The following is a 56636-nucleotide window of genomic DNA, read 5'->3' on the forward strand; positions in this document are numbered from 1 at the left end:
GGGGCGAGTTTGCCGCCGCCTTTCGGGCGACCCATGGGGCTCGGCTCCACAGAACCGGTCTCATCCAGCCGCTTCTGCAGCCGGACGGCCGTCGCCGCGGAAATCGCAAACTGTTCGGCTGCAGCGCGCCGGGATTTGCCTTGTGCGATTGCATCCGTCACACGGCGACGGAGGTCAACGGAAAGAGCTCGGGTCATCGGAAATCTCCTTTGACACAGGGAATCACAAATCAAACCAAAACGGAATCCCATACGATTCATTCATCGCGCCTGACGCTCTAGAGCATTTCGCAGTCACATGGAAACATCTGACGTCCGCGAAAATGTGTCAAAACAAAGAGATAGAGCGGTTGCGCGTTTCCATGAAAGGCGGAACCGCTCTAACCCCGAGGTTGCTGCTTCAATCAGCTCGCTTCCGTGAAGACATGATCCAGAAAGCCGTCGAGCCAGGCTTTCAGCGCCCGGTCATGCAACATCCGTCCTTCCAGGTGCAGATGTCCCGGCTGTGCTTTTGGCAAGGTAAAACGCTCTGCGCCGCGCACGACCCAGCTTTGCATCATCATCCGGGTCAGCTCGGCATGGAACTGGACGCCGTATGCATGCTTTCCATAGCGAAACGCTTGATTGGGGTAGAGGTCGCCCTCGGCCAGAAGGTCAGCGCCGTGCGGCAGCTCAAAGCCCTCACGATGAAACTGATAGACCATGGACGGCCATTTCATCATCAGACGACCATTACGCGTGGGGCGAATGGGATACCATCCGATCTCAACCGATCCGTCCTTATTGCCGTAAACATTGGCGCCAAGGTGCCGGGCAAGCATTTGTGCCCCAAGGCAAATGCCAAGGAAAGGGCGGTTTTCTTTCAGCGGTATATCAACCCAGTTGATTTCGCGGCGAACGAAATCTTCGTTGTCGTTGGCGCTCATCGGGCCACCAAAGATGACCGCACCACTATGATCTGCAAGTGTTTCAGGCAATTTCTGCCCGAGTGCCGGGCGACGGATATCAAGGGCGAACCCCTTCTGCATCAAGATCTGACCGACGCGTCCGGGGGTTGAGCGCTCCTGATGCAGCACGATCAGCATCGGTCTTCTGTGCTTATTGATTTCCGGCGTCACCGGTGTCTCCTTCATCGTCCATCTGAGCGCGTTCGCGCGCAGCCTGTCTCTCAAGAACGCGCTCGCGACCTGAAACCCCGATCAGTTCAGAAATACGCCAGACGACATTGTCTTCCATTTCGTTTCGCTTTCCATCAGCATAAGCGATATCCCACAACAGCCCGATAAGCCGTACCCGCTGCTCTTCATCGAGATGTCGCTTCACATCCGAAGTAAAGCGATAAAAATCAACAGCTTCATTCCCGGCAGTTTCACCTGCTGCAATCAGCTCATCGAGCTTGCTGCCATGAAGGCTGTATTTTTCTTCGAGGAGGTCCTTGAGGCGACGCTGCTCACTTTCGCTGACGATACCGTCGGCTTCCATAACCTGATAGCAAAGTGCCACAACTGCGACCCGCGCATCATCAGGCTTCTGATCTTTATGGCTGCTGTCGTCTCCGATCTCTTGGAGAAACCTGCTGATTCTATCAAACATATATGTTCCCGTGTCTGGCGCGGTTTTAGCGATAAACTGAAATCTGGTCTTTCATATGGAAATAGATTATAATCAAGACACCGGTCAAATGACCGATTGGCAATAATCCCGTCAGACGACTCAGAAGTAGCGATGCTTTTTTCGCTCGGCTTCGACGTCTTCGTCAGAGCTGACACCCGGATCGTCGGGCGAGCGACCGCCGAAAGGCGAGAGAACCGGGTCTTCCCGCTCATCATCCTGTTCGGTCTCAGGTTCGGCGGCTTCATCAGCTTTTATAGAAGGCTCTGACTTTTGTGATCTCTTCGTTTCCTCACTGTGATCGGGCTTTTCGGCAGACGAATGGTCCGGCGTATTTTCGGCTTCTGGAGCGGTCTCAGGCGTTTCGGTCTTCTTGGTTGACCGCTCCTGATGTGGTTCACCGCTTTCAGGCTCAGTAGCTTCGGATTTCTCCGTGGTTTTGATATCGTGTTCAACGACTTTCGCCGTCTCTGGCTGCTTGTCAGACTTGGTTTCTTCAACCGTATCCTTGTCATCGCGCCTGGCACCACCGATCGGGGGGAGGCTTTTTAAGGCGGCATCAAGCCGGCTGGACGTACCTTCTTCCAAAGGTGTTTCCACTTCACCGTAAGGGGTCTTCCACTCGAAAACGTCGATTTTCCCGGTCGCAGGAGAGAACGGGCGCCAGTATTCGGAAACAAGACCGTCAGCCACCCATGTTGGGTCCCGTTCTGCCTTGAGTGCCTGCGCCATCCAGTGTCGAACGCGCCCCTGATCGCCGGTTTCGACCTCTTCAATATCAGCCAGTAGCAGGAATGCACTTTCCCGCGGAGCCATCCTGGCGGTTGCCTCCGCCTTCTGCCGGGCCTTGGAAAATTCGCGGGCGTCCAGTGCTGCACGGGCAACAAGCAGAAGGGACACCGGATTGTTGGGCTTGAGAGCTTCCAGTTTTTCCGCGCGTTTCAGCCGGTCGACAGCCGTATCGCCGCCTCGGGCACGAATATAAAGTGTACCGATTTGCGGATGCGGCTCTTTCTTCCACACCATTTCCAGAACACCGGCAGATTTGCGCACATTGCCCTGCGCAAGATAAGCTTTCGCCGCGATGATGGCCGCGGGCTGAAAATCATCGCGCAGCTTGAGTGCCTGCAGCGCATCGGCTGCCGCCGCTTTCGGTTCGGTTTCCAGTTTGCTTTCTGCCCGCGCGGTTAAAAGAACAGCCTTCAGGCGCGCTGACTTTTGCTTGTTCGTGACTTTTGCGGCGCGTTGTTGATCCAGAAGCCGGATCGCGTCATCCCAGCGGCCCTGTCTCGTGCGTGTTTCCAGAGTGGCCTGTGCGGCCCATGCCAGATAGGGCGCCTTGTCGGCGGCCCGCTCGGCATATTGTTGTGCGGCTTCATCCGCGCCGAGACGTTTGGCTTCCAGATAGAGACCACGCAGGCCCAGTTCTTCTGTCTCCGGATCTTCCGACATGGATTCAAACAGTCGGCGTGCGTCATCGTGATTGCCCGCAATCAGGGCCACTTGTGCATCCAGAACATGGATCAGCGGTTCCTGATCGGCTCTCAGAAGCGCATGTGCGCGGGTGCTCATTTTGCGTGCCAGCACCAGATTTCCGGAACCGGCCGCGATCAGGCCCGTTGAGATCGCCTGATAACCCCGGTCGCGTTTACGCGCTCTGAAATAACGGCGCACACTGTTCGGCGATGTCCAGATGGCACTTATCAGCCACCAGATCACCATAACAGCCACAATCAGGGCAATCAGGAGCACAAGTGCGGTCGTCAGCGGCGTCTGGAACAGTTGTCCCTGCCATTGCAGTGAAAGTTCACCGGGGCGGTCGGCAAACCATGAGAAGCCGAGCCCGAAGGCCAGAACAATGATCGCGAAGAAAAGCAGTCTGAGCATGATACGGCCTCCTCCCTAGTTTGCCTGATCGGGCTGGCCGGCTTGTCCGGTCATGCTGCCAATGGCCTGTTGCAAGGTTTTGGCGACCAGTGTGTCGGCGGTAATGCGGGCATTGAGCGCCGTTTCAAAGGAAGAGGAAACCTCTTTCGAAGCTGCCGGAAGTTTGTTCCATTCGTTTGCCGCTTTTTGCAGCTCACCGATTTTCAGATCATTTTCGATCCGGGCCACAATTGCCGGTGTGCTGTCGCCTTCAACGTTGCCAACCGGACGCACCGTGATCAGCCCTTTCGCGCTGCTGATGAGGCGCCTGACAACGCCCTCATCCTGCGCTGGCTGATCCGCCGCCCGGATGATGCTGTCTGCTAGCCCGGTGAACTGGCTTGTCAGCTGCTCGCGGGTCGGAATGCCACTGGCGGCCATATCGGAAAGCTGCTGAAGCGCTGCGTCATCGGGCGAAACCTGACGATAGGTTTTAAGCTCGCGTGCAAAACTCCCGCCACGATCAATCGCAGAACTTAGCCCGGCAGCAGCAATTGCACGGGCGACAATGAGGTCTTTGCCGGGTTGATCGATTTTCTTTTCAAGCGCGGCGATCTTGCCGTTGAGCTGATCTGCCTGAGACGAAAGACTGCCTTTCAGGTCTGATAGGCCAGATTGTAACGACTGGACTGTGCCGGTGTCGCTTGTCAGCGAAGATTTCAGGCTGGCAATCTCAGCCTCCAGATCCGAAACCGTTTTCTGCAGTTCGGGCGAGGCACCGCTTGCGCTGCCCGATGACGAAGCCGCTTTGCTGGCAGCCTCGCTGACGCTCTGGAGCTTCTTTTGAAGCGTCGCAACATCTTCCTGCAACTGTGACACTGCGGCGGCGCTGGCACTGGCCGCCTGATTCGAACCGGAAGCCATGCCGTTAATCTGCTCGCGCAGCTCGTTCATGCCGCTTTCGAAGCGTGCTTCAATGCTGCCGTTTTGGGCGCCACCCAGAAGCCCGAATGATTGCAATACCAGGCCGCCAACAAGGACGACGGCGCCACCAGCTACGCCAGCGGCGAGAAGCGGTATCAGTCCCGCTTTGTTACGCTCCGGCTTTTCTTCCACGCTGGACTGCTGATCTAAGGTATCCTTATCCGCCGTTTTTCCGGCGTCCTGGTCTGCATCATGTTCGGAAGCCTGGGCTGGGCGCGCGTTTGACCTTTCGCTGCCAACATCATCTTCATCGGTGTCGCCTGAGGCCTCTTCCCGGTTGTCTTCGCTGCCATGTTCTTCATGGCGCTTGATCGCAGCTGCCACATCAGCCATGGCCGTTTTGACAGCTTCATCATTTTCTTTTGGCGCAGCGGGGCCGTCTGCTGATCCACTCGTATCCTGCGTCACATTTTCAGCAGATGTCTGGTGTTCCTCGTTGTTTTCTTGTTTTTTTGGCGGCTGTGACGGCGTGTCGGAAACCATTGCTACCTCTTCTGCGCTTACTGCAACATAAGTTAGAGGGCAGAGTGCTTTTAGAAAAGGGTTTTGTTCAGGCGAAAACTTCAACCACGCGGTTAGACGTCGCAAATCGCCTATGTTTCGGCCAAAAGAGCAAGAAGTCTTGGCTCATCTGGGCTGTGGGCAATGGATATATTTGGCGAAAACTCAGCGGGAATAGCCTCTGCTACCTTCCGGCTGATGCACAGAAGGCGCATGCATTTTTCCGAAGAGGCGATATACCGCATCACATTGAGCGAGAAAAAACGTTGAGCTGCAGCGCGGGAATAGAACAGAACGGCTGACGGCGATTGATCTCGCATCAGATTTTCAAGGTCATACGCGGCATATTCAATCGGCTGCATGACGTAGACAGTCGCTGTCTCAAAATCGATTCCAAGCTGATGGAGCGTGTTTTCAAAGTCCGGAGCACGTGGACTTCCCGCCAGATAGAGAAGCGGAGAAGCGGCTGGGCTGGATGGCAGATATCCGGCAATGGTTCTGGCCAGCGACTGCCCGTCACCTTTGCCGGTGATGATATGGGTAAAACCGGTGCCGCGGGCAATGCACGCGGTGCGCTGCCCAACTGCGAAGACCGGTTTGTCTGCCAAAAAGGCGAGGCCCTCGCCAATGCTGAAGCCCGAAAGTGCTTCAGAACTGGTAATCGCAAGGGCCGACCAGTTGCGTCGCTTGAGAAAATCGAGCCGGGTGGCATCAAAGTGTTCTGGCTGAAACAGAGGCAGGCTGACCGGTTGATACCCCATGGCCGAAAGACGTGCACAGGTTCTGCGGGCTTTAGCCTCCGGCCGGGTCACCAGAACGCGCAAATCGACACTCCCTTACGACCAGTCTTCGAAAAATCCGGAACCGGCACGCTCACGAAGCTTGTCTCCGGCCCATTTGCCGAGCTTGACGGCCTCTGTGCGCATGCCATCGGTCGCGATATCGAAGGCTTTGCTGCCATCGGGCTTAAGAATCATGCCCGAAAATGACAGGCGCTCATTAAAACAACGGGCATAGGCGGCTATCGGCGTGCGGCAGGAGCCATCGAGAGCGGCCAGAAATGCCCGCTCACAGGCAACCGCATCGACAGTATCGCGGTCGTTTACCGGCGCCAGAAGGTCGCTGATGCGGCTGTCATTTTCACGCTGTTCGATGCAGATGGCCCCCTGCGCAGGCGCAGGCAGAAAATCGCGGACACTTAAAACTTCGGTGGCAACGTCATCCATACCAAGGCGCATCAGCCCGGCATTGGCCAGAAACGTTCCGTCCACCTGACCTTCTTTCAGTTTATTCAGTCGCGTCTGAACCGAGCCGCGAAACATCACGACCTCGATATCCGGGCGAAGACGGCGAATCAGGGCTTGTCGTCTTAAAGAGGACGAGCCGACCACCGCGCCTTCTGGCAGTTCGGACAACTTGTCGACCTTGCCGCCGATAAAGGCATCGCGTGGATCTGCACGCGGCAGAAATGTCGAAAGTGTGAGGCCAGCCGGCAGAACTGTCGGCATGTCTTTGGATGAGTGAACGGCAAAATCGAGTTCGCCGGAGAGAAGCTGGGCTTCCAGCTCTTCAGTGAATAGGCCCTTGCCGCCGATGGCTGAAAGCGGGCGATCGGTAATCCGGTCACCTTTTGTGGACAGAACCACAATTTCAAACATCTCCTGCGGCAGAGAGTGGGCTTGCATCAGCCGGTCGCGCGCTTCATAAGCTTGAGCCAGCGCCAGCGGGCTGCCGCGTGTTCCGATCCTGTAAGGTTTCGTTTGCATCCTGCTTCCACCATTGCTACCGCAAGCTCTCTAACTCCGATTGCGGCTGGCCGCAAACGATCGTCAGAACCGATGGAAAAAAAGACACTCTTTCTTGGCCTTGAATCCAGCTGCGATGAAACGGCAGCCGCTGTCGTTGCGCGCTATCCGGATGGTCGTGGCGAGATCCTCGCCGATGTGGTTTTAAGTCAGCTGGAAGAACATGCTGCCTTCGGCGGTGTCGTTCCAGAGATCGCAGCTCGTGCGCATGTCGAGGCCATGGACAGGCTTCTGGCCGAAGCACTGCAAAAGGCTGAGGTGACACCGAATGCGCTTGATGGTGTTGCTGCAACCGTCGGGCCGGGGCTGATCGGCGGACTGATTGTTGGTGCCATGACCGGCAAGGCCGTTGCCTATGCTGCGGAGAAGCCTTTTTACGGTATCAATCATCTGGAAGGCCATGCGCTGACCGCGCGGCTGACCGAGGGTGTTTCCTTTCCATATCTCATGTTGCTTGTGTCCGGCGGTCATACGCAGATCGTGCTGGTCAAAGGCGTGGGACGGTATGAGCGCTGGGGCACAACGATCGATGACGCGCTCGGAGAAGCTTTTGACAAGACGGCGAAGCTTTTGGGTCTGGGGTATCCAGGCGGTCCGAATGTCGAGGCCGCGGCGAAGAATGGCGATACCAAGCGGATTGCATTGCCGCGACCGCTGAAAGGTGAAGCGCGGCTTGATTTCTCGTTTTCTGGTCTCAAAACGGCTGTTCGGCAGGCAGCGCAGGCCATGGCGCCGCTTTCTGATCAGGATATTGCAGATATTTGCGCAGCCTTTCAAAAAGCGGTTGCCGATACGCTGGAAGATCGTATCCGCCGCTCGCTGAAGCGCTTTAAGGATGAGCGACTGTCAAGCGAGAGTGAAATGCCCGCTCTCGTGGTCGCAGGTGGCGTGGCGGCCAACAGCGCTATTCGCCAGATGCTCACGGCGCTCTGCAATCGCGAAGGGTTTTCCTTTGTCGCGCCGCCGGTGCGGCTGTGTACGGATAATGCGGTGATGATTGCCTGGGCAGGGCTGGAGCGGGCCGCCGCCGGGCTGCAAGATAATGATATGACGATGCCGGTGCGTTCGCGCTGGCCATTGGATCCATCCGCGACCGCGTTGATCGGTAGCGGAAAGAAAGGTGCAAAAGCATGAGTGACGTCAAGAAAACCGTGGTCGTTGGATCCGGTTCATTCGGCACAGCGCTGGCAGCTGTTTTCGCGCTTGAAGGTGAAGACGAAGTCACACTTCTGGGGCGCAACGCCGTTTTGATGGAAATGCTGGCTGAAACCCGCGAGCACCCGAAAGCGCTGCCGGGTATAACACTCCCAAAGGCGCTTGATTTTACAATGGATCCATCTGTTCTGGAGGCTGCCGATACCATTGTTCTGGCCGTGCCTGCACAGGCCCAGCGCGCCGCATCGCTCTACTATGCGCCATATCTTAACCCGGAAGCGGTCATTATTTCGGCTTCCAAGGGCATTGAACGGTCCACCGGCCGGCTGATTACCGATGTTCTCAATGAAACGCTGCCGCATCATCATGCCGGCGCGCTTTCCGGGCCCGGTTTTGCGATTGATCTGGCGCGCGGCAAGCCGATTGCCATGGCGCTGGCGTTCAGGAGCAGGGCGCTTGCGCGGGACACAGCAGAAATCCTGTCCGGACGAACGTTCCGCATTTACGCCTCTGGTGATCCTGTTGGCGTTCAGATTGGCGGCGCACTGAAAAATGTTCTGGCGATCGCCTGCGGCATTGTTGAAGGCGCCGAGCTGGGCGAAAGCGCGCGGGCGGCCCTGATTTCGCGTGGGCTGGCGGAAATGTCCCGGCTTGCTGTTGCTATGGGCGGGGAGGCCGACACAGTGCGCGGCCTTTCAGGACTTGGTGATCTGGTGCTGACCGGTTCGTCGCGGCAGTCGCGCAATTTCCGTTATGGTGTGGCACTGGCTGAAGGCAATTTCGACAGTGTGAACGCGGCACTGGTCGAAGGTGTTTACAGTGCCTCAGTCGCGAATGAGCTGGCTGCAGAACATGGTGTTCAGATGCCGATTTCAAATGCCGTTGCGCGCGTGCTGGACGGCAAGCTTGGCATTGCCGATGCACTCGATGAGCTGATGACCCGACCGATTACGACGGAATAAAAGAGGAGAACCAAGAATGCTATTTGCTGTTTTGTGTAAGGATAAGCCTGAACACATTCATCTCCGCATGGAAACCCGCCCGCGTCATCTGGAGTGGGTGGATGGGCTCAATGAAAAGGGCACGCTGAAAATTGCCGGGCCGTTTCTGGATGCGGAGGAAAAACCCTGCGGTTCCATGCTTCTGATCGAAGCCGTCGATCAGGCGTCGGCTGAAGCGATTGCCGCTGAGGACCCTTACGGCAAAGCCGGGCTGTTTGAAAGTGTCGATGTCAAGTCCTTCAAGTGGCTCTATAATAATCCGGAGGCCTGAAACGCATGGCATACTGGTTGTTTAAGTCCGAACCCTTCAAGTTCTCCTGGGATATGCTGAAAGCCAAGGGAAAGGCAGGCGAAGAGTGGGATGGTGTGCGCAATTACCAGGCCCGCAACAATATGCGGGCGATGCAGATTGGCGACAAAGGCTTTTTCTATCACTCTAATGAAGGGCTGGAAGTCGTCGGAATTTGTGAAGTTTGCGCACTGGTGCATCACGACTCGACCACGGATGATCCGCGCTGGGAATGCGTCGATATCCGTGCCGTCCGGGATATGCCGAAGCCGGTGACGCTTAAGGATGTGAAGGCCAATCCGGCCCTCGCTGACATGTCACTTGTTACCTCGATGCGGCTTTCGGTTCAGCCGGTGAAGGAAGACGAATGGCTGGAAGTCTGCCGCATGGGCGGCCTCGACAACCCGCCGATGTCGGATTAGCCTGCCTGAAGTTTTTATCGGAGGCATGGTCATGAACGGATATGAGCACGGTGGCGGTTTCTGGATGATGGCCAACTGGGGCATCTGGCAGCTCGCGATTGCCTTTCTGATCTGGTGGCTGATTTTCGGCTGGCCGGTTGCTCGCATTCTTCGGCGCATGGGCTTTTCCGGCTTCTGGGTGCTGCTTTGTTTTGTGCCGCTCGGCAACATCATCGGGCTGTGGGTTTTGGCAACCACGCGCTGGCCGGGCGCTGAAAAAGACTGAGTTTTCTGCCGAATAACGAATAATTCTGCTTTCTTTTCATGGACGACCGCAGCCGTTTTATTTTCGAAAATACCGATATCTTCGCACCGCCGCATGTGCCGGAAATCTGTTTGCGGCTGGCCAGCGAGGTGCATGACCTCTGGATGAAAACGGAGGAAGAGCTTGAGGAAATCGGACTGCCGCCGCCTTACTGGGCATTTGCCTGGGCCGGCGGGCAGGGGCTTGCGCGTTACGTCCTTGATCACCCCGAATGTGTGGCCGGAAAAAGGGTTGTTGATTTTGCTACGGGATCCGGTGTTGTCGCCATAGCCGCTGTGAAAGCGGGTGCAAAAAGTGTTCTGGCCGCTGACATTGACCACTGGTCCGGCTCTGCTGTCGGGATCAACGCAGCTTTGAATGATGTGGACGTGTCGTTCACCCGTGACAATCTGATGGACACCGTGCCTGACTGCGATGTGCTTCTGGCGGGTGATGTCTTCTATGACTCAGAGTGGGCAGACGCGCTGGTTCCCTGGTTTATGCGGCTTGAGGCGGCTGGTGTCACTGTTCTTCTGGGCGATCCCGGGCGTGCTTATTGTCCAAGAAAAATGCTGGAAAAGCAGGCGGAATATCAGGTGCCGGTGACCCGGATGCTGGAAGATTCGGAGATCAAGAAAACCACTGTCTGGCGATTCGCCCGAAAGATGTGAGCCGTTTTGTCGCAGCTTAAATATGACTATTTAAATCATGTTAAGTCTTTGAAAATTAATAAATCTCAACTGAATCAGCAGCAGACGCCGCGCCTTCCCGGCTATTTCTCCCCGAAAGGGCGAAAAAGTGATTTTCGTCAAACCGATTAAATTGGTTTGCTGGGGTGAATGGGCTTGTCGGAAAGGCTTGTGGCGATTAAACCACAGTGAGCATCGGCGCCACCCTGACTGTTTTGAAGTTGGGAGAGAGCACTCAAATGCGCCCTTTAAAACACTGTGAGGTTTTGATGGCCAACCCGACCAGCAACCGGCCCCTGTCGCCGCATCTTCAAGTTTATAGATTTATTCCCACCATGGCGATGTCGATCATCCACCGTATTACCGGTGCAGCGATGTATTTCGGCACGATCCTTCTTGCTGCCTGGCTGATCTCAGCTGCAATGGGCAAGGACGCATTTGATTGCGTCAACTGGTTCTTCGGATCATGGCTCGGGATTTTGATCCTGTTTGGTTACACCTGGGCTCTCGTTCATCATCTTCTGGGTGGACTTCGCCATTTCGTCTGGGACTTTGGCCATGGACTCGGCAAAGAGTTCACGACCAAGATGGCGATTGCGCTGCCCTTCGTGTCGGTCGCGGTCACGGTGGTCCTCTGGATCATCGGCCTTCTGGTTTAGGAGAGAGCACAATGGATATGCGTACACCGCTTAAAAAGGTTCGCGGCCTTGGTTCCTCAAAACAGGGCACCGAACATTTCTGGGTTCAGCGGCTGACGGCCGTCGCTCTCATTCCGCTGTTCCTGTTCTTCATCATCTTTGTCATCGCCAATGCCGGCGCGTCTTATGAACAGGTTGTTGGCTCATTGACCAATCCGTTCGTCGCGGTCCTGATGGGGCTGATGGTGATTGCAGGTCTGATTCACATGCGGATCGGCATGCAGGAAATCATCGATGACTATATTCACAATGAGCCTTTGAAGCTTGCCGCTTTGATGGCCAATACATTTTTTGCAGTCCTGATCGGCGGGCTCTGTCTGTTCGCCATCCTGAAGATTGCGTTTGTGGGGTAACGAGCAAATGGCACCTTCATCTTCCGAACAGAACGGCAAGGCCTACGAATACGTTGACCACGCCTATGATGTGATTGTTGTTGGCGCGGGCGGTTCCGGTCTGCGCGCCACGCTGGGCATGGCCGAGCAGGGTTTCAAAACGGCGTGCATCACAAAAGTTTTTCCGACCCGTTCGCACACTGTTGCAGCGCAGGGCGGCATTGCGGCATCGCTCCAGAATATGACGCCTGACTGCTGGCAGTGGCACCTATACGATACTGTGAAAGGATCTGACTGGCTCGGCGATGTCGATGCCATGCAGTATCTGGCCATGGAGGCCCCTCAGGCTGTTTATGAGCTTGAGCATTATGGTGTTCCCTTCTCCCGTAACGAAGAGGGCAAAATCTATCAGCGTCCGTTTGGCGGCCACATGCAGAATTATGGTGACGGACCGCCGGTTCAGCGCACCTGCGCCGCCGCAGACCGCACCGGTCACGCCATCCTGCATACGCTTTATGGCCAGTCGCTCAGGAACAATGCCGAATTCTTCATCGAATATTTCGCGCTTGATCTGATCATGAACGATGACGGTGTCTGCACCGGCGCTGTTGCCTGGAATCTCGATGATGGCACGATCCACCGATTCTCGGCGAAGATGGTTGTCCTGGCCACCGGTGGTTATGGTCGCACCTTCTTCTCCGCGACTTCGGCGCACACCTGCACCGGTGATGGCGCGGGTATGATTGCGCGTGCAGGCCTGCCCCTGCAGGATATGGAGTTCGTTCAGTTCCACCCGACTGGCATCTACGGCGCGGGCTGCCTGATTACTGAGGGCGCGCGCGGTGAAGGCGGCTACCTCACCAATTCCGAAGGTGAGCGCTTTATGGAGCGTTATGCGCCGTCGGCCAAAGATCTGGCATCGCGTGACGTTGTCTCACGCTGCATGACGATGGAAATTCGCGAAGGGCGCGGTGTTGGTCCGAACAAGGATCATATCTTCCTGCACCTCGATCATCTTGATCCTGCCATTCTGGCTGAGCGTCTTCCCGGTATCTCGGAAAGCGCGCGCATCTTTGCCGGTGTCGATGTGACCCGCGAGCCGATCCCGGTTTTGCCGACCGTTCACTATAATATGGGCGGTATTCCGACAAACTACTGGGGCGAAGTGCTCAATGCCAATGCTGAAAATCCCGAGCGTGTCGCTCCCGGTTTGATGGCCGTTGGCGAAGCCGGATGCGCTTCTGTTCACGGGGCCAACCGCCTCGGCTCGAACTCGCTGATCGACCTTGTTGTTTTTGGACGTGCTGCTGCGATCCGTGCCGGACAGGTGATCGACCGCGAAAGCCCGATCCCGGCTTTGAATACCGACGCCTGCGACAAGATCATGGAGCGTTTTGACAGCATCCGTCACGCAAACGGTTCGCAGCCAACTTCCGTGCTGCGTGACAAGATGCAGCGTGCCATGCAGGAAGATGCTGCCGTGTTCCGCACGCAGGAAACGCTTGAGCAGGGCTGCAAGCGCATCTCGGATATCTGGTCTGAGCTTCCGGATGTGAAGGTGACCGACCGTTCGATGATCTGGAACTCGGACCTCGTGGAAACGCTTGAGCTTCACAATCTGATGGCATGCGCCATTACAACGGTCTATGGCGCCGAAGCGCGCAAGGAAAGCCGTGGCGCCCATGCCCGCGAGGATTATGTCGACGGGCCATTCTCCGGTCGTGATGATGAGAACTGGCGCAAGCATACGCTTTCGTGGGTGAGTGAAGCCGGTGAGGTGAAACTCGATTACCGCCCGGTTCATCAGGATCTGATCGCCGAGGGGATCGACATCAAGAAGATCGCGCCGAAAGCGCGCGTCTACTGATCGAGAGGAACAGGAAATGGTTGAATTCACGCTTCCCAAGAACTCAAAGATCAAGACGGGCAAAATCTGGCCAAAGCCGGAAGGTGCGTCCAATCTTCGCGAGTTCAAGATTTATCGCTGGAACCCGGACACGGGTGAGAACCCGAGCATCGATACCTATTATATCGACCTCGACAATTGTGGTCCGATGGTTCTCGATGCACTGTTGTACATCAAGAACAATGTCGACCCGACCCTGACGCTTCGCCGGTCTTGCCGTGAGGGTATTTGCGGTTCGTGCGCGATGAACATCGATGGCACCAACACACTTGCCTGCACAAAGGGCATGGACGAGATCAATGGCGCTGTGAAGATCTATCCGCTGCCGCATATGCCGGTGGTGAAGGATCTGGTGCCTGACCTCAATAACTTCTACGCTCAGCATCGTTCGATCGAGCCATGGCTGAAGACAGTTTCCCCGCCGCCGGCGAAGGAGTGGAAGCAGAGCCATGAAGATCGTGTCAAACTGGACGGTCTTTATGAGTGCATTCTGTGTGCATGCTGCTCAACGTCCTGTCCTTCCTATTGGTGGAATGGTGACCGCTACCTGGGACCCGCTGTTCTTCTGCAGGCTTACCGTTGGCTGATCGACAGCCGCGATGAAGCAACCGGTGAGCGACTGGATAATCTGGAAGACCCCTTCCGGCTTTATCGCTGCCACACGATTATGAACTGCACGCAGGCCTGTCCGAAGGGACTGAATCCGGCCAAGGCGATTGCCGGTATCAAAAAGATGATGGTCGAGCGCTCGGTCTGACCCGCAGCGTAAGGTTTGGTTGCCGAATTTTGTGTTTATTCGGCAACAGTGCAGAGAGTGTTTTCGCAGAGGCGTCACAGAATTGTGGCGCCTTTCATCTTGTTGTATGGGCTTTTTCCCACTTTAATGACATGCAATGGAAGGCTGAAGGCGGTGTTTGCGACAGGCGTGGCAAAAGTCGGTTTGGGCCGCTAGGGCGCCATGCATCCATTCGGATGCACAAAGGACGCTCTAACTTATTGAATCTACCCATCGTGCTTTCCGAAAATCGATTCTGATTTTCGGGCCGATGCTGTAGAGTTTTGCTATCGGGGTTTCACCCTTGTTGCGCCAACTTTCTGCCCGATATGGTGGAGCAAGGTCGGCGACCGGGATTCGCCAAAGCGATTTTGAGGAGTAACGGCTTGATGTTGAATAAGTATGTTTTCGTTGCCGCAATTGGTGCTGTGCTGGCCGTTAGCGGCTGTCAGCGTACCTCCTATTACAACAGCGGCCAGCCGGCTCAGTCGGCGCCACAGCCGTTGGCACCAGCACCCACAGGCCAGGTACAGAGCAATACACTGCCGCCGCCCTCTGGCAATGGAACATATCAGCCGGGACCTGTTCCCGGTGGAACGGCTTCTGCAGGCAATGCGCAGAGCCAGTTTCCTGCTGCCCCCTCTCAGCCGTCGACACCGGGTGGCATGGGTAATGTTTCTGCTCCCGCTGGCGCGCAGCAGATTTCCAGCTCCGCGCTTGTCGGTAGCTGGAAGGTTAATGAAGGCGGGGTTTCCTGCGATATGTTCCTGACGCTCACAAATCTTGGCGACGGTCTGCGTGGTGGCACACGCGGCTGTACCGGTTCACTGTCTTCGATGAAGTCATGGGGCATCAATGGCGATCAGGTGGTGCTGAACGACGCAAACGGCTATGCGATAGCCCGCCTATACAAGACGGCAGACAATCGGATCGAAGGAAACAACAGTTCAGGCCAGCAGGTTGTTTTGAGCCGGTAAATATGTCGAATAAGGCCCCGGATTGGGGTCTTGTTTGTTTGATGATCAAAAATGCGCTTCGGGCATGATGCGCTGGTAAGCCGAGAATTCATTATTCAGCATCGTCTCAATAGTGAATTTTTCGAGAACATTGCGCCGTCCGGCTTGCCCCATTTCGGCCAACGCGGCCGGGTCGGCGAGTGCGTTTTCAATGGCTGCTGCCATTGCGCTGGCATCAGCCGGGGGCACAAGATAGCCGGTTTGACCATCGATGACTGTTTCCAGGCTTCCGCCGTGTGCTGTCGCGATGATCGGAGTCGCCATGGCCTGTGCCTCGATCGCCACGCGCCCAAAAGCTTCGGGGCGCACCGACGATGATATCACAAGGTCTGCTGCCGCCATCACCGCAGGTATATCTCTTCGGCTTCCTGCCATGCAGACTCGATGATCAAGACCGCGTTCGCGAATCATTTCTCTGATATTTTCGATCACGCTTTCGACCCCGCTTCCGACAATCGCGAGCCGGAGATCTCGCCGCGCACACAGATCAAGCGCTTCGACGAGATAGCGATGTCCTTTCCAGTCGGTAATGCGTCCGACAATGACAATAAGCGGTGCGTCTGGCTGACCGCCGAGTTCCTGGCGAACGCGCCCTGTCTCCTCAGGCGATAAGAGCGCAGGATTGAATTGTTCCGGATCAACCCCGCGGCTGGCCACAATGATTCGTTCTGCCGGATACCCGTAAACCGAAATGATGTGATTGCGAATGAATGCGGAGTTGGCCACGACCAGCGACCCCTTCAGCATCACCTGATTATAGCGGCGCTTCCATTTGTTTTGGTGGCTGTAAACGCCGTGAAAGGTTGTCAGGAAATGCACATCCCGTCTGGCAAAGCGACAGGCAAGGTAGCCAGCCCAAGCAGGTGCGCGACTGCGGGCATGAACGATGTCAATCGCTTCACTGTCGATCAGGTGCGCCAGTCGTTTGGCGTTTGAGATGATCTTCAGCGGTGACTTTGAGCCGACCGGCATCGTTATGTGTTGGCTTTTGTCGCCCTTCAGAGCTTCAACAAGAGGTCCGCCAGTGCTCACGATGAAATTTTCTATGCCGCGCTGGCTCAGATAGTTGGCCATTTCAACTGTACCGCGTTCCACGCCGCCATCACCTAAGGCGGGCAGAAGCTGCAGGATACGCGGTGCATTCATGGTTTTCTCCGGTCTGCCTGAATTCATATGCAAAGCGTTAGCAAGGGGGGCATGGCAGCGCAAGCGCGGGCGAATGTGACGCGGCAATTTACTTTGACACCTGTTCTCGATCCGCTATGAACAGTCCAGAATTCAGATGATCCTGACAGGAGTGCCGGGTTGCAGACAGTTGTATGCATGAAGTGGGGACAGCGTTATTCCGCCGATTATGTGAACCGGCTCTGGTCCTCAATAAAGCGACACACAGTTCGGGAAACCCGGCTGGTCTGCTTTACCGACGATCCGTCGGGCGTTGATCCTGCTGTACAGTGTCATCCGCTTCCCGAAATCCGGATTCCTGATGAGATCGCCTGGTCGCCATGGCGCAAGCTTTCGCTTTGGCAGACACCGCTGGCTGATTTGTCGGGCGACGTCCTGTTTCTGGATCTCGACATCGTTATTACAGGCGCACTGGACCCGATGTTCGATTTCGCACCGGGCAAATACTGCGCCTGTGAAAACTGGACCCAGCCAGGGCAGGGGATTGGCAATACCTCTGTTTTCCGCTGGAACGTTGGCGCCAATCCGCAGATTTTCCGTGATTTCGAGGCGGATGCCGAGCGTATCCGGAAAAAGTATCGTATTGAGCAGGTTTATATTTCTGCAGAAATTGATGAGATGCTTTTCTGGCCTTCTGAATGGTGTGTCAGCTTCAAGCACACACTGATGCCGTCGTGGCCGCTTAATTTCTTTAAAACGGTAAAACTTCCTGAGAATACGAAAGTTGTTGCCTTTACGGGCAAACCGGACCCGGACGAAGCTGCGATCGGCAAGTGGCCGGTCGATGCATTCTGGAAGAAGCTTTACAAGTTTGTGCGTCCGACTCCCTGGATCGATGAATACTGGCAGTAGACACGCCGTCACCATGCCTTAAGGGGCAGCAGCTTTCCACGCCGGTCAAAGACGTGGCTGCTGGCATGTGCCGAAAATGGCAATTCTTACTCTTGTGCGTCGTTTTCGCTGCGACCTTTAAAGCCTTTGGCTAGCACAAACATCTCGACAGATTCTGAGCGTGATGCGGCTGGCTTAATATGTACAACCTGGCTGAAGTTCTGTTTCAGCATTGTCAGCAGGTCGTTCTCGGCGCCGCCCTGAAAGGTTTTGGCCAGAAAATGTCCGCCTTCTGCGAGCGTTTCGACAGCGAAATGCGCCGCCACTTCGCAGAGATACATTGTCCGCAGGTGGTCCGTCCGCTTGTGTCCGGTCGTAGGAGCCGCCATATCCGAGACAACCAGATCCGGCGGGCCGTCCAGCGCGTCACGCAGGAGGGCCGGGGCTTCGTCATTCAGAAAGTCCATCTGAAAGAAGCGAACGCCTGGAACCGGTGCCATTTCCAGGAAATCGATGGCGGCCACGCGAACATCGTCATCTGTCGAATTGGTGACCTTGGCTGCAATCTGTGACCAGCTTCCCGGCGCAGCACCGAGGTCGATAATCCGGCGTGCACCACGAAGAATATGGTGTTTCTCATCGATCTCAAGAAGCTTGTAGGCTGCACGTGCGCGAAAACCCTCGGTTTTGGCACGCTGAACATATGGGTCATTGATATGGCGCTCAATCCAACGGCGTGACGAGGCTTTCAGCTTCGACTTCTTGACCTTCTGACCGAGCTTTCTGCCAGTGCGTGTCGGTGTCTTTGCCATGTCTGTTCTTAATCCTTGTTCTGCGCCTGCTGCTGCCCGTTATTATGGCGGCGACGCGGCCGGCGCCAGACGCCATCACGCATCATGAGGTCTGTCAGTATACCTTCACGCAGTCCACGATCGGCAACGCGCATGCGTGGTGCTGGCCAGCGACGCCGAATGGCTTCCAGAATAGCACAGCCCGCCAGCACAAGGTCTGCCCGGTCCGGCCCGATGCAAGGGTTTGCTGCGCGCCCGGCAAAATCCCATGACAGAAGCTTGTTCTGCATTGCCGATACTTCGTCGTTGGAAAGCCATATACCATCGACCTTTCGGCGATCATAGCGTGGCAGATCAAGATGCACACCGGCGAGCGTTGTCACCGTGCCCGAGGTGCCGATCAGATGAAAGCCACTTTCTGCGGCGCTTTTTTCAATCGCCGGGCAGTTGAAGTCGCTCAAAAGACTTTCGACTTCGGAAACCATTTTTTCAAAGACGGCCGGTGTTACATCATGGCCGCCATAGCGTTCGGAAAGTGTGACGACGCCGACGGGCAGAGACGTCCAGTGGGAAATATGATTGGCAATGCGTTGCGAGCGGTTTTCTCCCAGGCGAATCACGGCAATCTCGGATGATCCGCCTCCGATATCAAAAAGAACGGCTGCCCGGGTTTCCCTGCCAATCAAAGAGGCGCAGCTGGAAACGGCGAGTTTGGCTTCCGTTTCCCGGTTGATGATCTCAAGACTCAACCCGGTCTCACGGCGCACGCGGTTCAGAAACGCTTCGCCATTGTCAGCTGACCGGCAGGCTTCTGTTGCAATCAGGCGCATGCGCCGGACATTCCGGCCCTTCAGCTTTTGCGCGCACATGCCGAGGGCTTCAACGGCGCGGTCCATGGCCTCAGGCGACAGGCTGCCGGTCGCTGCCAGTCCTTCACCAAGACGCACAATGCGGGAAAAACCATCAACCACACGGAATTGCTGATTACGAGTCGGTTGCGCAATCAGCAGACGGCAGTTGTTCGTTCCAAGGTCAAGCGCCGCATAAAGCGGTTTTCCACCATAATCCGAGCGGCCGCGTCCATATTGCGGCATGCGGGGACGTTGGGATTGATGATCTGAAGCGGGTGGATTGACTGTCTGCGCTTCATGTGAACGCGACGCGTCGTTCTTCACGGTCTGCCTGGGCTTGTCGTCACCTGCAGACGTTATGTTCTGTTCCGTATCCCTCGACTTGAGCGCAACGGCCTGCGATGGTCTGTTGTTGTGGCCGTTTCGCCGCCTGCGCCGTTTGCTTTTGCGCGGTGAGCCAGGCTGGTTCCTGCCAGTGTTAGTGCTATTCGCAACGGTATCGGTGGTATTCTGATTGTTATGGTCCGGCTTTGCGCCGGACGAGACTCCAGCCTGCGGCTGAAGATTCTGGCCGCGACGTTTTCCACGACGACGTTTCTTCCGCTTGCCTTTCGGGGGCGGATTGTCAGTTGCGCTCGCACCATCGGCCTGCGGTGCAGCAGCACCGCCGGGATTGGCGGAGACGTCGGCGGCCTTGTTTTTCCGGCCTCGCCGCGAACGACGGCGACCTGGCTTATCGCCAGTGAAGCCATCTGCTGTCCGCGCCCCGCCAACTGACAGCTTTTCGCTGTTCTGGGGGTCTGTCACTTTATATTTCCACTGCGCCGCGCAAAATTTCGACAAATGCCGTCGATTTGCGACTGGGCACGATCATTTGTTTTCAAGTTGACGTAAGCATAGCAGCGCAGAAGCACGAGGCCAATGGGTTTTATATTCTCGCGTCCTTGAAGACCGTTTGTGATCAGTTTTGTGGTGCGATTCAGGGCATTTGGAACAAGATCAAAAAAAAAATGAAAGCCCCTTGGCAAGAGCCGGTATTTTTGTTTATAAGCCCACCACACCAAACGGTGCGGCGCATCGTTGTTGGGGAATAGGTTAACGGTAGACCCGCGGACTCTGACTCCGTTAGTCCTGGTTCGAATCCAGGTTCCCCAGCCAAATATATCTTCAAGTCATTGAAATAAAACACAGTTTCATCTGTGTGCTATTGATCCTGGCACTTACGGGCGCGCGGCGGGAAGAGATCGCTGGTATCAAGGCCGCCGTTTACCCGTTCGGCCGGATCGATCTGATCGAGGCCCTGCGCGCCTGGCTGCGTCAGCGCGGTATCGAAGCCGAGTGATGCTCGGTGCACATCATGATCATCGGAAGGCGGGAGCGTTGATCCCGCCTTCTTCCGTTCAAGCCTGAACGACTCTAGTCAGAAAAGTCTGCCGCCATTCCGTCCCGTGAGGGTGAGGGGAAATCCGCTGAGCTGAACCCGAACGCTTCGGGAGACAGGACAATATCGGCGAGCGTGTAGCGGTCGAAGACGCTGAGGAAGGATGTGAGTGCTTCGTTCAGGATCGCCGGCAGCTTGCAGGTGTTTGTGACCACGCACTGGTTGCCGGTCGCAAAGCATTCGACAAGCGCGAAATCGGCCTCCGTTGAGCGGATTACCGCGCCGAGATTGATCCGCTCGGGCGGCAGTGCCAGCCGGAAACCACCGGAGCGACCGCGCACGCTGGCCAGATATCCGTGTCTGGTCAGTGCGTTCACGACCTTCATCAGATGTGTCTTCGAGATCGCATAGGCGGCCGATGTCTCTTCGATGGTGATCAGTCGGTCGCCGGCGGATGCCGCATACATCAGCACGCGCAGCGCGTAATCGGAAAAGGTTGTCAGACGCATGGGCGCACTCCGTGGATGCTGTGGCGGCGGAACGCAGAGGACGCTCCGCATCCGGGTATTTTCCTGTTGCCGGTATTATCATATATCGAAAATGAATCTTATCTTTCGGCGGGAAACGGGACCAAAACATGACGAATTTTCTGCTCGCGATTGTCGCTTTCCTGCTGGCCCATGTCATTCCGCCGGCGCCGCTCGTGCGGGCACGGCTGATTGCCCTGCTGGGGCGTCCTGCCTACCTCTTCGCCTATTCTTTTCTTTCGATCCTGCTTCTGGTCTGGATCATCGTCGCGGCCCGATCTGCGCCGATGATTTATCTCTGGTATCCAGCGCCCTGGCACAAAGGTGGTTCTCCATTCCTGAAAACCAAAAGTGTACCGGGCCGACCGCGATCACAGACCCCGAAAATGGGCGAAGCGTCGTTCGTGTGCCTCAAGTCGGGCTACGCCCTCCCTCCGACACACGAACGACGCAACGTCTCACCCAGATTGTCGCGGAATCTCATCTTGATTGTCGTGCCGCACGCATATTCCGCCGAACGGGGATGTCGTATCGCTGATCCTGTTTGGCGGCATGGGGTTGCTCGCGCTTGCCGGAATACCTGTGCTCGACCGTCGTGCGCGCCGCCGGTTGGGCGATGGCGAGTGGGCGACGGTGCGCGCGCAAACCTCCGTTGTGCCATTTCTGGCGCTCATTGAAGGGCGCGCGCATCTGCGGATGGATCGAGACTTCTGGCTCTGGACGGGCCTTGGGCTGGCCTTCTATGTCTGGTTTCTGTTGCAGGGACACCGTCTGCTGATCGGCGTCGATCCGATGGCCTGGTTGTAACCGTTTCAGCTGCGGGGCTTGAACAGCATCGGTCCGTAAACCATGCAGAAGCCGGCAAAGGCGAAAACCCACGCCAGACCGGCAAGGGGCATCAGCGTGAATGTCCAGCCCGGATTGAAAGCAGCCACAAGACGCAGGACCAGTGCGGTCATGATCGCCAGATAGATTGCCACGGTTGCCGGCGGTGCGGTCAGCGGATGGCCGGTGTGGCCGCGGCTGGCGCGGGTCATGATCGCAAGCGTCATGCCGCCGATGGCGCCGACGGTCCAGCAGTGGATTGCCGCACTTTCAGCGCCCCCATCGCCCGTAAAGGCAGCATAGCCGGCGAAGACGAAGCCGAGACTGACCGGCAGGAACGCCAGATGCAGAATGAAGACCAGCGGCTCGGCAAAGGTTTGCAGCGGTCGCCAGCGCCATTGCCGGAACAGGTTGAAGGCGCCGATGGCCATCAGAAGCAAGCCCAGCACCGGCTCTTCCATGGCAAATGCGGGAAACATGATCCATGCGCCGAGACCGGCGGCGCTCATCACCATCACGAACCGGTCGAATTCGCCGAAAGCGGGCGGCAGCGCCGGAGAACCCTGCTTCTTGAGCCAGTTCCGGGTGAAACTTGGAACAACCCGGCCGCCGATGATCTGGATCAGCATGATGACGAGGGCAATCGCGGCGCGTTCGGCATAGACAGACGTGCCGTAGCGGATGTTTTCGTAGTAGAACAGGACCTGCGTGGCGGTAAACAGCGAAAGGACCACGATCACCTTCAGGTTCCGCCAATTGCGTCCGGCCAGAATTTCCCGCGTCAGAAAACCGATCAGCGCCAGCGGAAAGGTGAGAGCCGCAAGATAGACAAGGGCGGGCGTCAGCGAGGCCGAAAAGGCGACGACAACACGCCCGCCAAGCCACAGGCCGAAGAGACCCACAAGCGGCCAGCCGACCACCGGCAGGCGGCCCGTCCAGTTGGGAACGGCGGTCAGAAGAAAGCCCGCGATGATCGCGGGAACATAGCCGTAAAGCAGTTCGTGGACATGCCATGCGACGGGCGCGAACATGCTCGGCACCTGGATAAAGCCCAGATACCAAGGCACCCAGAGCGCGATCAGGAGGGCGGCATCAAGCGCGCCGAAAAGGAAGAAGGGTCTGAAGCCATAGCTGAAAATCGCCGGTCCCTGCCATGAGCGCTGTCTTGCCATTGTCGTCATTGTGTGTCTCGAAAGTCGTGTCGGGCGCGCAACGGCATGCCTGTCAGCGCCCGGATTAAAAGATATATTTAATATTCATCTTTTAATCCGAAGGTCAATTCGGCTTCGAGCAGATGGCGAATATGTCGCGCCCGATCAAAGGCGATCAGACCGGAAGGCATCAGGTTTTCGGGTCGTCGATCAGCGGCGTCGGCTTGGCGAGCGTTTTCAGCGCCTTGATGTCGGTGAGCCGGATGGTCGTGCCGTCGACCTCGACGCCGTAGGGCTTCAGCGTGTTGAAGGCGCGCGACAGGTTTTCCGGCGTCATGCCGAGCAGAGAGGCGAGCGTGCGCTTGTCGTAGGGCAGGTCGAAGGTGCCGGAGCCATCGCCGAATTCATGGTCCTGGCGCAGCAGCATGTTCGCCAGCCGTTCGACGGAACTGCGTAGTTTGAGGCCCTTGTGCTCCTTGATGACGTAGCGATAGCTGCCGGCCATCTCCAGCACCATCGCCCGGGCGAAAGCGTCGTCGAGCTCGAAGATCGAGCGGACGTCTTCCGACGGGATCAGCAGGATTTTCGAACGCGCCCGCGTGCGCGCCGACATCAGATAGACCGCATCCTTCAGCACGGCGGCCAGAATGAAGGGGCTGACCGGATGCACCATCGCCATCGTCGCCTCGCGGCGGTTGGCATTGGCGTAAAGCTCGACGCAGCCTTCGATCACGACATAGAGGAAATCCGCCGGATCGCCCTCGTGAACGAGATCGAGCTGCGGCGGGAAGGTCTGCAGATAGGCCGCCTGCATCAGCGCCTCGAAATTCTCCTCGCCCATGCTGTTGAACAGGCCGAGCGCCCGCACCTCGGGCAAATCGGATGACCGCATCACATCGCCTTGATTTTTTTCGTGTCTTCAATTGATAAATTTAGCAGCAACAGCCGGCATCCGCAACAGGCCGATTTGACGATGATTTCAGCGCGGGAAGGCAATTGCGTCCGCGATACTTGTTTGTTCCGCGCCACCCGTCACCCTTGACTTAGGTCAACTTCGAGCACCTCCCAAACCTTCTAGCTCTCAGGCAGAATTTTCAATGAGCGGGCTTCCGCTCGAGCCTTAGGGGGCATTTCATGTCTGCAGTTGACGGTGTTTCGCGAAACGACCAGCGTCGGGCGCTCTGTCTCAGCACGGTGGCGTTTACGGTCTGCTTCGCGGTCTGGACGATCTTCGCCATCATCGGGGTCGAAATCAAAAGTGAACTCGGCCTCTCCGAAACCCAGTTCGGCATTCTGGTAGCGACGCCGGTGCTGACCGGCTCGCTGACGCGGCTGATGCTCGGCATCTGGACCGAGCAGTATGGCGGACGGCTGGTGTTTCCGTTGCAGATGCTGCTGGCTGCCGCGGCGACCTTTCTTCTGACCAGCGCGACAACCTATCCGCTGTTTCTGCTGGCCGCTCTTGGCGTCGGCCTTGCCGGCGGTTCCTTCGCGGTTGGCGTCACCTATGTCTCGCACTGGTATCCGCCGGAAAAGCAGGGCACTGCGCTCGGCATTTTCGGCGCCGGCAATGTCGGCGCGGCGGTGACCAAATTCGGCGCGCCTTTCGTCATGGTGGCCTTCGGCTGGCAGGCGGTCGCCAATGTCTGGGCCTTCGCGCTTGCGGCGATCGCCGTCATCTTCTTCGTTTTTTCCAAAAATGATCCGGTGTTCGAGGCCCGCCGCCGCAGCGGAGCGAAAGCCACCACGGTCGCGGCCCAGCTCGCGCCGCTGAAGAACCTGCAGGTCTGGCGCTTCTCGCTCTATTATTTCTTCGTCTTCGGCGCCTTCGTCGCGCTGGCGCTGTGGCTGCCGCATTATTTGGTCGATGTCTATGGCGTCGATATCCGCACCGCGGGCATGGCGGCGGCCGCCTTCTCGCTGTCGGCCAGCCTGTTCCGCGCCTATGGCGGTCATCTCTCGGACCGGTTCGGCGCGCGCTCGGTGATGTACTGGACCTTCGGCTTCGCGCTGCTTCTGCTGTTCATGTTGTCCTACCCGCCGACGAGCTACACGATCCATGCCAAGGGCGGCGACATAATCTTCTCGACGGCGATGAGCTTTGGCGCCTTCGTGCTGATGATCTTCTGTCTCGGCTTCTTCATGAGCCTCGGCAAGGCGGCGGTCTACAAGCATATCCCGGTCTATTATCCCGACAATGTCGGCTCGGTTGGCGGTCTCGTGGGCATGATCGGCGGTCTCGGCGGCTTCGTCCTGCCGATCGTGTTCGGCACGCTGCTGGATCTGACCGGCGTCTACACCACCTGCTTCGCCTTCCTGTTCCTGCTTGTGCTCGTCGCCCTGACCTGGATGCATCTCTCCATCCGACAGATGGAGCGCCGCAACCGGACGACGACCGATACCTTGCCGGAACTGCCGGAATTCGAGGGGATGACGCCGAAGACGTCGGCGGCGACGCTCACCGAATGGAACCCGGAAGACAAGACCTTCTGGGAGCAGACCGGCCGGAAGGTCGCCAAGCGCAATCTGTGGATCTCCATTCCCGCGCTGCTTCTGGCCTTTTCGGTCTGGATGGTGTGGTCGGTCGTGGTCGCGCGGCTTCCGGCCATCGGCTTCGAGTTCACCGACGCCCAGCTGTTCTGGCTGGCGGCGCTGCCGGGGCTTTCGGGCGCCACGCTCAGGATCTTCTATTCCTTCATGGTGCCGATCTTCGGCGGACGTCTGTGGACCACGCTTTCCACCGCCTCGCTGCTGCTGCCGGCCATGGGCATCGGCTATGCCGTGCAGAACCCGGAAACGCCCTATCTGATCTTCCTCGTTCTGGCGCTTCTTTGCGGTCTCGGCGGCGGCAATTTCGCCTCGTCCATGGCCAATATCAGCTTCTTCTTCCCCAAGGCCGAAAAGGGCAATGCGCTCGCCATGAATGCCGGTCTTGGCAATCTCGGGGTCTCGGTCATGCAGTTCCTGGTGCCGGTGGTCATCACGATGGGCGTCTTCGGCGCGCTTGGCGGCGAGCCGCAGGTGCTGTCCGATGGCGGCAAGCTGTGGTTGCAGAATGCCGGCTTTGTCTGGGTGCCGTTCATCATCGCCGCCACCATTGCCGCCTATTTCGGCATGAACGATATTGCCTCGGCCAAGGCCTCCTTTGCCGATCAGGCGGTGATCTTCTCGCGCTTCCACAACTGGATCATGTGCATTCTCTATACCGGCACATTCGGCTCGTTCATCGGCTATTCGGCGGGTTTCCCGCTGCTGATGAAGACCCAGTTCCCGGAGGTCAACGCGCTGTCCTACGCCTTCCTCGGCCCGCTGGTCGGCGCGCTGAGCCGGGCGGGCACCGGCTGGATTTCCGACCGTTTCGGCGGTGGACGGGTCACCTTCTGGACCTTCGTCGGCATGTTCGTCGCCGTCGTCGGTGTGCTGCAATTCCTGCCGCAGGACGGGGTGGGTGACAATTTCTGGGCCTTCTTCGCCTGCTTCATGGCGCTGTTCTTCCTCACCGGCGTCGGCAATGCGTCGACCTTCCAGATGATCCCGGCAATCATGCGCCGCGAAGTGCCGCGCCTGATGCCGGAACTGGATGCGGGCGCGCTGCAGAAGCAGACGGACCGCGAGAGTGCGGCGATCATCGCCTTCACCTCCGCGATTGCCGCCTATGGCGCATTCTTCATCCCCAAATCCTACGGCACCTCGATTTCGATGACCGGTGGACCGGACATGGCGCTGTGGGGCTTCGGCATCTTCTACGTCATCTGCGCCGTGCTGACCTTCTTCTACTACACCCGCCGCAATGCGCCGGTGCCCTGCTAATCGCCCGAAACAAAGGAACGGATCATGTCTCTTCTCCTCGACCGCCTCAACTTTCTGGCACGCAAGAATGTCGACACATTCTCCGACGGTCACGGCGTCACCACCAATGAAAATCGCGATTGGGAGGACGCCTATCGCAAGCGCTGGCAGCACGACAAGATCGTGCGTTCCACCCATGGCGTGAACTGCACGGGCTCCTGTTCGTGGAAGATCTACGTCAAGGGCGGGATCGTCACTTGGGAAACCCAGCAGACCGATTATCCGCGCACCCGGCCCGACATGCCCAATCACGAACCGCGCGGCTGTTCGCGCGGCGCGAGCTACAGCTGGTACATGTATTCGGCCAACCGGGTGAAATACCCGCTGATCCGGGCGCGGCTCCTGAAGCTCTGGCGCAAGGAGCGCGCCGACAAGAGCCCGGTCGCGGCCTGGAGCGCAATCCAAAACGATCCGGCAAAGCGGGCCGAATACATCAAGGTGCGCGGCCTCGGCGGCTTCGTGCGCGCCACCTGGGACGAGGTCAACGAGCTCATCGCGGCGGCGAATGCCTATACCGCGAAGAGGTGGGGGCCCGACCGCGTCATCGGATTTTCGCCGATCCCGGCGATGTCGATGGTCTCTTACGCGGCCGGGTCCCGCTACCTGTCGCTGCTCGGCGGCACCTGCATGTCGTTTTACGACTGGTATTGCGACCTGCCGCCGGCCTCGCCGATGACCTGGGGCGAGCAGACCGACGTGCCGGAATCGGCCGACTGGTACAATGCCGGATTCCTGATGCTCTGGGGTTCTAACGTGCCCCAGACCCGCACGCCCGACGCGCACTTCTATACGGAAGTGCGCTACAAGGGCACGAAGTCGGTGGTCGTGTCGCCGGATTATTCGGAAGCCGCAAAATTCTCCGATCTCTGGCTGCACCCGAAACAGGGAACCGACGCGGCGCTCGCCATGGCGCTCGGCCATGTGATTCTGCGCGAATATCACCTCGACCGGAAGGTCGACTATTTCGACGATTACTGTCGCCGCTACACCGACATGCCGATGCTGGTGCGGCTGGTGAAGAAGGACGGCCGCCTCGTGCCGGAACGCTTCCTCCGCGCCTCCGATTTCAGGGACGGCCTCGGCGAGGCGAACAATCCCGAATGGAAGACGGTCGGCTTCGACGCGAAGACCGGCGATGTCGTCGCGCCGCGCGGGTCGGCGGGCTATCGCTGGGGCGAGAAAGGCAAGTGGAACCTCGAGCAGAAGGATGGCGCAGGCAGCGACATCGATCTGGTCATGAGCCTTGCCGAAAAGCATGACGGCGTCGAGGACGTCGCCTTTCCCTATTTCGGTAGCCGCGCGCATGACTATTTTGAGGGCACCGACCATGACGACGTTCTGGCACGCAAGGTGCCTGTTCGCCGTGTGGCGCTGGCAGAGGGCGAGGCGGTGGTTGCCACAGTCTTCGACCTGTTCGTCGCCAATTACGGCCTCGACCATGGCTTCGGCGGCGACAATGTCGCAAGCTCCTTTGACGATGGAACGCCCTACACGCCTGCATGGGCGGAAAAGATCACCGGCGTTCCGCGCGAGCAGATCATCGCGACCGCCCGCGCCTTCGCGGGCAACGCTGAAAAGACCAATGGCCGTTCCATGGTCATTCTCGGCGCCGGTCTGAACCACTGGTACCACATGGACATGAACTACCGTGGTATCATCAACATGCTGGTGATGTGCGGCTGTATCGGCCAGTCCGGCGGCGGCTGGAGCCATTACGTCGGCCAGGAAAAGCTGAGGCCCCAAACCGGCTGGCTGCCGCTCGCTTTCGGACTCGACTGGCAGCGCCCGCCGCGCCACATGAACTCGACCTCGTTCTTCTACGCCCATACCGATCAGTGGCGCTACGAGACGGTGAAGGTCAACGAGCTGCTGTCGCCGACCGCGCCGGAAGGCCCGTGGGATGCGACGCTGATCGATTACAACATCCGCGCCGAACGCATGGGCTGGTTGCCATCGGCCCCGCAATTGCGCACCAACCCGCTGGAGGTCGCCCGCGCGGCGGAAGCCTCGGGCCAAAAGCCTGCGGATTATGTCGCCGATGCGTTGAAATCCGGCACGCTTTCCATGTCCTGCGAGGACCCCGACGCGGAGGAGAATTGGCCGCGCAACATGTTCGTCTGGCGCTCCAACCTGCTCGGCTCATCGGGCAAGGGGCACGAATATTTCCTGAAACACCTGCTTGGCACATCACACGGCCTGCTTGGCAAGGATCTCGGCGACGAGGGCCGTCAGGAGGTGAAGGAAGCCGTCTGGCATGACGAGGCGCCGGAAGGAAAGCTCGATCTGCTGGTGACCCTCGACTTCCGCATGTCGACCACCTGCGTCTATTCAGACATCGTTCTGCCGACGGCGACATGGTACGAGAAGAACGACCTCAACACCTCCGACATGCACCCCTTCATCCACCCGCTGACCAGCGCTGCCGATCCGGCCTGGCAGTCGCGCTCGGACTGGGCGATTTTCAAGGGCATCGCAAAGACGTTTTCCGAGGTCGCGCCGGAAGTGCTGGGCGTCGAAAAGGATATCGTGCTGGTGCCGACCCTGCACGACACGCCCGGCGAACTGGCCCAGCCCTTCGATGTGAAGGACTGGAAACAGGGTGAAATCGACCCGGTTCCGGGCAAGACCATGCCGACGGTTGCCGTGGTCGAGCGGGATTATCCCAATCTCTACAAGCGCTTCACCTCCGTCGGCCCGCTTTTGGAAAAGCTCGGCAACGGCGGCAAGGGGATTTCGTGGAACACCGAGCATGAAGTTGGCCTCCTCGGCAAGCTGAACGGCACGGTGACGGAAGAGGGGGCCTCAAAGGGCCGTCCGAAGATCGAGACCGATATCGACGCCACCGAGGTGATCCTGTCGCTTGCGCCGGAGACCAATGGCGAGGTCGCGGTCAAGGCCTGGGAGGCGCTCTCGGTCATCACCGGGCGCGACCACACCCATCTCGCTCTTCCGAAAGAGGACGAAAAGATCCGCTTCCGCGATATCGTTGCCCAGCCGCGCAAGATCATTTCCTCGCCGACATGGTCGGGGCTGGAATCGGAGAAGGTCTGCTACAACGCCTGCTACACCAATGTCCACGAGCTGATCCCGTGGCGGACTCTTTCGGGCCGTCAGCAGCTCTATCAGGACCATCTTTGGATGCGGGCCTTCGGTGAGGCCTTCTGCGTCTACCGCCCGCCGATCGATACCGGAACCGTGACGCCGGCAATCGAGGCGCGTCTCGACGGCCAGCCGCATCTGGTGCTGAACTTCATCACCCCGCACCAGAAATGGGGCATCCACTCCACCTATACCGACAACCTCCTGATGCTGACGCTCAATCGCGGCGGCCCGGTGGTGTGGATTTCGGAGCCGGATGCCGCCCGCGCCGGCATCGTCGATAACGACTGGGTCGAGGTCTACAACGCCAACGGCGCGCTGGTCGCCCGTGCGGTGGTCTCGCAGCGCATGAAGGACGGCACGATCTTCATGTACCACGCGCAGGAAAAGATCGTGAATACGCCTGGCTCGCCGCTGACCGGCCAGCGCGGCGGCATTCACAACTCCGTCACCCGCGTGATCCCGAAGCCGACCCACATGATCGGCGGTTACGCCCACCAGGCCTACGGTTTCAACTACTACGGAACCGTCGGCGCCAACCGCGATGAATTCGTCGTCGTCCGCAAGCTCGAAAATGTCGATTGGATGGACGAGATCCCAAGCCTTGCTGGAAAGGAGGCCGCAGAATGAAGGTCCGCGCACAGATCGGCATGGTGTTGAACCTCGATAAATGCATCGGGTGCCACACCTGCTCCGTCACCTGCAAGAATGTCTGGACGAACCGCGAGGGCGTTGAATACGCCTGGTTCAACAATGTCGAGACCAAGCCGGGGATCGGCTTTCCCAAGGAATGGGAAAACCAGAAGAAATGGAACGGTGGCTGGGTCCGCAAGAAGAACGGCAAGATCGAGCCGAAGATGGGCGCCAAATGGCGCATCCTCGCCAAGATCTTCGCCAATCCGGACCTGCCGGAAATCGACGATTATTACGAGCCGTTCGATTTCGACTACGGCCATCTCCAGACCGCCGGCGAGAGCAAGACCATGCCGACGGCACGGCCGCGTTCGAAGCTGACCGGCGAGCGGATGGAGAAGATCGAATGGGGGCCGAACTGGGAGGAAATCCTGGGCGGCGAATTCGAGAAGCGCTCCAAGGACGTGAATTTCGAGGGCGTCGAGAAGGAAATCTACGGCCAGTTCGAAAATACCTTCATGATGTATCTGCCGCGCCTTTGCGAGCACTGTCTGAACCCCACCTGCGTGGCGGCCTGTCCATCAGGCGCGATCTACAAGCGCGAGGATGACGGCATCGTCCTGATCGACCAGGAGAAGTGCCGCGGCTGGCGCATGTGCGTCTCCGGCTGTCCCTACAAGAAAATCTATTACAACTGGAATTCCGGAAAATCGGAAAAGTGTATCTTCTGCTATCCGCGCATCGAGGCCGGACAGCCGACGGTCTGCTCGGAAACCTGCGTCGGCCGTATCCGTTATCTCGGCGTCATTCTCTACGATGCCGACCGGATTTCGGAAGCCGCCTCGACAGCGAACGAGCTGGATCTCTATGAAGAACAGCTCAAGGTGTTCCTCGATCCGAACGACCCGGAAGTCATCGAACAGGCCCGCAAGGACGGCGTGCCGGAAGACTGGCTGAAGGCGGCGCGGAATTCGCCGGTCTACAAGATGGCGATCGACTGGAAGGTGGCCTTCCCGCTGCACCCGGAATACCGCACCCTGCCGATGGTCTGGTATGTGCCGCCGCTCTCGCCGGTCCAGTCCGCCGCCGAAGCCGGCAAGCTCGGCCTCGATGGCGATATGCCGGATGTGAAGTCGCTGCGCATTCCAGTGCGCTACCTCGCCAACCTTTTGACGGCGGGCAAGGAGGAGCCGGTGGTGACGGCGCTGGAACGCATGCTCGCCATGCGCGCCTATATGCGTTCGAAAACCGTCGACGGGGTCGATGACAAGGCGATTGCCGAACGCGTCGGTCTCACCGGCCAGATGATCGAGGACATGTACCACGTGATGGCAATTGCCAATTACGAGGACCGGTTCGTCATCCCAACCACCCATCGCGAGGTTTCCGAGGACGCTTACGACGTGCGCGGCTCCTGCGGCTTCTCCTTCGGCAATGGCTGCTCGGGCGGCAATTCCGAAACGGAACTCTTCGGCGCCGGCCGGCGCAAGGTGGTGCAGACGCCGACCGACATCTTCAAGGAGCAGGTCTGATGAATATCGCGCTGAAAATCACCTCGCTGCTTCTGTCCTATCCGGAGAAGGAACTGCTGGATGAATTGCCGGAACTGAAGGCCGCGCTGGCATCCTCGGCGGTGCCGGAAGCCGTTGCTGTCGCTCTGGGTCGGCTGATCGACGACCTGACCGGCCGCGATCTCTATGAGGTCCAGGAGCGCTACGTCCATCTCTTCGACCGCACCCGCGCGCTGTCGCTGCATCTCTTCGAGCATATCCACGGCGAAAGCCGGGATCGCGGACAGGCCATGGTCGACCTGATGGCGCTTTACGAGACGGGCGGTTTTGAGATCGACGCGAAGGAACTGCCGGACTACCTGCCGCTGTTTCTGGAGTTTCTCTCCACCCGCCCCAGGGCGGAGGCGGAAGACCTGCTTGGCCAGACGGCGCATATCATCGAGGCGATCGGCGAGCGGCTGAGGAAGCGTGAATCCGTCTATGCCTCGGCCTTTGCCACGCTTTCCTTGCTGTCATCGGCTGAGGCCGACCAGAAGCTTCTGAAGGAACTGATGGCCGCACCCGAAGACGATCCCGACGACCTCACGGCACTTGACCGCATCTGGGAGGAAGAAGCCGTCACCTTCGGCGGCAACGCCGGCGAGGGCGCGTGCGGGCCGGACTGGCTTCGAACCCGCATGCGCGCTTCAGAGCGTCAACCCGGCGATGTCGCCGGTTCCGCACAGAACTAGGAGACAGACCATGTCAGCCTATCTCAACACATTGGTTTTCGGCATTTACCCCTATATCGCGCTCACGGTGCTGATCCTCGGGACCGTCATCCGTTATGACCGCGAACCCTATTCCTGGCGCTCCGGCTCGTCGCAACTGCTGCGGCGAAAACAGCTCATCTGGGGTTCGGTGCTGTTTCACGTCGGCGTGCTGGTCATCTTCGTCGGCCATCTCGTCGGGCTTTTGACGCCGATCTGGATCTTCGATGCGCTCGGCATCAGCCACGGGGCCAAGCAGTTGCTGGCCGTTGTCGCCGGCGGCATTGCCGGGGTGATGGGCATCGTCGGCGCGACCCTGCTTGTCCATCGCCGGCTGTTCGATGCGCGGGTGCGCGCCGCCTCGACCTTCAGCGACACCATGATCATCATCCTGCTCTGGCTGCAGCTCCTGCTCGGCCTCGGCACGATCCCGGTGTCGCTGCACCATCTCGACGGCCATGAAATGGTGAAATTCATGAGCTGGGCGCAGGGCATTTTCACCTTCAACTTCGCCGCCTCGTCCTACGTCGCCGATGCCGCGTGGATCTTCAAGGCGCATATTTTCCTGGGCCTCACCATCCTGCTCGTCTTCCCCTTCACCCGGCTGGTGCATATGCTGAGCGCGCCGGTGCGCTACATCTGGAGGCCGGGCTATCAGGTCGCCCGCCAGAAGGGCGATGGCTCGCGCATCAATGGCAAACCGGCGGAGTAACGCGAAATGGTCAATCTTTTCACACCGCAACAGCCGACGACCGCCGGCGCCGGACCCGGCAGCGGCTATCAGGCCGTCGATACGAAAATCCCGCCCAAGGCGCGGCCGGTGTTTTCCGAGATTTCCGTCAACGGCATCGCGATTGCCGAAAGCGCCATCCTTGCAGAGGCCCAGAACCACCCGGCAGACAATCCCGGCGCGGCGCTGAGGGCTGCGGCTGAGGCGCTCGTCATCCGCGAACTGCTGCTGCAAAAGGCCGCGGAAGAACAGGTGACCGGCACGCCGGAGACAACCGCAGACGGGAAGACCGAGACCGCCGAGGATGCGGCAATCCGGGCGCTGATCGAGACAACGGTCGACGTGCCCTCTGCCGGCGAGGCGGAATGCCGCCGGTTCTACGACAACAACCGGGCCCGTTTCCGCTCGGAGCCGATCTTCGAGGCACGTCATATCCTGCTTGCCGCAGACCCGGCCGACGAGGCCGCCCGGCGGCAGGCGCGCGCCGAGGCGGAGCAGATGATTGCGGACCTTTCGGCTGGTGCCGTTGGTTTCAGTGAGCTGGCGCGGGCGCGCTCGGCCTGTCCATCAGCGCAACAGGGCGGCAATCTCGGCCAGCTTTCGCCGGGCAGTACCGTGCCGGAATTCGAGGCGGTGCTGATGCGGCTGCCGGAGGGCGAGATGGTCACCTCGCCAGTTGAAACCCGCTATGGCTTCCACATTATCCGCATGGATCGCCGGATCGAGGGCGCGCAATTGCCCTTCGAGGCGGTTAAGCCGCGCATCGCCGCCTGGCTGGAGGCCGCGTCATGGTCGAAGGCGGTGCAGCAGTTCATCGCCGTGCTGGCGGCGGAAGCCGAAATCGAGGGCATCGAAATCGCCGGCGCCGATGGTCCGCTGGTGCAATAAGGCAAAGGGGTTTGTGATGGTGGACGGAAAAGGAGCGATGGGTGAATGCAAGCCGCTGGGCTTCATCCCATTCTTGCAGGATGATGCCGCCGACCGCGTTCTCGAAGCGGTCGCGCGGCGGCTCGTGGCCAAGGGGCATCGCGTCGAAGGCTTCATTCAGCATGCCGAAAAGGATGAAGGCCAGTGCTGCGGCGCGGTCGATCTTGAGGACATCGCCACCGGCAGACGCTGGCAGATCATGCAGGCGCTCGGGGCCCATGCGCGCGGCTGCAGGCTGGATTTCAACGCGCTTTCGGACGCCGCTGTTTTTGCCGAGGGCCGGATCAGGACGCGGCCGGACCTCCTCATTCTCAATCGTTTCGGAAAAGGGGAAGAGCAGGGCGGCGGGCTGCGTTCGGTTTTCGAGGCGGCTTTCATGGCGGGTGTGCCGATCCTGACCTCGGTCAAGCAACCATATCTCGATGGCTGGGGGGCATTTTCAGGCGGTCTTTCTGAGCCTCTGCCGCCGGAAACCGACGCCGTTCTGCAATGGTGTTGTGACGCCATTGCCCGGGCGAGGCAGGTGCGCGATGCGGCATGAACGCACGATAGAAGGGGCCGTACCGCGCCCGCTGGTCGACGGCTTCGGTCGGACCGCGACCTATCTCCGGCTTTCGGTGACGGATCGCTGCGACCTGCGCTGCACCTATTGCATGTCCGAGAACATGACGTTTTTGCCGCGTCGTGAAATCCTCGACCTTGAGGAACTTTACCGGCTGTCCCGCATCTTCATGGCGCGCGGGGTGCGCAAGATCAGGATCACCGGCGGCGAGCCGCTAGTGCGCAAGAACATCATGGCGCTGTTTGCCATGCTCGGCGCGGATCTGAAGCGCGGCATGCTCGACGAGCTGACGCTGACGACCAATGGCACGCTGCTGGACCGCTACGCGGAGGCGCTGTTTGCCCACGGCGTGCGCCGGGTCAATGTCTCGCTCGACACGCTCGATCCCGAGCGCTATCAGGCGATCACGCGCTGGGGCCGCATCGAGCGGGTCTTTGCCGGCCTGGCGGCGGCGCAAGCGGCAGGCCTCAGGGTCAAGATCAATGCGGTCGCGATGCGCGGCGCCTTCGAGCAGGAGGTGGACGACCTGATCCGCTTTACTCATGAACGGGGCATGGACCTGACGCTGATCGAGGAAATGCCGCTTGGCGAAGGGCGGCATGACCGCCGGGAGAGTTTTCTGTCGCTTTCGCAACTTCGAAACACACTTTCGAAGCGCTGGACGCTTCAGCCGCTTGCCTTGAAAAGCGGTGGTCCGGCGCGTTATGTGCGGGTCGCGGAAACGGGCGGCATTCTGGGGTTCATCACGCCGCTTTCCTGCGGTTTTTGCGCCGCCTGCAATCGCCTGCGCGTCAGCGCCACCGGCGATCTTTACACCTGCATGGGTGACGAAGGCCGGGTCGGTCTCAGGGATGCGTTGCGAACGAGTGACGACGATACGCCGGTCGATGCGCTGATCTCGCGCGCGGTGGCGATGAAGCCCGAGGGACATGCCTTTTCGATTGCGAAGACCCGAGTCGAGGGCATCGGGCGGACGATGTCCGTGCTAGGAGGATGAGATGCTGATCGTTGCACTGACCATTTCCGATCGCGCCAGCCGTGGCGAATATGAAGATCAAAGCGGCGCCATGATCGAAACCTGGCTGGCGGAGACCGTCACGTCACCCTATGCGCTGAACCGCGTCATCATCCCGGACGGCGTCGCCTCGGTGCGGGATACGCTGACGGAGCTCTGCGACACTGTTCGCGCCGACCTGATCCTCACCACTGGTGGCACGGGCCCTGCGCCCCGCGACGAGACGCCGGAGGCGATGCTGGCTGTAATGCAGAAGGAACTGCCGGGCTTCGGCGAACTCATGCGGCGCATCAGCCTGGAACAGGCGCCGACCGCCATTCTCTCGCGCCAGACCGCCGGCGTGCGCGGAAAAAGCCTGATCGTCAACCTGCCGGGCCGCCCGGCCTCGATAAGGCTTTGCCTTGATGCGGTTTTCCCGGCGGTCCCCTATTGTCTCGACCTAATCGGCGCCGGCCGGATCGAGACCGATCCGGCACGGATCAAGGCGCACCGGCCGCCGGGCTGAAGTCGGTCATAAAAAGGAGCTTAAGACATGAGAGGACGTCCCGCGCCGGAGCGCACCGTGATCATCGACGGCAGGCCGCTTCCCGAGGTTCTGGACGAGGCGATGATCCGCGATGTCGTGCACGGCTTTTACGACCGGATTCGCGAGGACGCGCTGCTCGGGCCGGTGTTCAACAGCCGCATCGCCGCCGATGACTGGCCGCGCCATCTTCAGCGCATGTGCGATTTCTGGTCGGCGACGCTGTTGCGCACCGCGCGCTATCAGGGCCGCCCGCTGCCGCCGCATCTGGCGATCCCCGACATCGAGGAACGGCATTTTCACCGCTGGCTGCAGCTTTTTGCCGAAACCGTGGATGCGACCTGCCCGGAAGAAGTGGCGTCGCTGTTTCTCGACAGGGCCATGCGGATTGCCCATTCCTTCCGTCTGGCGATCGGTTTTCATCGCGGCGAGGATACGACGGGGCTCTGCCCGATTGGGTATGCCGATCTTGCCCGCCCGGCAAACGAGGCGAAACCATGAGCGCCCAGGAAACCGGGACCTTCATCGAACGCAATGCGGACGGCCAGTTCGAAATCGGCGCGGAGCGGCTCGCCCGCCGCTTCGGCCTTGGCGTCGATGATCTGCGCGCGATGACGGCGCGCGGGCAGGTGCGGTCTTCGGTGGAACGCGGCGACGGCGAGGATGCGGGGCGCTGGCGTCTCTCCTTCCGCATCGGCAATCGCCGCTGGCGGCTGACCGTGCGCGAGGATGGTATGATCGAGGACGACGAGTTCACCATCGTCTCGTCTGGCGGGCGGTCGGCCTGAGCGCTAAAGCGTTTCCAGGAAAAGCGGAAGCGCTCTATTGCGAACGGCCAGTTTTCTTGTGCGAGGGCTGTCCGTCGGCTTCGGGATCTGCCGGCTTGCCGCTGTCGTCGCGACGTTCCGTTCCCAGCCAGGCCGGGTCCAGCTCGTGCAGAAAACAGGGCGGGGACGACACTTCCACCGCGTCTTCGTCCGGCTGATCCGTCTCGGCGTGGCGGCCGCTCCTTTCCGCGATGACGGCCGCGAGGACCCGCGCGTGGTTGATGCATTCGTCGCGGGCGGCATAGAGCAAGGTCACGGTGTGTTTCTCGCTCCTTGCGCAAAGCTCATCAAGCGCGGCGATTTCCGCAAGCTCCGCGCGATAGCGCCGTTGAAAATCCTCCCACCGGTCTTTTCTGTGCGCGAACCATTTGCGCAGGTCGCCTGAGGGCGCGACCTCCTTGGCCCAGAGATCGACGCAGGCCTTGTCCTTTGCAAGGCCGCGCGGCCAGAGCCGGTCCACGAGAACGCGCAGGCCGTCCGCCTGGTCGGGTTCGGCATAGACCCGTTTGATCTTTACCGGCATCGCGCTGTCATCCTCCCTTGTGGCAGCCCGCCTCCACAATTCGGCGGTCGGGCTTGAAAGTCGCCGCGTGTCGGACTATCGTTGAACCTATCAATGTCCAATGGCGGGCATTCCATCGCAAAGCTGCGGATCCGAGAACCGTTTCCTTGAAAGGGAGCGCTTCGAACGATGCCGCGGCTTTTTTGTTTTCATTTTAGACAGCGAGGAAAGCCGATGCCACCCCGGCCTATGATCCATTCTGCGCGTCATTTCCGGTACCCGTCAATCGTCCCTCTTCAAGGCGGGGGGCGGCGATGGGCGTAGAGACCGTCAAAAGCATCTGTCCCTATTGCGGCGTCGGCTGCGGCGTGGTGCTCGATGTCGAGGACGGGCGGATTGTCCGGCTTTCCGGCGACAGGGAGCATCCTGCCAATCGCGGGCGGCTGTGCACCAAGGGCAAGACCGCGCATGAGGCCATCTCAGCGCTGGGCCGTCTCGAAACAGCGCTGGTCCGGCGGGAGGCGGATGTTGTGCCCGCAACCGCGTCTATCGAGACCGCCATCGCCGAGACGGCGCAGCGTTTGCGCGCCATCGCCGATGAACACGGGCCGGACGCGGTTGCGCTCTATGTCTCCGGCCAGATGTCGATGGAGGCGCAGTATCTCGCCAATAAGCTCGCCAAGGGTTTTCTGCGCACCCGCCACATCGAATCCAATTCCAGGCTGTGCATGGCAAGCGCCGGCTCCGGCTACAAGCTGTCGCTCGGCGCGGACGCGCCGCCGGGTTCTTATGACGATATCGAGAAGGCCGATCTGTTTCTGGTGATCGGCTCGAACATGGCCGATTGCCACCCGATCCTGTTTCTCAGGATGATGGACCGGATGAAACAGGGCGCAAAGCTGATCGTCGTCGATCCACGCCGCACGGCCACCGCCGAGAAGGCCGATCTGCATCTCGCGCCGAAACCCGGATCCGACCTCGCGCTGCTGAACGGCATCCTGCATCTGATCGTCGAAGCGGGCGGCATCGATCAGGCCTTTATCGACGCCCACACAGACGGCTGGGAGGGTATGCCCGCCTTTCTCGCGGACTATCCGCCGGAGCGGGTCGCGGCCATCACCGGTCTCACCGTGGAGGACATCAGGGCGACTGCCGACATGGTGCTTGCCGCCGGCGAATTCATGACGTTCTGGACCATGGGGTTGAACCAGTCGGTCCAGGGCACGTTCAACACCAATGCGATCTGCAATCTGCATCTGGCCATGGGAAAAATCTGTCGCCCGGGCAGCGGACCCTTCTCGCTGACGGGCCAGCCGAATGCCATGGGCGGGCGCGAGATGGGCTATATGGGGCCGGGGCTGCCGGGGCAGCGTTCGGCGCTGGTGGAGGTTGGCCGGCGCTATTGCGAAGAGCAGTGGGGACTTGCAGCCGGCACCATCCGCGCCGAGGAAGGCACCGGTACCATCGCCATGTTCGAGGCGATGGCGGCGGGCGCGATCAACGCCGCCTGGATCATCTGCACCAATCCTGTCGCCAGCGTCGCCAACCGCAAAACGGTGACGGCGGCGCTTGAGAGCGCCGAATTCGTCGCGGTGCAGGATGCCTATGCCGAGACCGAAACCACGCCTTACGCCGATATCCTCCTGCCGGCGGCGGTCTCCTTCGAGGCCGATGGCGTCATGGTCAATTCCGAGCGCAACATGGCGCTGACGGCGGCGGCAGCGAAGCCGCCGGGCGAGGCGCTGCCGGACTGGCAGATCATCGCGAAAGTCGCCTGCGCCATGGGCTATGAGGCAGCCTTCACCTATGACAGCGCAGCGGAGGTTTTCGAGGAAATCCGGCAGTTTTCCAACGCCGCGACGGGCTACGATATTTCCGGCGTCACGCATGAACGACTGCGGGAAGGCAGCATCCAGTGGCCGGCATCCGAGACCGGGCAAGCCACGACGCGCAATCCGATCCGCTACCGCGCGCCTGACAGAGGATTGACATTCGCCACCGAAAGCGGTCGGGCGAAGTTATGGCCGCGGCCGCATGCCGGTCCGCGCGAAATGCCGGATGGCGACTATCCGTTCATTCTCAATACTGGCCGGCTGCAGCACCAGTGGCACACGATGACCAAGACCGGCAAGGTCGCCCGGTTGAACAAGCTCAATGCCGCGCCGTTCGTCGAGATCAACCCGGCCGATGCGGCGGCGCTTGCGATCGGCGAGGGTGACCGGGTTTCGGTTTGCTCGCGCCATGGCATGGCGATACTGCCTACCATCGTGACCGACCGGGTTTCGCCGGGCGCGCTGTTTGCGCCGTTTCACTGGAACGATGTGTTCGGCGATGATCTGGCGGTCAATGCGGTGACCGGCGATGCCGTCGATCCGATATCGCTCCAGCCGGAGTTCAAGGTGACGGCGGTTGCGCTCGCCCGCGTGGCGGCGGCGGAGCCCGATGCGCCGGTGGTTGCGCGGGGCAAGGTCGAGGCCGTGCCGGTGTTGGCGGAAGGCAAGGACGCGCAGCCGGACCCGAACCCGTCAAGGCCCGGTGTCTCCGTGTTATTCGCCTCGCAGACGGGGACTGCCGAAATGGCGGCCGCCGATCTTTGCGACGCGCTTGGCGCGGCGGGGTACCGCGCGGCATTGCGTCCGCTCGACGCGGTCTCGCCGCATGACCTTGCGACAAAGGAGCCAGTACTTTTCATCGTCAGCACCTTCGGCGATGGCGATCCGCCCGATCATGCGGACGATTTCTGGGCGGCGCTCTTGCGCGAGGATGCGCCGCGACTGGAGGACCTCAGCTACGCCGTGGTGGCGATGGGCGACAGTTCCTATGATCAATTCTGCGGCTTCGGCCGGAAACTGGATGACCGGCTCGAAGCGCTCGGCGGCGTGCGTCTGGCGGCATGCCGCACGCTGGATGCGGGCGAGGAGGGGGACGCGGTTTCAGCGGCGATGGCCGCTCTTTCCGGGTCTTCGAATGGCGTCTCGGCTTCGGCTGAAACCGCCGTCCGATCCAATGGGCGGAAACCGCCGCAGACCGTTGCGGCCAGGCTCAGCGTCAACCGGCTTTTGAGCGGGTCCGGCAGCGCCAAGGAGGTGCGCCAGTTCGGCTTCCGGGTCGATGGCGCGGCGGATTACGAGGCGGGCGACGCGCTTTCCATCATGCCGCGCAACTGTCCCGAGCTTGTCGAGGAAATCCTGACCTCTCTGCAATTGCCGGCGGAAACGCCGATTTCCGGCATCAACGGCCACGATATCGGCATTGGGGAGGCATTGCGCGATCATTTCGAGATCGGTCAGCCGCATCCGGATTTCCTAAAATGGTGGGCGGATTTCAGTGGCCATGAAACGCTGAAGGCGCTGACAAATTCGGCCGACCGGAAAGCCCTCAATGACTGGCTGTGGGGTCGGCAGATCGCCGACATTGTCGCCATCGCGCCGAAACCCGTCGACGGGCAGGCGTTCTGCGACCATCTGAAAAAGCTCAAGCCGCGGCTCTATTCGATTGCCTCCAGCCCGAAGGCGAGCCCGGATGAAATTCACCTGACGGTTTCGGTGCTGCGCCATGCCCGCCATGGCAAAAGCCGCAAGGGCGTCGCCTCGGCGTTTCTGGCGGACAGGGCGGCGGCCGAGCCGGTGCGTGTTTCGGTGAAGAAACAGGCGCATTTCCGCCCGCCCGCCGATCCAGACACCCCGGCAATCATGGTCGGCCCGGGCACCGGCATCGCGCCTTTCCGCGCCTTTTTGCAGGACCGGGAGGCGGCAGGCGCGGGCGGGGCGAACTGGCTCTTCTTCGGCGAGCAATCGCGTGACAGCGGCTATTATTATCGCGACGAAATCGAGGCCTGGCTGAAGGGCGGGTTGCTGACCCGCTTCGACACCGCCTTTTCGCGCGACCAGGCGGAGAAGATCTATGTCCAGCACCGCATGGCGGAAAACGGGCGCGAAATCTGGAACTGGCTGGAGGAGGGCGCGCATTTTTATGTCTGCGGCGATGCCAGCCGCATGGCGAAGGATGTGGATGCAGCACTTCGGGCGATTGCCGAGACCCATGGCGGGCTTTCGCAAGCGGCCGCCGAAGGCTACGTTAAGACGCTCGTCCGGGAAAAACGCTATATGCGCGATGTCTACTGAACCTATTGCGGAAGCCGCCTCATGAACACCAGTGATCTGGCGATCCTTGTCATCGATGAAAACGCGATCCGCGCCGCCATTATCCGGGACGGCCTGCTCAAGGCCGGCCACCACAATGTGACCGTGGTCGAGGAACTGGTCGGCGTCGCCCGCCCGATCGAGCGCTTGTCGCCGGACGTGATCGTGATCGACATCGAAAACCCCAATCGGGACATGCTCGAAAGCCTGTTCGTGCTGTCGCGCACGGTGAAAAAGCCGATTGCGATGTTCGTCGACCGGTCCGATGCCGAAACCATCCACGCCGCCGTGGAGGCCGGGGTTTCGGCCTATGTCGTCGACGGGCTGAAGCAGGAGCGGGTCAAGCCGATCCTCGACATGGCGATCTCCCGTTTCAACGCCTTTTCGCGCATGGCGCAGGAGCTTGAGGCGGCGAAGAGCCAACTCGAAAACCGCAAGGTGGTCGACCGCGCCAAGGCGCTTTTGATGAAATCGCGGGGCATGGACGAGGAAAAGGCCTATGCGCTGCTGCGGCGCACGGCGATGGATCAGAACCGCAAGATTGTCGATGTGGCGCAAAGCCTGATCATGACGTTCGAGATGCTGGAGAGATGAAGATGCAGGACCTTTCAATCGGATTTGTGCCGCTTCTCGACAGCGCCATCGTTCTGGCGGCGGAGGCGAAGGGCTTTTTCGTCGAGGAGAGGCTGAATGTCCGCCTCACCCGGGAAACCTCGTGGAGCGCGATCCGCGACCGGCTGGCCGTCGGCAGTCTGCAGGCGGCCCATGTGCTGGCGCCGATGCCGATTGCCGCCAATCTCGGCCTGTTTCCGCTGGCGCCGAAACTGATGGCGCCGATTGCGCTCGGGCTCGGCGGCAATGCGGTGACGGTGTCGGCGGGGCTCGGCGCTGCGATGGAAGCGGAGGGCGATGAGAGCGATCTTGACCCGGCCAAAGCCGGTGCGGCGCTGAAACGCGTGATTGCGGCGAGAAAGGCTGAAGGCCTGCCGCCGCTGCGTTTCGGGGTCGTCTACGTGTTTTCCGGGCATAATCTCGAACTGCGCTACTGGCTGGCGGCCAACGGCATCGACCCGGACCGGGATATCGAGATCGTGGTGCTGCCGCCGCCCTTCATGCCGGATGCGGTGGAAGCCGGGCGGATCGACGGTTACTGCGCCGGCGAGCCGTGGAACACGATTGCCGCGCGGCGCGGGGCGGCGCGGATCGTCACCGTCAAGGCGAAGATCTGGCGCTCCAGCCCGGAAAAGGTGCTGGCGCTGCCGGCCGATTTCGTGGAGGCCAACGAGGAGACCGTGGCGGCGTTGCTGCGCGGGCTCTACCGGGCCTCGCAATGGGCGGCCGCGCCGGAAAACCACCCGGAACTGGCCGCGATCCTCGCCGAGCCGGGCCATCTCGATGTCGACCGGGCGATGCTCGAGCCTCTGTTCTCCGGAACGCTGGCGATCAGCGACAAGGCGCAAACCACGGTCGAGGATTTCTTTCTGACATCCGCCAAGGCCGCGACCTTTCCCTGGCAGAGCCATGCACTGTGGTTCTACAGCCAGCTTGTGCGCTGGGGGCTTTGCGATCATTCGGCCGAAAACGCCGAGATCGCGAAAATGAGCTATCGGCCGGATATCTATCGCAAGGCGCTCCAGCCGTTGCACACGCCCTTGCCGGGGGCCAGCCTGAAGGTGGAAGGCGCGTTGAAGGCGCCGACGCCGGTGGGGGCGAGCGCCGGCGGTCTCATCCTCGGTCCCGACGGCTTTTTCGACGGGCAGACCTTCGATCCCGATCAGGTGGGTGCCTATATCGATAAGCAGAAGGCGGCGATCTGAGCCCGTATTTTATGCGCCTTTCGGGTGCATTTGCATAAATTTTAGTCTGTTTTCCGATTCATACATTTTTTATGCAAAAATCTGCCGATGCCGCTTGTCTGAAGCGGCATAGTGTGTTTCCATAAGCCTCAAGAATTCGGTGCCCAATGGAGGGTGCCAGGCAACGCCGCCAACGCAATCGCGCCACAACTGGCACGAGGACCGTTAGGCGGCTTTTTTCGTTTTTCCGACATTCCCGATCCATTTGGAGGACGCCATGCGCCATTTCCTTTGCTCCGTCACCATGCTTTGTTCGCTCGCCGTCACGGCCGCGAGCGCCCATGCCGAAATGCTGTTTCCGGAAAAGGACGAACTGACCATTGGCTTCATCAAGCTGACGGACATGGCGCCGCTGGCAATTGCCAAGGAGATGCATTTTTTCGAGGATGAGGGCCTATACGTGACGCTTGAGGCGCAGGCGAACTGGAAGGTCCTGCTCGACCGGGTGATCACCGGCGAGCTCGACGGCGCGCATATGCTGGCCGGCCAGCCGCTGGCGGCAACCATCGGCTATGGCACCGAGGCGCATATCGTCACGCCGTTCTCGATGGACCTCAACGGCAATGCGATCACGGTCTCCAATGCGGTCTGGGTTCAGATGAAGGAAAACATTCCTGCTGGCCCCGATGGCAAGTCGCTACACCCGATCAGCGCCGATGCGCTGAAGCCGGTGGTCGAGGCCTACAAGGCCGAGGGCAAGCCGTTCAAGATGGGCATGGTCTTCCCGGTCTCCACCCATAATTACGAACTGCGCTACTGGCTGGCGGCCGGCGGCATCAATCCCGGCTATTACTCGCCGGGCGATATTTCCGGCCAGATCCAGGCCGATGCGCTGCTTTCCGTCACCCCGCCGCCGCAGATGCCGGCGACGATGGAAGCGGGAACCATCGATGGCTACTGCGTCGGCGAGCCGTGGAACCAGGCGGCCGTGTTCAAGGGCATCGGTGTGCCGGTCGTCACCGATTACGACATCTGGAAGAACAATCCGGAAAAGGTGTTCGGCCTGACAGAGGAATTCACGCAAAAATATCCGCAGACGACGCTGGGTCTTACCAAGGCGCTGATCCGCGCCGCCATGTGGCTCGATGAAAACAACAACGCCAATCGCGAGGAAGCGGTCAAAATCCTGTCGCGGCCGGAATATGTCGGGGCGGATGCCGAGGTGATCGCCAATTCGATGACCGGCACCTTCGAATATGAGAAGGGCGACACGCGCCTGGCTGCGGACTTCAACGTCTTTTTCCGCCACTACGCTACCTATCCCTATTATTCCGATGCCGTCTGGTACCTGACGCAGATGCGCCGCTGGGGCCAGATCGCCGAGCCGCAGCAAGACGGCTGGTATGACGAGGTCGCACGCTCGGTCTATCTGCCGGATATCTATCTGGAGGCCGCCCGCCAGCTGATCGACGAGGGCCATGCCACGGAAGCCGACTTCCCGTTCGACACCGACGGCTACAAGCCCGCAACAAACGAATTCATCGACGGCGTGACCTATGACGGCCGCCATCCCAACGCCTATCTCGAAAGCGTTCCAATCGGACTGAAGGGGGAAGAGATTATCGACGGCAACAAGATTGCCGGACGCTGAGCGCGATTGACACCAGCACGGACAGGAAAGGCTCAGACGTTATGACCATTGCCACAGACCTGATGGACCCCGAAATCGCCGCCCGGCGCGAACGGCGCATCGCCCGGATCAACCGGGCGGGCAAGGTGCTCGCCCCGTTCGGCCTCGGCTTCGTGGTGCCGCTCCTGAAACTCGCCGCCGGCGACACGCCGTCGGAACAATGGGCGGATCTGAAGCAGATGCTGCTTGTGCCCATGATCGGCATTCTGGCGTTTCTGGCGGCCTGGGCATTCCTGGCGCCGAAGGTCCATACCTCGCTCGGCGCGATCCCCGGCCCGGCGGCGGTGTTCCAGCAGGCCGAGGTGCTGATGGACGATCATTTCGCTGAACGGCAGAAGGCCGAGGAATTCTACGCCCGGCAGGACGAGCGCAACCAGATGTTGATCGCCGAAGGCTATGGCGACCGGGTGAAGGTGCGGCCCTATACCGGCAAGCCGACCTATCTGGACCAGATCTGGACCTCGCTGCTGACGGTCGCGCTCGGTTTCTTCATCGGCACGGTGATTGCCGTTCCGGTCGGCATAGCCTGCGGGTTGTCGAAGACCTTCGAGGGCGCGATCAATCCGCTGATCCAGCTGTTCAAGCCGGTCTCGCCGCTCGCCTGGCTGCCGATCGTGACCATGGTGGTGGCAGCGCTTTACGAAAGCCAGAACGACCTTCTGCCAAAGTCGATGGTGATCTCGGCGATCACGGTAACGCTCTGTTCCATCTGGCCGACGATCATCAACACCGCCCTTGGTGTCGCTTCCATTGATCGCGATCTCGTCAATGTCGGCAAGGTGCTGCAGCTTTCCACCTGGACGACGATCCGCAAGCTGGTGCTGCCGTCCTCGCTGCCGCTGATCTTCACCGGCATGCGGCTTTCGCTCGGTGTTGGCTGGATGGTGCTGATCGCCGCGGAAATGCTGGCCCAGAACCCCGGCCTCGGCAAATTCGTCTGGGACGAGTTCCAGAACGGCTCCTCGGATTCGCTCGCCCGCATCATCGTCGCGGTGATCACCATCGGCCTGATCGGCTTCTTCCTCGACCGGGTGATGTTCGCGCTGCAGACCGCCTTCACCTATTCGGCGAACCGGTAAGGAGGGCATGATGAACAGCATTCTTCAGCTCAAAAACGTCGAAAAAGGCTTTGGCGAAGGCCTCAAGCGCAACCCCGTGCTTTCCGATATTTCGCTCGATGTGCACGAAGGCGAATTCATCGCGATCCTCGGTTTTTCCGGGGCGGGCAAGACGACGCTGATGTCGATGCTCGCCGGTCTGGAAAAGCCCGACAGCGGGGAAATTCTGTTTCGCGGCGCGCTGGTGGAAGGCCCGTCGCCGAAGCGCGGGATCGTGTTCCAGAACTATGCGCTGATGCCCTGGCTTTCGGTGGAGGCCAATGTGCGGCTCGCCGTCGACGCCGTGCATCAGGACAAGTCGGCAAAGGAGCGGGCCGCGCTCGTCGACTGGTATGTGGCGATGGTTGGTCTGAAACATGCCCGCGACCGCAAGCCGTCGGAGCTTTCCGGCGGCATGCGCCAGCGCGTCTCGGTCGCCCGCGCGCTCGCCATGCAGCCGGACCTGCTGCTGCTTGATGAGCCGCTGTCCGCGCTCGATGCGCTGACCCGCGCAAAGCTCCAGGACGAGCTTGCCGATATTTCGCAGAAAGAGAAGAAGACCATCATCCTCGTCACCAATGATGTCGACGAGGCCATTCTTCTGGCCGATCGGATCGTGCCGCTGACGCCCGGCCCCAACGCCACTTTCGGCCCGTCCTTCGATGTGAACATTGCCCGGCCGCGCGAGCGTGCGGCAATGAATTCCGACCCGGATTTCATCCGGCTTCGCTCGGCTGTCACCGAATATCTGATGGATGCGGGCCTCGGCGCGAAGCCGGAAACTTCCCGTGTCGATGCTCTGCCGAATGTCGTCCCGATTTCCATCAAGTCGACCTCGAAACCGTTGCCCGCCGTCTATAGGGAGAAAGCGCAGTCGGCGATCGAGACCGGCTATGTCGAGTTTTCCAACGTCACCAAGATCTACCCGACGCCCAAGGGCCCGCTGACGGTCGTCGATGGCTTCGACCTGAAGATGAAGAAGGGCGAGTTTATCTCCATCATCGGCCACTCCGGCTGCGGAAAGTCCACGGTCCTGTCGATGGCGGCGGGGCTCAACCCGATCAATGCCGGGGGCATTATTCTCGATGGCCGCGAGATATCCGGCGCCGGGCCGGATCGTGCCGTGGTGTTTCAGGCTCCCTCGCTGATGCCCTGGCTGACGGCCCGCGAAAATGTCGCGCTCGGCGTAGACCGGGTCTATCCCAAGGCAAGCCCCGCCGAACGGCGCGATGTCGTCGAATATTATCTCGAGCGCGTCGGTCTTGGCGATGCGATGAACCGTGCGGCGGCCGACATGTCGAACGGCATGAAGCAACGCGTCGGTATTGCCCGTGCCTTCGCGCTGTCGCCAAAGCTCTTACTGCTCGACGAGCCCTTCGGCATGCTCGACAGCCTGACCCGCTGGGAGCTGCAGGAGGTGCTGATGGAGGTCTGGTCGCGCACCAAGGTCACCGCCATCTGCGTGACCCATGATGTTGACGAAGCCATTCTCCTGGCCGACCGGGTGGTGATGATGTCGAACGGGCCGAACGCCCGCATCGGCAATATCATGGAGGTCGACCTGCCGCGCCCGCGCTCTCGGAAAGCGCTGCTCGACCACCCGGATTATTACGCCTACCGCGAGGAACTGCTGGAGTTTCTCGAAGCCTATGAGGGCGGCGCTTCGCCCGCCGAGGAACAGCTCGCCGCCATCAGGCAGAAGCGCGACCAGCGCATCAGCCGGCAGACCTGCAACAAACGCGTCGCAGCGGAGTAGACATCATGGCCCAGAAACTTGTCATCATCGGAAACGGCATGGCCCCCGGCCGCATGCTCGAAGAGCTGTTCGAGCGCGCCCCCGGCCTCTATGACGTCACCATCTTCAACGCCGAACCGCGGGTGAACTACGACCGCATCATGCTGTCGCCGGTGCTTTCCGGTGAAAAGACCTATGAGGATATCATCATCCATGGCGATGACTGGTATGAAGCCCATGGCGTGACGCTGCATCGCGGCGCGAAGGTTTCGAAGATCGACCGGGAGGCGAGGACCGTGACCGCCGAAAACGGCGTCACCGCATCCTATGACCGGCTGGTGATCGCGACCGGTTCCTCGCCCTTCATCATCCCGGTGCCGGGCCACGATCTGCCCGGCGTGCTCGCCTATCGCGACCTCGATGATGTTGAGAAGATGCTGAAGATCGCCGAGGGGCACGGCCATGCGGTGGTCATCGGCGGCGGGCTTCTGGGCCTTGAAGCGGCCTACGGGCTGAAGCAGCGCGGCATGAGCGTCACGGTACTGCACCTGATGGACACGATCATGGAGCGCCAACTCGATCCGGCCGCCGCCTATCTTCTGGAAAAGGCGCTGGACGAGCGGGGCATCGAGATCATCACCAAGGCCAATACCAAACAGATTCTCGGGAGTGGCAAAGTTGAAGGCGTTGAGCTGGAGGATGGCCGCATCATCTCCGCCGATATGGTGGTGATGGCGGTGGGCATCCGCCCGGCGGCAGGATTGGCGAAGGAGGCCGGACTTGAGGTCAATCGCGGCATCGTCGTCGATGATGGCATGGCGACCTCCGATCCGTCGATCTTCGCGCTCGGCGAATGCGCGGAGCATCGCGGCACCTGCTACGGTCTCGTCGCGCCGCTTTATGAGAGTGCTTCCGTGCTGGCCGACCGGCTTGCCGGCGGCGCGGCGGAATACAACGGCTCGCATGTCAACACCAAGCTGAAGGTCACCGGCATCAAGCTGTTTTCCGCCGGCGATTTCGCCGAGGGGCCGGACCGCGAGGAGGTGGTGCTGCGCGATGCCACGCGCGGCGTTTACAAGCGCGTGATCCTGCAGGATAACCGGGTGATCGGCGCCGTGCTTTATGGCGACACCGCCGATGGCGCCTGGTATTTCGACATGCTGAAGCGCGGGACGGACGTTTCCGAAATGCGCGAGACGCTGATCTACGGCCAAGCCTATCAGGGCGGTGCTGCGGCCGATCCGGCAGCGGCCGTCGCGGCGCTTCCGGATGACGCGGAAATCTGCGGCTGCAACGGCATCTGTAAGGGCAAGATCGTCTCCGCGATCAAGGACAAGGGGCTGACCTCGCTCGACGATGTCCGCGCCCACACCAAGGCCTCGGCGTCGTGCGGCACCTGCACCGGGCTGGTCGAACAGCTGATGGCGCTGACGCTGGGCGATGCCTATAACCCCGCCGCCGTCCAGCCGGTCTGCGGCTGCACCGATCTCGGCCATGACGGTGTGCGCCGCCTGATCCGCGCCAAGGGGCTGAAGACCATTCCCGCCGTGATGCAGGAGCTTGAATGGAAAACCTCCTGCGGCTGCGCCAAATGCCGCCCGGCGCTCAATTACTATCTCGTCTGCGACTGGCCCGGCGAATATGCCGACGACTATCAGTCGCGCTTCATCAACGAGCGCGTTCACGCCAATATCCAGAAGGACGGCACCTATTCGGTGGTGCCGCGCATGTGGGGCGGTGTCACCTCATCGAAGGAGCTGCGCGCGATCGCCGATGTCGTCGACAAATACGAGATCCCGACCGTCAAATGCACCGGCGGCCAGCGCATCGACATGCTGGGCGTGAAAAAGGAGGACCTGCCGGCGGTCTGGGCCGATCTCGGCAAGGCGGGCTTCGTCTCCGGCCAGGCCTATGCCAAGGGCCTGCGCACGGTGAAGACCTGCGTCGGCAGCGATTGGTGCCGCTTTGGCACGCAGGATTCCACCGGTCTGGGCATCCGCCTTGAAAAATTCATGTGGGGCTCGTGGACGCCGGCCAAGCTGAAGCTCGCCGTTTCCGGCTGCCCGCGCAACTGCGCCGAGGCCACCTGCAAGGATATCGGCGTGATCTGCGTCGACAGTGGCTTCGAAATCCATTTCGCCGGTGCGGCCGGGCTGGAAATCCGTGGCACGGAAGTGCTCGGCCTGGTCAGGACCGAGGGCGAGGCGCTGGAGCATATCGTGGCGCTCACCCAGATGTATCGCGAACAGGCGCGCTATCTGGAGCGCATCTACAAATGGGCAAAGCGCATCGGCTATGACGAGGTGCGCGCCCAGATCATGGACGATGCCGAAAAGCGCAAGGCCTATTTCGAGCGCTTCGTCGAAAGCCAGAAATACGCCCAGGTCGACCCGTGGTCGGAGCGTGTCTCCGGCAAGGACAAGCACGAGTTCAAGCCGATGGCCGTGGTCGGGCATCCCGAACCGGCGGAGTGAGGAGCCCATCATGAGCAGTGATTTCATCGCCATCGGCCATATCGACGACATCCCGCAACGCGGCGCGCGCTGCGTCAACACCGCTTTCGGCCGCATCGCGGTGTTCCGCACCGCAGAAGACGAGGTCTTCGCCATCGACGACCGCTGCCCGCACAAGGGCGGGCCGTTATCGGAAGGCATGGTGCATGGCAGGGCCGTGACCTGCCCCTTGCATAACATGGTGATTTCGCTGGAAAGCGGCACGGCGCAAGGCGCGGATGAGGGTGAGGTGCAGACCTATCCTGTTCGTGTCGAAAACGGCCGCCTCTCGATCGCGCTTTCGGCGCTCCCGATGGCGGCGGAATAGGGTAGGGAACATGGCCACCGCACGCGCAAAAACACCCGCCCGCATGGAGGACCTCGCCGTCCTGCCGCTGTTCTTCCGGCTGAAGGGCAAGGCGGTGCTGGTCGCCGGGGGCAGTGATGCCGCCGCCTGGAAAGCCGAACTTATGGTTGCCGCCGGGGCCGACGTCACGGTCTTTCTGGGCCGCGAGGCCGCCGACGAGGCGCTGCTTGCGCTCGAAGCCCATGGCCGGGTGCGGCTTTCCGGCGCGCACTGGTCGGCCGCCGACTGGACGGTGTTTGAGCTGGCGCTGGGTGATTGCGAGAACGACGCTGAGGCGCAGGCCTTCCGGGCAAGGGCGAAGGCGGAAGACGTACCGGTCAATGTCATCGACAAGCCGGGCTATTGCGACTTTCAGTTCGGCTCGATCGTCAACCGCTCGCCGGTCGTGGTCGGCATTTCCACGGACGGTGCCGCGCCCATCCTGGGACAGGCGATCCGGCGGCGGATCGAAACGCTGTTGCCGAAGGCGCTTGCCGAATGGGCGGGGCTTGCCGCCTCCCTGCGTGATGCCATCGGCCAGAAGCTGAAACCGGGCGGCCCGCGCCGCTCCTTCTGGGAGCATTTCGTCGATCTGAGCTTTTCCGGACAGTCCGGCCCCGACGAGGCTGCGGCCGACCGGCTTCTGGCGCGTGCGACGAAGATCGCGGCATCGCCGCAAACCGGCAGCGTCACGCTCGTCGGCGCCGGGCCGGGCGATCCGGAACTCCTGACGCTGAAGGCCATGCGGGCGCTGCAATCGGCCGACGTCATCCTGTTCGACGACCTGATTGCGCCGGACATCCTCGAACTGGCGCGGCGCGAGGCGAAGCGCATGCTTGTGGGAAAACGCGGCGGACGCACAAGCTGTCGGCAGGGGGATATCAACCGGATGATGCTCGATCTGGCGCGGGCCGGAAAGCGCGTCGTCCGGCTGAAATCGGGCGACCCCTCGGTCTTCGGGCGGTCCGGTGAGGAAATTTCCGCCCTTCGCGAAGCGGGCATCCCGGTCTCCGTCGTCCCCGGCATTACCGCCGCAAGCGCGCTTGCCGCCGGCACCACCACCTCGCTCACCCACCGCGACTGCGCCCAGTCGGTACGCTTCGTCACCGGGCACTCGAAAAAGGGCGCGTTGCCGGAGGATATCGACTGGCGCGCCATCGCCGACCCGACGACCACGACAATGTTCTACATGGGCGGCCGCACCGCCGATGAGATAAGCGCCCGATTGATTGCGGAGGGACTCTCGCCCGAAACCCCGGTCCTGATCGCCGCCAACATCAGCCGCCCGGATGAAAAACGCTGGCACGGCACGCTGACAAGGCTGGGCGAGGGCATGAAAGAAATCGGCTACGACAACCCCGTCTTGTTCGGAGTCGGCAAGGTCTTCGAAAGGAAGGAGGCCTTGGCGGAAGCGATAGGTGATGCGCGGGTTTTCTCTCATCCCTGCCGGGCTTATCTGCGTCAATAAGGAAGGCCGTACTCAGGACTTTGGCTTTTGCCGCCGATCAGGATGGAAGGGCTATCGCGTCCCGATTGATACAAGAGACCGAGCCGCGATATGCAACGCAGGGGCGAAAGCTCGCCAACTGATATGGGCAACTCCAGAGATCGCAGCATGCCTTGAACCAGTCGATGACAGCACAGAGATAGACAAAGCCTCGCGCCATCGGCACATACGGCTTTCTTCGGCACTTCATCATGGTGGCGGCGCAAATCCAGAAGCATAACCAGGCAGCCATCGTGTTCGATGAAGCAGATGTTCTGATCATCGCCGGCAAGCAGGTCGATTACTTCGGGCAGAAAGGCCGGATTGTCCACAGACATGATGCGGTTGCCATGTTCATCCAGAATACAGCCGGACACCCCGAAAGCTGGCAGAGCTTTAAAGAAAAACTGCTGAATCTCGATGTGATGACGAGCGTCACGTATGGACGAGCTGTCCTCGCTCCAGCGCTGCGGTAACGCCTGAGGGGTGAGGCTGCGGGGTATCTTCGTAAGCCGCGAAAGATGTCGCCTGAGAGCATCGCGTGTTGTCGTCCTGACGGTGACAATCAATAAAAACGAGCCGACGGTCAATAAATCAGGCAGAAATGTGGTGAAGAAATATCATTGATTCGAGGTATTTGTTGCAAGGCGACGTTATTTTAAAGGGGGAACCATGTCTTGCGGGCGGCGTGCGAGATCAGTTCAGTGCTGTCATGCATGATCGGAAATGCCCGGAGAAAAGGGGCTCACCGAAGCCGATGCTGGCCGTTGTCTTTTTTTGACATGAAAACGTCAAATACCCGTTGACTTAAACCGCGGAGCCTCTTAAACGAACCCTCGTTGCCCAGATGGCGGAATTGGTAGACGCGCCAGCTTCAGGTGCTGGTACTCGCAAGGGTGTGGAGGTTCGAGTCCTCTTCTGGGCACCAATCGCTTTTCAAGATTTTGATATCTTTGCGCTTTTCGCGCTAAATCCCTCACTGGAAGTAGGGTGAGGGGCTAGAACGTTCCCCAACTGTTCGGAAACGATGCGTGACGACTTGACGCCAAGGCGGGCGCGGTCAGCGCCTTTGGTGTAGATTTCTGCTTGTTTCGAGCTGGTCCAGCCGAACTGACTCATCAGTTCATGGGCTGTCGCACCGCCATTCGCGGCAAGCGTGGCCGCAAGTTTTCTGAGGCCGTGGGTGTTCTTCTCTAGGCCCGCCTCGCGGGCCGCATCTCCAAACCAGTTTCCGAATCCCGGAACCGAAAATGGTGTGCCATATTCGGTTGAGAGGAAAAACAAGCCCTTCGACGGTGTGGCAGCAATCAGGTCGATAACGCGTTGCGGCAGTTCGACCGTGATCTGTGCGCCGGTTTTTTTTGTGCGCATGGTGAGCGTGTTGCCGTTCAGATGCTGGCGACCGACCCGGCAAAGGTCGGAGCGGCGCAGTCCGGTGTGAAGCGCCAGCTCCAGCGCGAGCCGTTGCTTCGTGCCGATTGGCCAGCGGCTACAGAAGCGCGCGACATCATCGACCGTCCATGCAGGGAAGCCATCGGAGCGGAAGCGGATTTTCTCGACGCCGATGCAGGGGTTTTCGTCCATATGCCCATTGCGCACTGCCCATTTGCACAGTCCGACCATGGCTTTCAGATAGTTGCCCGCTTGAGCTGGTGTGGCGCTGCGATCTTCCATGCCGTTTTCGACCGCGCGTTTCGTTATCATTGAGAAAGGCATGTCGCCTGCCTTCTCAGAAATATGCTTGAAGATATTGGTGCGCTGGCGATGTGTAGCCTCGCTCAACTTCATCCAATCGCCGCTTTCTTTATAGCGGTCGATCAGCCAGCGGATTGAGCGCGGATCTGCCCGTCCGGGTTTGGGCAGCGGTTCGCCTTTCAGGCATGCCTCATAGGCCTTGCGGAATGTCGGGTCGTTCAGGTCTGGCAGGCGGGTGCGTGGACCTTTGCCGATACGGAAGTAGAAGACAACGCGGCCATGCCGGGTCTTTTGCTTGACGACATAAAGGGGCAGTTTGCGTGGCATGGTTAAATCAAAGTCTCAGTTCATGGTTGCTGTCAATCGCGCCGTTTTGCTCCGGCTTTTTCGGAGAGACGCCATAGCGGTTGCCATCGCGCTCGATCCAGCAATCGACGCCCTCGTCTCGTGCGATCTTCGCCATGCGTTTCCACTCTGCCGTTCTGACGATTGCTGGCGCTGTCATGTTCTTGCTTCCTTCATCATCATCGCTTCCATGCGTCAAAATCTTTGACCATCGCGCGCCAGCGCGCGGCGGCTTGGCGGTCTTTGTTCAAGTCTGCGCGGCTGGCGATCATCAGCGCCTTGCGCGCTGCATCCGTCACGCGTTCGTCTGTCAGCGGCCTTGCAACACCATGGCGGGCTTCCATGAAGGCTTTGAATGCCGGTTCCGAACACTTCATTGCGCATTCAGCCGCGTAATCCTTCGCCGGGCTGCCACCCTTTTCTTCAAGCTTGAGGCGCAACGCATTCAGATCGGCGTTCTGGCGCTCCGTCAGCTGCTTGAGCGCATCCACCATGCGTATGAGCTGCGCGGGGATTTCTGCGTGCTTCAAGAGCAATTCCCGGTTCGCTGTCGGGCATGTGTGCGGCACGGATGCCATGACCTCAGTTTCAGCCGGGTCCATGCCGTCTGTTTCGAGGTGAAGGCCTGCCGTATCCGACGAAATCTCTTTAACCGGCGCGGCGCTGATGACCAGTGCACGGATCCGCTCCAGCCGTTCTTTGGCAGAAGTTTGCGGCCTGTTCATTCAAACGTTCATCGAGGCCGCGAGAGCGGCTTCATATGTCATCAACTGTTGCACCAGCGTGAAAATGAGTAGGGGTGCGCCGCACAGAATAGCGAACGAGCTTGCTCTTTTAAGGAACTTGCAGTCCGACACGGTCAGTGGGCGGGTTGGTCGAAAAATGAGATTATGATCGGTCATTTGTCCTCACAAACAGTTTCAAGCCACGACTGCTGGTGCGTCCGTTGAGGCGAGGCTATTCTCTTCCTTCCCAAAGGTTACGCGCCGCTACCGGAAGAGGGGGCGGGGAAAACCGGCAGCGGCACTTCTTCAGGCTGGGGAATAAGCCTGACTGGGATATAGGATGCAATACGCATCCATTTTGTGTCAACAAAAATATGCAAAACGAATTAATTTAGATTCCGTATATGTCAGACAGACAACAAAAAAGCCCGGACATGGCGGGCTTTGAAGTTGCTTCGGTTGCCGTTGGCTGTATTTATGCAGCCACCTTACTTATGCGGTTCAAGCTTAAAATAGCCTCTTTCTCAGTCCCTCGAAAATAACGCGTCTGAAGCCCCTCATTTATCGCTCGTTGGAAACGGCGATCGCCAATAGATTGTATTTTTCGAGTATCTTCAATCAAGGCTACGGAACATAGGCGATTGTCTTGACTCCGCGCTTCTATTTCACGGTGCAGTAGTTCAGCCTCGAGGAATTGGGTGGAACTGTTCACCAAAAAAACGCCAATAGTGCGTCGCCCCTCTTGTTTTGGGGTTAGTACGATGTCAGATGGATAGTCTTCATAACCCTTGGAGACGAAAGCTTTCAGTTTGATCGAAAACGCATCAGAAAGTTCAGCCTGAATAGCCTCCGTCGCATCTTCTTTGAATGTTGAGCGAACCATATCACGCGTCAGCTTTTCAAGGCTACGCATACGAAGCAATGCGGACAAAAATTTAATTGCGGCGCTTCCAGATTGATCTTGGGGGAGTGGATTTGTTCTGATCTCGTTGCTGGTCTCATCCCAGTATGCGTCTGCTTCTGACAGGATTGTATCCATAAGTGCGCGGCGTTGTCCGGATTCTATGTCTATGCCCGATGCAATCAGGTGTGGAAGGAATTCACCATCGTCTTCGAAAACCAGGCCATCGTCAGTTATAGTTGCGTAAAACCCAAGGTAGTCCCCAGAATCATCAAAAAAGGGGGAGTTGATTGCAAACCCGCTGGGAACTGCGCGCACGGAAATAGCATCCGTGAAAGCGGAATGGAGCGCCGATGATAGATTTTGCTCCGTTTTCAAAATAGTG

The 56636-nt window shown here is 59.8% G+C and carries 53 protein-coding genes, 2 tRNA genes and 2 pseudogenes (1 of these 57 running past the window's edge); 38 read left to right on the forward strand and 19 right to left on the reverse strand.

Annotated features, from left to right (window positions below):
• The 7 genes and pseudogenes from EDC90_RS03785 to hemC form a co-directional block, all read right to left on the reverse strand.
• Nucleotides 1–197, reverse strand: a pseudogene (locus EDC90_RS03785) (helix-turn-helix domain-containing protein); the annotation flags it as partial.
• Between the two features lie 206 nt (nucleotides 198–403).
• The gene (locus EDC90_RS03790) at nucleotides 404–1132 is read right to left on the reverse strand and encodes a glutamine amidotransferase (RefSeq protein WP_132308745.1); all 729 of its coding nucleotides are present in this window, start codon (nucleotides 1130–1132) and stop codon (nucleotides 404–406) included.
• Nucleotides 1098–1592, reverse strand: coding sequence for a TerB family tellurite resistance protein (locus tag EDC90_RS03795; protein ID WP_132308747.1), 495 nt, complete (start codon nucleotides 1590–1592; stop codon nucleotides 1098–1100). The genes EDC90_RS03790 and EDC90_RS03795 overlap by 35 nt, the downstream gene beginning before the upstream one ends.
• 120 nt (nucleotides 1593–1712) lie before the next feature.
• The gene (locus EDC90_RS03800; RefSeq protein WP_132308749.1) at nucleotides 1713–3497 is read right to left on the reverse strand and encodes a heme biosynthesis protein HemY; all 1785 of its coding nucleotides are present in this window, start codon (nucleotides 3495–3497) and stop codon (nucleotides 1713–1715) included.
• Nucleotides 3498–3512: 15 nt separating this feature from the next.
• Nucleotides 3513–4943 carry a COG4223 family protein gene (locus EDC90_RS03805; protein WP_132308751.1) on the reverse strand — a complete coding sequence of 477 codons (1431 nt, stop codon included), beginning with the start codon at nucleotides 4941–4943 and terminating at the stop codon, nucleotides 3513–3515.
• 110 nt (nucleotides 4944–5053) lie between these two features.
• Entirely contained in the window at nucleotides 5054–5785 is a 732-nt protein-coding gene (locus EDC90_RS03810) for a uroporphyrinogen-III synthase (protein ID WP_132308753.1), read from the reverse strand.
• A gap of 12 nt (nucleotides 5786–5797) precedes the next feature.
• Complete coding sequence (gene hemC / locus EDC90_RS03815) at nucleotides 5798–6727, reverse strand: hydroxymethylbilane synthase (RefSeq protein ID WP_132308755.1); 930 nt, start codon at nucleotides 6725–6727, stop codon at nucleotides 5798–5800.
• A gap of 72 nt (nucleotides 6728–6799) precedes the next feature.
• On the opposite strand from hemC, the gene tsaD reads away from it, so the two are divergent.
• From tsaD to EDC90_RS03870, 11 genes are all read left to right on the forward strand, one after another.
• Complete coding sequence (gene tsaD, locus EDC90_RS03820) at nucleotides 6800–7900, forward strand: tRNA (adenosine(37)-N6)-threonylcarbamoyltransferase complex transferase subunit TsaD (RefSeq protein ID WP_132308757.1); 1101 nt, start codon at nucleotides 6800–6802, stop codon at nucleotides 7898–7900.
• On the forward strand, nucleotides 7897–8883 hold the full coding sequence (locus EDC90_RS03825; RefSeq protein ID WP_132308759.1) for an NAD(P)H-dependent glycerol-3-phosphate dehydrogenase: 987 nt from the start codon (nucleotides 7897–7899) through the stop codon (nucleotides 8881–8883). The genes tsaD and EDC90_RS03825 overlap by 4 nt, the downstream gene beginning before the upstream one ends.
• Nucleotides 8884–8899: 16 nt before the next feature.
• Nucleotides 8900–9193, forward strand: a complete 294-nt coding sequence (locus tag EDC90_RS03830; protein WP_132308761.1) for a YciI family protein — start codon at nucleotides 8900–8902, stop codon at nucleotides 9191–9193.
• 5 nt (nucleotides 9194–9198) lie between these two features.
• Nucleotides 9199–9633 (forward strand): EVE domain-containing protein, encoded by a 435-nt coding sequence (locus EDC90_RS03835; RefSeq protein ID WP_132308763.1) that lies wholly within the window; start codon nucleotides 9199–9201, stop codon nucleotides 9631–9633.
• A gap of 31 nt (nucleotides 9634–9664) precedes the next feature.
• Entirely contained in the window at nucleotides 9665–9898 is a 234-nt protein-coding gene (locus EDC90_RS03840; protein ID WP_245510923.1) for a hypothetical protein, read from the forward strand.
• A 38-nt stretch (nucleotides 9899–9936) separates the two neighbouring features.
• Nucleotides 9937–10587 (forward strand): class I SAM-dependent methyltransferase, encoded by a 651-nt coding sequence (locus tag EDC90_RS03845; protein WP_132308765.1) that lies wholly within the window; start codon nucleotides 9937–9939, stop codon nucleotides 10585–10587.
• Between the two features lie 287 nt (nucleotides 10588–10874).
• On the forward strand, nucleotides 10875–11264 hold the full coding sequence (gene sdhC / locus EDC90_RS03850) for a succinate dehydrogenase, cytochrome b556 subunit (protein WP_132309084.1): 390 nt from the start codon (nucleotides 10875–10877) through the stop codon (nucleotides 11262–11264).
• Between the two features lie 11 nt (nucleotides 11265–11275).
• Nucleotides 11276–11656 carry a succinate dehydrogenase, hydrophobic membrane anchor protein gene (gene sdhD, locus EDC90_RS03855; protein ID WP_132308767.1) on the forward strand — a complete coding sequence of 127 codons (381 nt, stop codon included), beginning with the start codon at nucleotides 11276–11278 and terminating at the stop codon, nucleotides 11654–11656.
• Between the two features lie 7 nt (nucleotides 11657–11663).
• Nucleotides 11664–13502, forward strand: coding sequence for a succinate dehydrogenase flavoprotein subunit (gene sdhA, locus EDC90_RS03860; protein WP_132308769.1), 1839 nt, complete (start codon nucleotides 11664–11666; stop codon nucleotides 13500–13502).
• Nucleotides 13503–13518: 16 nt separating this feature from the next.
• On the forward strand, nucleotides 13519–14298 hold the full coding sequence (locus EDC90_RS03865; RefSeq protein WP_132308771.1) for a succinate dehydrogenase iron-sulfur subunit: 780 nt from the start codon (nucleotides 13519–13521) through the stop codon (nucleotides 14296–14298).
• A gap of 407 nt (nucleotides 14299–14705) precedes the next feature.
• Nucleotides 14706–15293 (forward strand): protease inhibitor Inh/omp19 family protein, encoded by a 588-nt coding sequence (locus tag EDC90_RS03870; RefSeq protein ID WP_132308773.1) that lies wholly within the window; start codon nucleotides 14706–14708, stop codon nucleotides 15291–15293.
• 45 nt (nucleotides 15294–15338) lie between these two features.
• On the opposite strand, the gene EDC90_RS03875 is transcribed toward EDC90_RS03870, so the two are convergent.
• Entirely contained in the window at nucleotides 15339–16478 is a 1140-nt protein-coding gene (locus tag EDC90_RS03875) for a glycosyltransferase family 4 protein (protein ID WP_165972723.1), read from the reverse strand.
• 159 nt (nucleotides 16479–16637) lie between these two features.
• Between EDC90_RS03875 and EDC90_RS03880 the strand changes: the two genes are divergently transcribed.
• Entirely contained in the window at nucleotides 16638–17369 is a 732-nt protein-coding gene (locus tag EDC90_RS03880) for a hypothetical protein (RefSeq protein WP_245510924.1), read from the forward strand.
• An 86-nt stretch (nucleotides 17370–17455) separates the two neighbouring features.
• On the opposite strand, the gene EDC90_RS03885 is transcribed toward EDC90_RS03880, so the two are convergent.
• Complete coding sequence (locus EDC90_RS03885; protein WP_132308777.1) at nucleotides 17456–18160, reverse strand: RlmE family RNA methyltransferase; 705 nt, start codon at nucleotides 18158–18160, stop codon at nucleotides 17456–17458.
• A gap of 8 nt (nucleotides 18161–18168) precedes the next feature.
• On the reverse strand, nucleotides 18169–19797 hold the full coding sequence (locus EDC90_RS03890; protein ID WP_245510925.1) for a Ppx/GppA phosphatase family protein: 1629 nt from the start codon (nucleotides 19795–19797) through the stop codon (nucleotides 18169–18171).
• Nucleotides 19798–20074: 277 nt separating this feature from the next.
• Here EDC90_RS03890 and EDC90_RS03895 point away from each other — a divergent pair.
• Together EDC90_RS03895 and EDC90_RS21405 are read left to right on the forward strand one after the other, a co-directional pair.
• Nucleotides 20075–20148: transfer RNA gene (locus tag EDC90_RS03895), tRNA-Gln, on the forward strand.
• Nucleotides 20149–20197: 49 nt separating this feature from the next.
• Nucleotides 20198–20332, forward strand: coding sequence for a hypothetical protein (locus tag EDC90_RS21405; protein ID WP_281015391.1), 135 nt, complete (start codon nucleotides 20198–20200; stop codon nucleotides 20330–20332).
• Nucleotides 20333–20406: 74 nt separating this feature from the next.
• Here the strand turns inward: EDC90_RS21405 and EDC90_RS03900 are convergent, their stop codons facing one another.
• Nucleotides 20407–20880 carry an RrF2 family transcriptional regulator gene (locus EDC90_RS03900; protein ID WP_245510926.1) on the reverse strand — a complete coding sequence of 158 codons (474 nt, stop codon included), beginning with the start codon at nucleotides 20878–20880 and terminating at the stop codon, nucleotides 20407–20409.
• A gap of 128 nt (nucleotides 20881–21008) precedes the next feature.
• Here EDC90_RS03900 and EDC90_RS03905 point away from each other — a divergent pair.
• Nucleotides 21009–21161 (forward strand): annotated as a pseudogene (locus EDC90_RS03905) (NnrU family protein); the annotation flags it as partial.
• 226 nt (nucleotides 21162–21387) lie between these two features.
• Nucleotides 21388–21705, forward strand: coding sequence for an NnrU family protein (locus EDC90_RS03910; protein ID WP_245510927.1), 318 nt, complete (start codon nucleotides 21388–21390; stop codon nucleotides 21703–21705).
• 5 nt (nucleotides 21706–21710) lie between these two features.
• Here the strand turns inward: EDC90_RS03910 and EDC90_RS03915 are convergent, their stop codons facing one another.
• Nucleotides 21711–22904, reverse strand: coding sequence for an NnrS family protein (locus tag EDC90_RS03915; protein WP_132308779.1), 1194 nt, complete (start codon nucleotides 22902–22904; stop codon nucleotides 21711–21713).
• 160 nt (nucleotides 22905–23064) lie between these two features.
• Entirely contained in the window at nucleotides 23065–23766 is a 702-nt protein-coding gene (locus EDC90_RS03920) for a helix-turn-helix domain-containing protein (RefSeq protein ID WP_132308781.1), read from the reverse strand.
• A gap of 242 nt (nucleotides 23767–24008) precedes the next feature.
• On the opposite strand from EDC90_RS03920, the gene EDC90_RS03925 reads away from it, so the two are divergent.
• From EDC90_RS03925 to EDC90_RS03975, 11 genes are read left to right on the forward strand one after another with little or no spacing between them, the layout of a single operon-like run.
• Entirely contained in the window at nucleotides 24009–26684 is a 2676-nt protein-coding gene (locus EDC90_RS03925; protein WP_132308783.1) for a nitrate/nitrite transporter, read from the forward strand.
• Between the two features lie 24 nt (nucleotides 26685–26708).
• On the forward strand, nucleotides 26709–30452 hold the full coding sequence (locus tag EDC90_RS03930; RefSeq protein WP_132308785.1) for a nitrate reductase subunit alpha: 3744 nt from the start codon (nucleotides 26709–26711) through the stop codon (nucleotides 30450–30452).
• A complete protein-coding gene (gene narH, locus EDC90_RS03935; RefSeq protein WP_132308787.1) occupies nucleotides 30449–31987 on the forward strand; it encodes a nitrate reductase subunit beta in 1539 nt (512 codons plus the stop codon). Before EDC90_RS03930 ends, narH begins: the two co-directional genes overlap by 4 nt.
• Nucleotides 31987–32697 carry a nitrate reductase molybdenum cofactor assembly chaperone gene (gene narJ, locus EDC90_RS03940; protein WP_132308789.1) on the forward strand — a complete coding sequence of 237 codons (711 nt, stop codon included), beginning with the start codon at nucleotides 31987–31989 and terminating at the stop codon, nucleotides 32695–32697. The genes narH and narJ overlap by 1 nt, the downstream gene beginning before the upstream one ends.
• A 10-nt stretch (nucleotides 32698–32707) precedes the next feature.
• Entirely contained in the window at nucleotides 32708–33427 is a 720-nt protein-coding gene (gene narI / locus EDC90_RS03945) for a respiratory nitrate reductase subunit gamma (protein ID WP_132308791.1), read from the forward strand.
• Nucleotides 33428–33433: 6 nt separating this feature from the next.
• Complete coding sequence (locus EDC90_RS03950) at nucleotides 33434–34333, forward strand: peptidylprolyl isomerase (RefSeq protein ID WP_132308793.1); 900 nt, start codon at nucleotides 33434–33436, stop codon at nucleotides 34331–34333.
• 16 nt (nucleotides 34334–34349) lie between these two features.
• Nucleotides 34350–34913 carry a DUF2478 domain-containing protein gene (locus EDC90_RS03955; RefSeq protein WP_165972724.1) on the forward strand — a complete coding sequence of 188 codons (564 nt, stop codon included), beginning with the start codon at nucleotides 34350–34352 and terminating at the stop codon, nucleotides 34911–34913.
• Nucleotides 34903–35931, forward strand: coding sequence for a GTP 3',8-cyclase MoaA (gene moaA / locus EDC90_RS03960; RefSeq protein ID WP_132308797.1), 1029 nt, complete (start codon nucleotides 34903–34905; stop codon nucleotides 35929–35931). The genes EDC90_RS03955 and moaA overlap by 11 nt, the downstream gene beginning before the upstream one ends.
• Before the next feature lies 1 nt (nucleotide 35932).
• Nucleotides 35933–36454: a molybdopterin adenylyltransferase gene (mog, locus tag EDC90_RS03965; protein ID WP_132308799.1), complete on the forward strand. Its 522-nt coding sequence runs from the start codon at nucleotides 35933–35935 to the stop codon at nucleotides 36452–36454.
• Nucleotides 36455–36481: 27 nt separating this feature from the next.
• Nucleotides 36482–36973 carry a group III truncated hemoglobin gene (locus EDC90_RS03970; RefSeq protein WP_132308801.1) on the forward strand — a complete coding sequence of 164 codons (492 nt, stop codon included), beginning with the start codon at nucleotides 36482–36484 and terminating at the stop codon, nucleotides 36971–36973.
• Nucleotides 36970–37260, forward strand: a complete 291-nt coding sequence (locus EDC90_RS03975) for a DUF6522 family protein (RefSeq protein WP_132308803.1) — start codon at nucleotides 36970–36972, stop codon at nucleotides 37258–37260. Before EDC90_RS03970 ends, EDC90_RS03975 begins: the two co-directional genes overlap by 4 nt.
• A gap of 34 nt (nucleotides 37261–37294) precedes the next feature.
• On the opposite strand, the gene EDC90_RS21490 is transcribed toward EDC90_RS03975, so the two are convergent.
• Nucleotides 37295–37822: a DUF488 domain-containing protein gene (locus tag EDC90_RS21490; RefSeq protein WP_132308805.1), complete on the reverse strand. Its 528-nt coding sequence runs from the start codon at nucleotides 37820–37822 to the stop codon at nucleotides 37295–37297.
• Between the two features lie 293 nt (nucleotides 37823–38115).
• Between EDC90_RS21490 and EDC90_RS03985 the strand changes: the two genes are divergently transcribed.
• The 11 genes from EDC90_RS03985 (at nucleotide 38116) to EDC90_RS04035 (ending at nucleotide 53513) form a co-directional block, all read left to right on the forward strand.
• Nucleotides 38116–41925: a bifunctional nitrate reductase/sulfite reductase flavoprotein subunit alpha gene (locus EDC90_RS03985; protein WP_132308807.1), complete on the forward strand. Its 3810-nt coding sequence runs from the start codon at nucleotides 38116–38118 to the stop codon at nucleotides 41923–41925.
• A 21-nt stretch (nucleotides 41926–41946) separates the two neighbouring features.
• Nucleotides 41947–42537 (forward strand): ANTAR domain-containing response regulator, encoded by a 591-nt coding sequence (locus EDC90_RS03990; protein WP_132308809.1) that lies wholly within the window; start codon nucleotides 41947–41949, stop codon nucleotides 42535–42537.
• A 2-nt stretch (nucleotides 42538–42539) separates the two neighbouring features.
• Nucleotides 42540–43760 carry a CmpA/NrtA family ABC transporter substrate-binding protein gene (locus tag EDC90_RS03995; protein ID WP_132308811.1) on the forward strand — a complete coding sequence of 407 codons (1221 nt, stop codon included), beginning with the start codon at nucleotides 42540–42542 and terminating at the stop codon, nucleotides 43758–43760.
• Between the two features lie 256 nt (nucleotides 43761–44016).
• Entirely contained in the window at nucleotides 44017–45390 is a 1374-nt protein-coding gene (locus EDC90_RS04000) for a CmpA/NrtA family ABC transporter substrate-binding protein (RefSeq protein WP_132308813.1), read from the forward strand.
• Nucleotides 45391–45431: 41 nt separating this feature from the next.
• Nucleotides 45432–46508, forward strand: a complete 1077-nt coding sequence (locus tag EDC90_RS04005; RefSeq protein WP_132308815.1) for an ABC transporter permease — start codon at nucleotides 45432–45434, stop codon at nucleotides 46506–46508.
• Nucleotides 46509–46515: 7 nt separating this feature from the next.
• Nucleotides 46516–48282, forward strand: a complete 1767-nt coding sequence (locus tag EDC90_RS04010) for an ABC transporter ATP-binding protein (RefSeq protein ID WP_132308817.1) — start codon at nucleotides 46516–46518, stop codon at nucleotides 48280–48282.
• Between the two features lie 5 nt (nucleotides 48283–48287).
• Complete coding sequence (gene nirB / locus EDC90_RS04015) at nucleotides 48288–50735, forward strand: nitrite reductase large subunit NirB (RefSeq protein WP_132308819.1); 2448 nt, start codon at nucleotides 48288–48290, stop codon at nucleotides 50733–50735.
• Nucleotides 50736–50745: 10 nt separating this feature from the next.
• Nucleotides 50746–51081 (forward strand): nitrite reductase small subunit NirD, encoded by a 336-nt coding sequence (nirD, locus tag EDC90_RS04020; RefSeq protein ID WP_132308821.1) that lies wholly within the window; start codon nucleotides 50746–50748, stop codon nucleotides 51079–51081.
• Nucleotides 51082–51091: 10 nt separating this feature from the next.
• A complete protein-coding gene (gene cysG, locus EDC90_RS04025) occupies nucleotides 51092–52567 on the forward strand; it encodes a siroheme synthase CysG (RefSeq protein WP_245510928.1) in 1476 nt (491 codons plus the stop codon).
• A gap of 230 nt (nucleotides 52568–52797) precedes the next feature.
• Complete coding sequence (locus EDC90_RS20805; RefSeq protein ID WP_165972726.1) at nucleotides 52798–53061, forward strand: hypothetical protein; 264 nt, start codon at nucleotides 52798–52800, stop codon at nucleotides 53059–53061.
• 365 nt (nucleotides 53062–53426) lie between these two features.
• A tRNA-Leu gene (locus tag EDC90_RS04035) sits at nucleotides 53427–53513 on the forward strand.
• Between the two features lie 8 nt (nucleotides 53514–53521).
• Here the strand turns inward: EDC90_RS04035 and EDC90_RS04040 are convergent.
• From EDC90_RS04040 to EDC90_RS04055, 5 genes are all read right to left on the reverse strand, one after another.
• Nucleotides 53522–54607, reverse strand: a complete 1086-nt coding sequence (locus tag EDC90_RS04040; protein WP_132308825.1) for a tyrosine-type recombinase/integrase — start codon at nucleotides 54605–54607, stop codon at nucleotides 53522–53524.
• A gap of 7 nt (nucleotides 54608–54614) precedes the next feature.
• Nucleotides 54615–54785, reverse strand: a complete 171-nt coding sequence (locus tag EDC90_RS20810; protein ID WP_165972727.1) for a hypothetical protein — start codon at nucleotides 54783–54785, stop codon at nucleotides 54615–54617.
• A gap of 19 nt (nucleotides 54786–54804) precedes the next feature.
• On the reverse strand, nucleotides 54805–55350 hold the full coding sequence (locus EDC90_RS04045; protein WP_132308827.1) for a hypothetical protein: 546 nt from the start codon (nucleotides 55348–55350) through the stop codon (nucleotides 54805–54807).
• A 475-nt stretch (nucleotides 55351–55825) separates the two neighbouring features.
• Nucleotides 55826–56629 (reverse strand): DUF1828 domain-containing protein, encoded by an 804-nt coding sequence (locus tag EDC90_RS04050; protein ID WP_165972728.1) that lies wholly within the window; start codon nucleotides 56627–56629, stop codon nucleotides 55826–55828.
• Nucleotides 56626–56636, reverse strand: the end of a protein-coding gene (locus EDC90_RS04055) for a hypothetical protein (RefSeq protein WP_207903838.1). 448 nt of this gene lie beyond the right edge of the window; only the last 11 of its 459 coding nucleotides appear in the window; its start codon lies off the right edge, out of view; it ends in the stop codon at nucleotides 56626–56628. The genes EDC90_RS04050 and EDC90_RS04055 overlap by 4 nt, the downstream gene beginning before the upstream one ends.

Source organism: Martelella mediterranea (assembly GCF_004342225.1).
In the GTDB taxonomy this organism is placed as follows: Bacteria; Pseudomonadota; Alphaproteobacteria; order Rhizobiales; family Rhizobiaceae; genus Martelella; species Martelella mediterranea_B.

Excerpts from the sequence above, each read along its gene's own strand:
- EDC90_RS03835 (WP_132308763.1), top strand. The coding sequence starts at position 9,199 with ATGGCATACTGGTTGTTTAAGTCCGAACCCTTCAAGTTCTCCTGGGAT.
- narI (WP_132308791.1), top strand. The coding sequence starts at position 32,708 with ATGTCAGCCTATCTCAACACATTGGTTTTCGGCATTTACCCCTATATC.
- cysG (WP_245510928.1), top strand. The coding sequence starts at position 51,092 with ATGGCCACCGCACGCGCAAAAACACCCGCCCGCATGGAGGACCTCGCC.
- EDC90_RS20810 (WP_165972727.1), bottom strand. The coding sequence starts at position 54,785 with ATGACAGCGCCAGCAATCGTCAGAACGGCAGAGTGGAAACGCATGGCG.
- EDC90_RS04000 (WP_132308813.1), top strand. The coding sequence starts at position 44,017 with ATGCGCCATTTCCTTTGCTCCGTCACCATGCTTTGTTCGCTCGCCGTC.
- sdhD (WP_132308767.1), top strand. The coding sequence starts at position 11,276 with ATGGATATGCGTACACCGCTTAAAAAGGTTCGCGGCCTTGGTTCCTCA.
- EDC90_RS03865 (WP_132308771.1), top strand. The coding sequence starts at position 13,519 with ATGGTTGAATTCACGCTTCCCAAGAACTCAAAGATCAAGACGGGCAAA.
- narJ (WP_132308789.1), top strand. The coding sequence starts at position 31,987 with ATGAATATCGCGCTGAAAATCACCTCGCTGCTTCTGTCCTATCCGGAG.
- EDC90_RS03975 (WP_132308803.1), top strand. The coding sequence starts at position 36,970 with ATGAGCGCCCAGGAAACCGGGACCTTCATCGAACGCAATGCGGACGGC.
- EDC90_RS04040 (WP_132308825.1), bottom strand. The coding sequence starts at position 54,607 with ATGCCACGCAAACTGCCCCTTTATGTCGTCAAGCAAAAGACCCGGCAT.
- EDC90_RS03870 (WP_132308773.1), top strand. The coding sequence starts at position 14,706 with ATGTTGAATAAGTATGTTTTCGTTGCCGCAATTGGTGCTGTGCTGGCC.
- EDC90_RS03840 (WP_245510923.1), top strand. The coding sequence starts at position 9,665 with ATGAACGGATATGAGCACGGTGGCGGTTTCTGGATGATGGCCAACTGG.
- EDC90_RS03845 (WP_132308765.1), top strand. The coding sequence starts at position 9,937 with ATGGACGACCGCAGCCGTTTTATTTTCGAAAATACCGATATCTTCGCA.
- EDC90_RS20805 (WP_165972726.1), top strand. The coding sequence starts at position 52,798 with ATGGTGGCGGCGCAAATCCAGAAGCATAACCAGGCAGCCATCGTGTTC.
- EDC90_RS21490 (WP_132308805.1), bottom strand. The coding sequence starts at position 37,822 with ATGCCGGTAAAGATCAAACGGGTCTATGCCGAACCCGACCAGGCGGAC.
- EDC90_RS04010 (WP_132308817.1), top strand. The coding sequence starts at position 46,516 with ATGATGAACAGCATTCTTCAGCTCAAAAACGTCGAAAAAGGCTTTGGC.
- EDC90_RS03955 (WP_165972724.1), top strand. The coding sequence starts at position 34,350 with ATGGTGGACGGAAAAGGAGCGATGGGTGAATGCAAGCCGCTGGGCTTC.
- EDC90_RS03930 (WP_132308785.1), top strand. The coding sequence starts at position 26,709 with ATGTCTCTTCTCCTCGACCGCCTCAACTTTCTGGCACGCAAGAATGTC.
- sdhA (WP_132308769.1), top strand. The coding sequence starts at position 11,664 with ATGGCACCTTCATCTTCCGAACAGAACGGCAAGGCCTACGAATACGTT.
- sdhC (WP_132309084.1), top strand. The coding sequence starts at position 10,875 with ATGGCCAACCCGACCAGCAACCGGCCCCTGTCGCCGCATCTTCAAGTT.
- EDC90_RS03900 (WP_245510926.1), bottom strand. The coding sequence starts at position 20,880 with ATGCGTCTGACAACCTTTTCCGATTACGCGCTGCGCGTGCTGATGTAT.
- EDC90_RS03925 (WP_132308783.1), top strand. The coding sequence starts at position 24,009 with ATGTCTGCAGTTGACGGTGTTTCGCGAAACGACCAGCGTCGGGCGCTC.
- hemC (WP_132308755.1), bottom strand. The coding sequence starts at position 6,727 with ATGCAAACGAAACCTTACAGGATCGGAACACGCGGCAGCCCGCTGGCG.
- EDC90_RS03805 (WP_132308751.1), bottom strand. The coding sequence starts at position 4,943 with ATGGTTTCCGACACGCCGTCACAGCCGCCAAAAAAACAAGAAAACAAC.
- EDC90_RS03790 (WP_132308745.1), bottom strand. The coding sequence starts at position 1,132 with ATGAAGGAGACACCGGTGACGCCGGAAATCAATAAGCACAGAAGACCG.
- EDC90_RS03830 (WP_132308761.1), top strand. The coding sequence starts at position 8,900 with ATGCTATTTGCTGTTTTGTGTAAGGATAAGCCTGAACACATTCATCTC.
- nirD (WP_132308821.1), top strand. The coding sequence starts at position 50,746 with ATGAGCAGTGATTTCATCGCCATCGGCCATATCGACGACATCCCGCAA.
- EDC90_RS03950 (WP_132308793.1), top strand. The coding sequence starts at position 33,434 with ATGGTCAATCTTTTCACACCGCAACAGCCGACGACCGCCGGCGCCGGA.
- EDC90_RS03795 (WP_132308747.1), bottom strand. The coding sequence starts at position 1,592 with ATGTTTGATAGAATCAGCAGGTTTCTCCAAGAGATCGGAGACGACAGC.
- EDC90_RS03800 (WP_132308749.1), bottom strand. The coding sequence starts at position 3,497 with ATGCTCAGACTGCTTTTCTTCGCGATCATTGTTCTGGCCTTCGGGCTC.
- EDC90_RS03990 (WP_132308809.1), top strand. The coding sequence starts at position 41,947 with ATGAACACCAGTGATCTGGCGATCCTTGTCATCGATGAAAACGCGATC.
- mog (WP_132308799.1), top strand. The coding sequence starts at position 35,933 with ATGCTGATCGTTGCACTGACCATTTCCGATCGCGCCAGCCGTGGCGAA.
- EDC90_RS03995 (WP_132308811.1), top strand. The coding sequence starts at position 42,540 with ATGCAGGACCTTTCAATCGGATTTGTGCCGCTTCTCGACAGCGCCATC.
- EDC90_RS03915 (WP_132308779.1), bottom strand. The coding sequence starts at position 22,904 with ATGACGACAATGGCAAGACAGCGCTCATGGCAGGGACCGGCGATTTTC.
- narH (WP_132308787.1), top strand. The coding sequence starts at position 30,449 with ATGAAGGTCCGCGCACAGATCGGCATGGTGTTGAACCTCGATAAATGC.
- EDC90_RS03825 (WP_132308759.1), top strand. The coding sequence starts at position 7,897 with ATGAGTGACGTCAAGAAAACCGTGGTCGTTGGATCCGGTTCATTCGGC.
- EDC90_RS03920 (WP_132308781.1), bottom strand. The coding sequence starts at position 23,766 with ATGCGGTCATCCGATTTGCCCGAGGTGCGGGCGCTCGGCCTGTTCAAC.
- EDC90_RS03875 (WP_165972723.1), bottom strand. The coding sequence starts at position 16,478 with ATGAATGCACCGCGTATCCTGCAGCTTCTGCCCGCCTTAGGTGATGGC.
- moaA (WP_132308797.1), top strand. The coding sequence starts at position 34,903 with ATGCGGCATGAACGCACGATAGAAGGGGCCGTACCGCGCCCGCTGGTC.
- EDC90_RS04045 (WP_132308827.1), bottom strand. The coding sequence starts at position 55,350 with ATGAACAGGCCGCAAACTTCTGCCAAAGAACGGCTGGAGCGGATCCGT.
- EDC90_RS03885 (WP_132308777.1), bottom strand. The coding sequence starts at position 18,160 with ATGGCAAAGACACCGACACGCACTGGCAGAAAGCTCGGTCAGAAGGTC.
- nirB (WP_132308819.1), top strand. The coding sequence starts at position 48,288 with ATGGCCCAGAAACTTGTCATCATCGGAAACGGCATGGCCCCCGGCCGC.
- EDC90_RS03985 (WP_132308807.1), top strand. The coding sequence starts at position 38,116 with ATGGGCGTAGAGACCGTCAAAAGCATCTGTCCCTATTGCGGCGTCGGC.
- EDC90_RS03970 (WP_132308801.1), top strand. The coding sequence starts at position 36,482 with ATGAGAGGACGTCCCGCGCCGGAGCGCACCGTGATCATCGACGGCAGG.
- tsaD (WP_132308757.1), top strand. The coding sequence starts at position 6,800 with ATGGAAAAAAAGACACTCTTTCTTGGCCTTGAATCCAGCTGCGATGAA.
- EDC90_RS04005 (WP_132308815.1), top strand. The coding sequence starts at position 45,432 with ATGACCATTGCCACAGACCTGATGGACCCCGAAATCGCCGCCCGGCGC.